This is a genomic window from Pseudomonas antarctica, assembly GCF_900624995.1.
In the GTDB taxonomy this organism is placed as follows: Bacteria; Pseudomonadota; Gammaproteobacteria; order Pseudomonadales; family Pseudomonadaceae; genus Aquipseudomonas; species Aquipseudomonas antarctica.
On sequence record NZ_UYXQ01000009.1, the window covers coordinates 54,789 to 111,235 of the forward strand.

The window sequence follows — 56,447 nt, forward strand, 5'->3', positions numbered from 1 at the left end:
TGTCGCCCAGCGTGTAATGCAGCGCATCGGCCACTTCGGCACCGAGCACCACTTCAAATGGGTCGGTGGCGAAGGCGCGGCCGCTGGCCAGTTCGAGGTGTTGCTTGCGGCCGTACTGGTAGTGCTCGAAGTAGGATTCGTTGGTGCCCATCACCCGATAGCCACGGTGCGAGTCGCCGAGGGAAATCGGGATCGCCCATTTCACCTGCGGGCTGGCGGCGAAGTGTTCAAAGCTGTCCCAACGGATGTTGTTGGTGGCGTTGCCGATGCGGAACACCGAGTACAGCAGCAAGTTGACCGAGCCCGAGCGCGCGCCGACGATCAGGTCGGTGCCGCTGATGGTGCTGGCGAAACTGTTGCGCGCTTCAACCCGCACGCGCTCCACCGCGAGCAACAAGCAGACTGAAAGCGCGATGGCGAAGGCGGTGAGGATCGCGGTAAAGCGGCGGTTAGCCAGGCTGGCCATGGCTAGACGAAACAAATACATCTCAAACCTCTGCGGGCGTGGCGGCGCGATTGAGTTCGGCCAGCGACAGGTGGCGGTCGAACAGCGGCGCGAGGCTCTGGTCATGGCTGACAAACAACAGGCTGGCACCGGCGTCACGGCATTCGGCAAACAACAGCTGAATGAAGGCTTCGCGAGCGTCGTAGTCCAGGGCCGAGGTGGGTTCGTCGGCAATCACCAGTTCCGGTTGGCCGATCAACGCACGGGCAGCAGCCACCCGTTGTTGCTGGCCGATGGACAGTGAGTCGGCACGGCGCTCCAGCAGGTCTTTATCCTTTAAGCCCAGGTGCGCGAGCAAGGTCGCGGCAGCCTGGTCAACGCTGCCGTGGCGCTGAATCGCCCGTTGTGCGCGCAGCTTGGAGAAGTGGCAAGGCAGCTCGACGTTCTCGCGCACCGACAAAAATGGCAGCAGGTTGAACTGCTGGAAAATATAGCCGGTGTGGTCGACGCGGAAGCGGTCGCGGGCGCCGGCCGAGAGTGCGGTCAGCTCCTGGCCGAGCAGGCGAATGCTGCCCTGGCTGGGTTTCTGTACACCGCCCAACAGCCCGAGCAGCGTGGTTTTGCCACTGCCGCTGGGGCCTTTGAGAAACAGGGTTTCGCCAGCTTCCAGGCGGAAGGCGGGGATGTCCAGCAACTGTGGGTGGCCGGGCCAGTTGAAGCCCAGGTCGGACAGTTCGATTAACGCTTGGGTCATGGGAAATCAGTGTCGCCTGGTTGTAGGAAATGGCGCCGATCACCTGTGGGAGTAGGCAAGCCAGCTCCCGCAGTGACTGGTTTTTTTAGATCAGAATTTCAGGGTAGCTGCCTGGGCCGTTGCTTCCACACCTTGCTGGCCGCTTGGGCTGATCAGTTGTACCTGAATTTTCTGGGTGGCGGGGAAGGTCTTGAACACCTGGCTCAGGTCCAGATTGCTCAGGGCTGTTGGCGTGGCGCAGGTGAACTGGTAGTGGGCGTGGATTTCGCTGTGGTCGTGATGATGTTCGTGGGCGGCCGTGCCTTTGCCGTCGGTGGCGTGGTCGTCATCGTCGTCATGATCGGCTTCAGGCTTGTCGCCGAACAACGGGCTGTTGAGTTCCTGGGTGCTGATCACGCAACCGGCGGACTTGGGCAGGTTGAACAGCGCCAGCGGGTTTTCCAGCTGTTTGCGTGCGGCGGCAACCTTGGCTTTGTCGGCGGCGCTGGTGGCCAGGTGTTCGAAACCCACCAGGTTCATTGCCGGGCTGTCCAGCTCAAGCGCCAGGGCCTGGCCGTCGAGCACTGCGTTGAGGCGGCCGACGCCGTGTTCATGAGCGCCTAGGCTGCCGTGCTCATGGTCATGATCGTCGTGAGCATGGGCGATAGCCAATGGCAACAGGGCAAACGGCAAAGCAAGCAGCAGACGGCGCATGAGAAGGCTCCAGAACATGAAAGTTTTGTTATGTGATCTTATAACAATAGTGCCAGAGTTTGACCGCCCGCTTGGCGTTGCGCAAGCCGCGTGGGAGCATGCCTGTCAGAAAAGTGCAGGAGTAAGGGCGATGTTGCGAATTCGTGGAACCGTCGGCGACCTGCCGGTGGACTTGACCCTGGAGCTGGACGACGGCGATTGGGCGCGCTTGGGCGCCCACTTGCACGCGGCCCCCGCGCCGAGCGAGCCAACGGCTGCGCCGGTCAAACAGAGCGACGATCTGTGGCAGAGCGCCCAGGACCTGTTGCGCATGGCCGGGCAACTCAACGGGCTGGAATTGCTCGACCAGTTGGAAGGCTTGGCCGGCGATGCGGCTTCAGGCAAGCGCCTGCTGGTGCGTCTGCGCCATAGCGCCAAGGTGAAGGTAGCCAGCGGCGGCGATACGCCGCTGTACAGTTGGGTCGGCGATTAATACAGCGCAGCGAACAACTTGCGCCGGTACACGGTGACCAACGGGTGGTCATTGCCGAGCAGTTCGAACACCTGCAGCAAGGTCTTGTGTGGCAAGCCTTCGCTGTAGCTGCGGTTGCGGATAAACAGCTTGAGCAAACCTTCCAGCGCCGCATCGTATTGCTGGCGTGCCAGTTGCTGAATCGCCAACTGGTAGGCCGCTTCATCGTCCTGCGGGTTTTGCGCCAGGCGGCTTTTCAAGTCGGCGGCGTCGGGCAGGTCGGCAGCCTGGCGCAGGAAGGTGATCTGCGCCTTGGCCCCGGCGAGGGCGGCTTTGTGATCATCGCTTTTCACCGCGTCGAGCACGGCCTGGGCTTCGCCCAACTCACCGCGTTCGGCCAGGCAGCGCGCGTACAGGATCAGGGCGGCGGCATTGGTGTTGTCTTCGCCCAATAGTGCCACCAGCACCGCTTCGGCGTCGCTGATACGGCCTTCGGCAAACAGCGCCTGGGCCTGTTCCAACGGGTCAGCCGCGGCGGGCGGCGGCATCTGCACATGCGGCTCCAGCATCCCCCGCACCGCCGACTCCGGCTGCGCCCCGGCAAACCCATCCACCGGCTGGCCGTCCTTGAACAGCACCACGGTGGGCAGGCTTTGAATGCCAAAGCGCGCGACGATATCCTGCTCGGCCTCGCAATCGACCTTGGCCAGCAGCAACTCGCCCTGATAACGCTCGGCAATTTTCGCCAACATGGGCATCAACGCCTTGCACGGCGCGCACCACTCGGCCCAGAAATCCACGAGTACGGGTTTTTCGAAGGAGTTCTGAATAACTGCCTGGTCGAAGTTGGCGGTGGTGACGTCGAAGATGTACGGCGTGGGCTCACTCATGGGGCATCTCGAATAAAGCGGGAATGGGGCAACTATAAGGGCTGCCACGGTTGGCTGAAAGCGTGGTTGATTCACGATCGCTCTCGCAGGCACGCCAGCGCCCACAGAGGGGCGCGGTCAACTGTGGGAGCGGGCTTGCCCGCGATGGCCTCAAGGGCGCCGCGAATGGTACAGGCTCACCTTGCGGAACTCCCAAGGCTCGGCCAAGTCGGGCAACGTCAGCGCATCAAGGATTCCCAGACGCTGATAAGCCGGGTGCTGGAAGTCCCGCACCCGCGAATCAGCCACCAGGGCTTCGCGGCCGCGCGTCAGGAACTGGTCGAGCAGCGCCAGGTTGGCACGGTCGTAGAGCACATCGGCGACCAGGATCAGGTCGAAGCGGTCGGCTTCGGCGAAAAAGTCCGCTGAATAACCCAGCTGCACGCCGTTGAGCTCAGCATTCGCCCGGCAGGACGCCAAGGCCAATGGGTCAAGGTCGCAGGCCACCACTTCCTGTGCGCCCGCCTTGACGGCGGCGATTGCGGCCACGCCGGAACCGGCGCCGAAATCCAGCACACGTTTGCCGGCGACCCACTGCGGGTTCGCCGCCAGGTAGCGCGCCAGCGCCAAACCGCTGGCCCAGCAAAAACTCCAGTACGGCGGCTCATGCAGGATGCGCCGGGTTTCTTCGGGGCTGAAGGCGCGGTCCATGTTGTCCGCGTCCAACAGCCACAACGATAACTCGGTGCCCGGCAGCGGGCAGGGCACCAGGTGTGCGTCGCCGATTAGTTCGCTGAGGGCACGTTGCAAGTCCAGCGGTGGCGTCATGGTGCCTTGACGAGTTGCAGGGGGCCGGTGGTCTGAGTAATCGCCTGGGTGATGTGCACGGCGGGCAGGTGCAAGATCAACTGGCCGGACTGGCTGGCGCGCCCACGCAGTTCAACGCGTGCACCGGCCGGGAAGGCTTCGGGGTTGAAGCGCAGGCGGAAGGCCAGGGGCTTGCCGTTGCCGGTCAATACGCTGCTGGCGAGCAGTTGCTGCGGGCGGTTGCGCTCGTCGATCACCAGCAGTGCCAGTTCGACTTCGGCACCGGCGGGGATGTTGGTGAGGTTGCCATTGATTTCCCGTTGATAGGCCGGTAGGGGGCCGAGGTCTTCAATGCCTGGGACTTTTTTCTCTTGGGCGGGCGTTGGTTGAGGCGTCGAAGGCTTGGGGGCTTCGCTGCTGCAGGCGACCAGAAAACTGAACAGGGCGAGTAAAACAAGTGGTCGTAACTGCATGTACGGCTCCAGAAAGGACAAAATCCGTGGCTTAAAAAATATGAAACATAATAGTCAGCCTATATACCGTAAAGGCTATGGCTTGTCTTGCCACAGGGATGCGCTACCATGGCCCTCCCTTTTTTTGTTGCCTGCCACCATGCACTGTCCCTTCTGCGGTGCCAACGACACCAAGGTCATTGACTCGCGTCTGGTCGCCGAGGGCGATCAAGTACGTCGCCGGCGCGAATGCCTGGCCTCTGGCTGCGGTGAACGTTTCACCACCTTCGAAACCGCCGAACTGGTACTGCCACGTCTGATCAAGTCCGACGGCAGTCGCCAGCCTTTCGACGAAGAAAAACTGCGCGCCGGTATGCAGCGCGCCCTGGAAAAACGCCCGGTGAGTGTCGAGCGGCTGGAGGCGGCGCTGGCGCATATCAAGCACAAGCTGCGCGCGACCGGCGAGCGCGAGGTCAAGAGCCTGGTGGTTGGAGAGCTGGTGATGGGCGAGCTGCAAAAGCTCGACGAAGTCGCCTATATCCGTTTCGCCTCGGTGTATCGACGCTTCCAGGACCTCAATGAGTTCCGCGAAGAAATCGACCGCCTGGCCCGTGAGCCGGTCAAGAAATGAACCCACCCTCTGCTGAACAGGCTGTGCTCGACGCCCATTACATGGCACGCGCCCTCGAATTGGCGCGCAAGGGCGTGTACACCACTCACCCCAACCCGCGTGTGGGTTGCGTGATTGTGCGTGACGGGCAGATTGTCGGCGAAGGCTGGCATGAGCGCACCGGCGAACCCCACGCCGAACCGAATGCCCTGCGCGCCGCTGGCGACAAGGCGCGCGGCGCCACGGTCTACGTGACGTTGGAACCTTGCAGCCATCATGGGCACACACCGCCGTGTGCCGACGCACTGGTGACCGCCGGTGTGGCGCGGGTGGTGGCCGGGATGCAGGACCCGAACCCCGAAGTGGCCGGCCGCGGTTTGCGGCGATTGGCGCAAGCCGGTATCGAAACCTGCAGTGGCGTGCTGGAAAGTGAAGCGCGCGCGCTGAACCCGGGTTTCCTCAAACGCATGGAACACGGCCTGCCGTTTGTGCGGGTCAAGCTGGCGATGAGCCTGGACGGCCGCACCGCGATGGCCAGCGGCGAAAGCCAATGGATCACCGGCCCAGCTGCCCGCGCCGCCGTGCAGCGCCTGCGTGCCGAGGCCAGTGTGGTGTTGACCGGTGCCGATACCGTCTTGGCCGACGGCGCCCGGCTGACCGTGCGCGCCGCTGAATTGGGCCTGGATGAAGCCAACACGGCGCTGGCCATGTCCCGCCCGCCGTTGCGCGTGTTGATCGACGGGCGCCTGCGGGTACCGCTCAACGCGCCGTTCTTCAAGGCTGGCCCGGCGTTGGTGATCACCTGTGTGACGCCGGAGAACCAATTCCCCCGTGGCCCCGAGTGCCTGGTTGTGCCGGGCGTTGACGGTCAGGTTGACCTGCGTTCGGCGCTGGTCGCCCTGGCCGCCCGTGGCGTCAACGAAGTGTTGGTCGAAGCCGGGCCGAGCCTGGCGGGCGCGTTTGCCCAGCAAGGGCTGGTGGACGAGTACGTGATATTCGTCGCCGGCAAGTTCCTCGGCTCCGCCGCCCGGCCTTTGCTGGACTGGCCGCTTGAGAAACTGGCCGACGCCCCCCAACTCAAGATCACTGAAATGCGCGCTGTTGGCGACGACTGGCGAGTCACTGCCATACCTATGCCACCAGCGAGCGTATAATTCTGACCGGGCGCTCAAACGCCCGTCCCGTTTTCCAGGAGAAGGCCATGTTCACCGGCATTATCGAATCCATCGGCAGCATCCGTGCCATGACCCCCAAAGGCGGCGACATCCGCCTGCTGGTTGAAACCGGCAAGCTGGATCTCGGCGACGTCAAGTTGGGCGACAGCATCGCCGTCAGCGGTGTATGCCTGACCGTCATCGAGCTGCCGGGCAACGGCTTTGCCGCCGATGTCAGCCGGGAAACCCTGGACTGCACCGCGATGAACGACCTCAAGGCCGGCAGCCCGGTCAACCTGGAAAAAGCCCTGACCCCGACCACGCGTCTGGGCGGCCACTTGGTCAGCGGCCACGTCGACGGCGTCGGCGAAGTGGTTTCGCGCAGCGAAAACGCGCGTGCCGTGGAATTTCGCATCCGTGCGCCAAAAGAACTGGCCAAGTACATCGCCCACAAAGGCTCGATCACCGTCGACGGCACCAGCCTGACCGTGAACGCCGTGAATGGCGCCGACTTTGAACTGACCATCATTCCCCACACCCTGAGCGAAACCATCATGGCGTCGTACCAGCCAGGTCGCCGGGTGAATCTGGAAGTTGACTTGCTTGCCCGTTACCTGGAGCGCCTGTTGTTGGGCGATAAGGCCGCAGAGCCAGCTTCTGGGAACATCACTGAAAGTTTTTTAGCCGCTAACGGCTACCTGAAATCCTGACCAAGGGGGTGCCGCGTGGCGCTCAATAGCATCGAAGAACTGGTTGAAGACATCCGCCAAGGCAAGATGGTCATCCTGATGGATGACGAAGACCGTGAGAACGAAGGCGACATCATCATGGCCGCCGAAGCGTGCAAGGCTGAGCACATCAACTTCATGGCCAAGCACGCCCGTGGGCTGATCTGTATGCCCATGAGCCGTGAGCGTTGCGAATTGCTCAAGCTGCCGCTGATGGCGCCGCGCAATGGCTCGGGTTTTGGCACCAAGTTCACCGTATCGATTGAAGCCACCTCCGGCGTGACCACCGGTATTTCTGCCGCAGACCGCGCACGTACGGTGCAAGCTGCCGCCGCCAAAGACGCCAAGGCTGAAGACATCGTCAGCCCGGGTCACATCTTCCCACTGATGGCCCAACCGGGCGGCACCCTCGCTCGCGCCGGCCACACCGAAGCCGCCTGCGACCTGGCGCGCATGGCTGGTTTCGAGCCAAGCGGGGTGATCTGCGAAGTGATGAACGACGACGGCACCATGGCCCGTCGTACTGAACTTGAAGCCTTTGCCGCCGAACACAACCTCAAAATCGGCACCATTGCCGACCTGATTCACTACCGCATGATCCACGAACGTACCGTTCAGCGGATTGCCGAGCAGCCGCTGGACAGCGAACTGGGCCAATTCAATTTGGTGACCTACCGTGATTCAGTGGAAGGCGACGTGCACATGGCGCTGACCCTGGGCAAGATTTGCGCTGAAGAGCCGACCCTGGTGCGCGTGCACAACATGGACCCGCTGCGCGACCTGCTGATGGTCAAGCAACCGGGCCGTTGGAGCCTGCGCGCCGCCATGGCTGCGGTCTCCGAGGCAGGCAGCGGTGTGGTGTTGCTGTTGGGCAACCCGGTGGATGGTGACGTGTTGCTGGCGCATATCCGCGAAACCGCCGATCAGGTGCCGGTGAAAAAACCGACCACCTACAGCATCGTCGGTGCCGGTTCGCAGATCCTTCGCGACCTGGGCGTACGCAAAATGCGCCTGATGAGCGCACCGATGAAATTTAATGCGATATCCGGTTTCGACCTGGAAGTTGTAGAATACGTGCCCTCCGAATAAAGGCTGGCGATTTTTGCGCTTTGTTCGCGGTTAAAACATCACTGAGGGGCGCACTTTTCGCGTCCCGGCTCTTTAAGAGATTTGTCGAATGACCCTGAAGACCATCGAAGGTACCTTCATCGCCCCCAAAGGCCGCTATGCCCTAGTGGTTGGCCGTTTCAACAGCTTCGTGGTTGAAAGCCTGGTAAGCGGTGCCGTTGACGCCTTGGTTCGCCACGGTGTGAGCGAGAGCGATATCACTATCATCCGTGCCCCTGGCGCCTTCGAAATTCCACTGGTTGCGCAAAAAGTTGCACAGCAGGGTGAATACGCGGCGATCATCGCCCTGGGCGCGGTCATTCGTGGTGGCACTCCGCACTTCGAATACGTGGCCGGCGAATGCACCAAGGGCTTGGCCCAGGTGTCCATGGAGTTCGGCGTACCCGTCGCGTTTGGCGTACTGACCGTAGATTCCATCGAACAAGCCATCGAGCGTTCCGGCACCAAGGCCGGTAACAAAGGCGCTGAAGCTGCTCTGTCCGCGCTGGAAATGGTTAGCCTGCTGTCGCAGTTGGAGGCCAAGTGATTTCCGACGAAAGCGATCAGTTCAACCCTCAGGACCCACGCCCTGCGGATGCCGGTAAGCCATCCAAAAGCGAGAAGCGCCGTAAAGCGCGTCAACTTGCGACCCAGGCGCTGTACCAGCGTCTGATGGCCGGCGCTTCGCTGAGCGAAATCGAAGCGCAGTTCCGCGTCGATAACGACTTCACCTTCGCCGACCAGAGCTACTTCCACGACATCCTTCACGGTGTGCATGCCAACCTGACCGAGATCGACACGGCCCTGGCACCTTGCCTTGACCTGACCATCGAAGAACTGGACCCGGTTGAACTGTGCGTGATGCGCCTCTCTACCTGGGAGCTGCTCAAGCGCGTCGACGTGCCGTATCGCGTGGTGATCAACGAAGGTATCGAGCTGGCGAAAGTCTACGGTTCGACCGACGGCCACAAGTTCGTCAACGGCGTGCTCGACAAACTGGCCCCGCGCCTGCGTGAAGCCGAAGTGAAGGAACACAAGCGCTAAGTTGCGCTTGAGTCCCGAATGGGCGAGTTTGAGCTGATCCGCCAATTCTTCGCTGCCGCGCCCTGCGCGCAAGGCGGCGAAGGCATTGCCTTGGGGATCGGCGACGACTGCGCCTTGCTGGCACTCCCCGCTGGGGAGCAGTTGGCAGTCTCCACCGATACCTTAGTGGCCGGCGTGCATTTTGCCGACCCGTGTGACCCGTTCCTGCTCGGCCAGCGCTCGTTGGCCGTAGCAGTGAGCGACTTGGCCGCCATGGGCGCCCATCCCCTTGCTTTTACCCTTGCCCTTACCACGCCGACGGTCGATGCCGATTGGCTGCAACGCTATGCCCAGGGTTTGAACGCCATGGCGCAAAGCTGCGGCGTGGGTTTGGTCGGTGGCGACACCACGCGCGGGCCGCTGAGCCTGACGCTGACGGTATTGGGCCGTGTGCCCGCCGGGCAGGCGTTGACGCGTAGCGGCGCGCAGCCGGGCGATTGGCTGTGTGTGGGTGGCGAACTGGGCAATGCGGCGGGTGCTTTGCCGCTGGTGTTGAAACAACGCACGGCTGAGGCCTCCATCGCCGAACCCCTGCTGGCCCATTACTGGTCGCCAAAACCACAGCTGGCGCTGGGCCTGGCTTTGCGAGGCAAGGCGACATCCGCCATGGATATCTCCGACGGGCTGTTGGCCGATTGCGGGCATATCGCCAAGGCATCGGCTGTTAGCCTGCTGATCGAGCGCCAGCGGTTGCCGTTGTCCAAGGCCTTGTTGGCGTTTGTCGGCGATGCCGAGGCGCGCGTGGCTGCCTTGAGCGGAGGCGACGACTACGTGTTGGCGTTTACCCTGCCACCTGCCGAGCTGGCGCCCTTGTTGGCCGATGGTTGGCCGATCCACGTGATTGGCCGGGTCGAGGCCGGGCAGGGCGTAACGCTGCTCGATGCCACTGGGCAAGACATCACCCCGGCCGTGCGCGGCTATCAGCATTTTCGCGAGACGCCCTAAACCGTCCACCTGCGCTACCCTTTATACGGTTGTCACGGTGCAGGAGGTTGTCACCATGGATGTACGCCGCTGCTTGCTGGTTATGCTGTGTGCCCTCGTGCCGCTGGTGCAGGCGCAAGAAGCACCGGTGCCTGGCAAGATCGTGCTGGCCAGTGAGGAATGGAACGACTACACCAACAAAGATGGCAGCGGCCTGGCGTGGGATTTAGTGCGCCAGATCTTCGAGCCGGTTGGCATCACCGTGCAAACCCGCAGTGAACCCTATACCCGCTCTATCGGCCTGGCTCGGCGTGGCGAAGTGGATGGCTGGGTCGGCTCTTACCGCGATGAGGCCAGCGGCGTGTCGTACCCGCACTGGAACTTCGACGCCGACCACATCTACGCGCTGGGCTTGGCGACTACGCCGACGCCTAGCCTTGCCACGCTGGGCAACTATCGTCTGGCCTGGGTGCGCGGCTATAAGTACGAGGAGTACTTGCCGAATCTGCACCGCTTTCATCAGATCGAACGCCGAGACGGCATCTTGCCAATGCTGCAGCATGCTCGCGCCGACTTCTATATCGATGCGCTCACCGAAGCCAAGTACGTTCTGAGTCAGTCTGATGATCCGTCACAATTCAAGCTTACGCATATCGCCGAACTGCCGCTTTACATAGGCTTTGCCGACACTGAGCGCGGTCGGGCATTGATGGCGGTTTACGATCGGCGCCTGGCCGTTTTGGTCAAACGTGGTGAGCTGAAGCCGATTTTCGCACGCTGGAAACAGCCGTACCCGTTTTGACTCGCATAGAACCGAGACGAAGGCCAATCGAACCGATTGATCTTTATCAGCGATAATTCAGCTTAAGCGTCTGTAGGAACCTGCTGTTACAATGACGCCCTCTGTGAAATCTGAAATCAGGAGCACACGGTGCCCGTCGTTTTCGTCGCCGCTTCCAAGCTGCCTACCCCTTTTGCCACGTTCACCATGAACGGCTTTCTCGAAGAGGCCACTGGGCGCGAGCACGTCGTGCTCAGCCTCGGTGACTTCACCGACGGCGCGCCGGTGCTGGGTCGCGTGCACTCCGAGTGCCTGACTGGCGACGCGCTGTTCAGCCAGCGCTGCGACTGCGGTTCGCAACTGGAAGCCGCCATGCGCGCCATCGCCCGAGAAGGCCGTGGCGTGTTGTTGTACTTGCGCCAGGAAGGCCGTGGCATTGGCCTGATGAACAAAATCCGTGCCTACGAGCTGCAAGATGGCGGCGCTGATACCGTTGAAGCCAACGAGCGCCTGGGCTTTGCCGCCGACCAGCGTGACTACGCGATCTGCCTGCCGATGCTTGAGTACCTGGGCGTGAAGTCCCTGCGCCTGATGACCAACAACCCGCGCAAGGTCAAAGCCTTGACCGAAATGGGCATCACCGTCGCCGAGCGCGTGCCGCTGCACACCGGGCAAAACCCGCACAACAAACTCTACCTGGCCACCAAAGCCAGCAAGCTCGACCACATGATGGGCAACGAGCATCAAGGCGAGGTTGACCGCGCGTGACCCGTGGCCAGGTGAAACGCCGGCTGTCCTTCAACTGGTGGCAGTACCTGGCCCTGGCATTGTTGCCGCTGTTCGTGATCAACCTGGTCTTTGGTCACGCCGAATCCCTGCTTCCCGTACTGGCCATGCCGTTCTTTATTGCCGGCGTGGCCTCAATGTTTCTGAGCCTGCGTTATTTTCATGGCTATAAACACGCGCTGATCGCCACGTCCAAAGCCCTCGATACACCCGAAGAACCAGCGGCCTGGATCACCCTCGCGGCTCGTCGGCGCACGGCTTTACTGGTGGCGGCCATACCCGCCTGGGTCGGCGCGCTGGCGGTGTTTGTTGGCTTGGAAGCGGTGCCTCTGTTTCTGCTGGCGTTATCGACGCTGGTACTGTTTTATCTCTACCGCATCCCGCGTCAATTGGGATGAAGCGTCGCTGGCTGGCGGTGCTGCTGTTGGTATTCAGTGCCCAGGCCTTGGCGGTCGAACGCGTCGTCAGCTTGGCGCCTTCACTCTCTGAAATTGTGCTTGAACTGGGCGCCGCTGACCTGCTGGTGGGCGTGCTCGACGGCGGTGATCGGCCGACGGCGCTGGCGAAGGTGCCGTCGGTTGGGCATTACGGGCAGTTGAACATGGAGCGTCTGCTCAGTCTTAAGCCCGACCTCATTCTGCTCTGGCCCGGCAGCGTTGGCCCTGCGCAACGCGAGCAATTGCAGCGGCTGGGAATCCCGGTGTATGTGGCCGAACCTCATAGCCTTGAACAACTGACGACCCAGGTCCAAGCCATCGCCCGGCAGTTGGGTCGCGCTGACGCTGGCCGGCAGTTGTCTGCGCAGCTGCGCCAGCGCCTGGCCGAACTGCGCCAACGCTATCAGCGTGCCGAGCCACTGCGGGTGTTTTACCAAGTATGGAACCAGCCGTTGTACACCGTCGGCGGTGGGCAAATCATCAGTGATGCCCTGGAGGTATGCGGTGCACGCAATGTGTTTGCTGACCTCAAGCTGCCCGCACCGCAGGTCAGCATTGAGTCGGTGTTACAGCGCAATCCCGAGGTGATTCTGGCGGGGGATCAGCCGCAGCTGGATGCCTGGAAGGCTTGGCCACAGGTTGGCGCAGTCGCCCAGGGCCGTTTGTTATTGGTGCCGGACAAAGGTCTGGAGCGGCCCAGTGGGCAGATGATCGAAGCCGTCGCCAAGTTGTGTGAGCGCATCGCTACAGGCCGTTAGTGCGTTTTACCGGTGTTAGGCGATCTATCAGGCTGTTCGCCTTGAAAAATGAGAAAAGTCCGACAGATTGTGGCTGAGTGGGTGTTCAGCCTGTGCAGGCTTGTGTTCGATGTGCGGGGCGCAAGAAATTCCTGTCAGACCACTTCGGATTCTCCATGCGTCTTCTCATTGCTTGCGCCAGCACCCTATTTCTCGTGTTGGTCGGGTGCAACACCCTTGTTGGGGTTGCCACGTTGATGGCCTTCAGTGCCAACCCCATTTATATCAAAGCCTACGAGGCGGGGGCGACCAAAGATGACCTTTTGGCCATTCAGCAGCCGCACCGTGTCACACCCATTCACGGGGCGGCATCCACGTGTTTTGATTACACGTTGAGGAGTAAAGGCAAGAAGAGGACGCTCTATGTTGCGTTCACTGTCACCGAAAAGGTCAGTGCCTATGGCTTTTCGACCTGTGCCAGTGCATTCAGTGAACGCTACCTTAGCGCCAGTGAGTTGCTGCCTTAGATCTACCGAGAGGCTCAGGCGATTGGTCTGTCGAGAAAGTCAGACTTTGCCTCCAGATTCCCACCTGCATGGTTGTTAGTGTCGCTGCTCCCCATCCGGGTTGATTAGGCAGCATAAGGACACATCATGCGTTATCTCTTGGCGGTCTCGGGTACCGTCATCGCATTGGCGCTAATAAGCGGGTGCGATATCTCTCAAAGAATCACGGCTCTCAGGACATTCGGTGCTCATCCTGTGGTGGACCGATCTACATCGATGGACAGCACCAAGCAGGACATGCTGAGCATTCAGGCACCGACAAAAATCACCTCAATCCGCGGCGGCACCTCACAGTGCTTTGACTACGCGTTGGAGCGTGATGGAAAAAAAGCGGATTATTTTGTTTCGTTCACGTCTGATGGATGGGCTAACGCTTGGGGCTACTCGACCTGCAGCAAAGTGTTGGCAGACGGTAGCCTGGCATCCAATGCGCGAGTTAAAAGAAATGCTGATCGTTGATGATGGGTTGCCTGGTGCATGGCGATCGTTAAACAAACAGGAGGTGGCCATGCGCCGTTTGATATTCGGTATTTCTACCGCTCTTTTGCTGACCGGTTGCAACACACTGGAAGGTGTCTCGACGTTGATGAATTTCAGTGACCACCCCGTTGCCGCCAAGGCGGCCGAGGGGAGCAGGGCTACCAAACAGGATATTCTTGCGATTCAGCAGCCCAAGCGCATCACCCCGGTGCGCAATGGCAGCTCACAGTGCTTTGACTATGAACTGGAAAACAAAGGCAAGAAAAAGGACTTATATGTCAGCTTTACCGATACGGGGACGGTTAACGCGTACGGGTACATCACCTGCGCCGAAGCAATCAAGGGCGGGTATCTGAATTCCAACGAACCTTCCCGGCAGATCTATTAAGCCAAGGCGCTACAGCTGTGGCGTCCACGTCAGGCCCAGCATCCAGGTCCGGCCCTCTTCGCGGTAGTCGTAGTTGTTGGAGAAGTCGGCGGCGTTATAGCTGTAGCGAGCGCGGGCATATTGGCGGTCCAGCAGGTTGTCGACTTTCAGCGAAACACTGACTTCATGATTGATCGCCCAGCGGCTACGCAGCCCCAGCAAGGCATAACCGCCCAGGCGATTGCGGTTGTTTTCATCGTCATAGCTGCTGCTGATGGCTTGCCAACTGGCACCCACACCCAACTTATCGAATTGCCGGTCCAGATCCAGGCTCAAGGTGCGCCGTGCGCGACGCGCCAGGGTGTGGCCGGTATCGCGGTCGCGCGGGTCGATAAATGCCACGCCCAGGTTGCCCTGCCAACCAAACAGTTCCTGCTTGAGCGCCGCTTCAAAGCCATTGATACGCGCTGACGCCACGTTTTGCGGCATGCTGGTGCTGTCGAGGACGATCGCGTCGCTTAAATCGGTGCGATACAGCGAAGCTTCCAGGCGTGTGCTGTCGCTCAGCTGACTACGCCATTGCAGCTCGTAGCTTTTGGAGGTCTCCGGCTGCAGGTTGGGGTTGCTGTACCGCGTGTCAGGGTAGTAAAGGTCGTTGAAGGTCGGCGCGCGCAAGCCTTCGCTGTAGCTCAGCAGTACGTCATTGTCGGCGTTGATCGGCACGGTAAGGGTGCCGCTCCAGCTGTTCTGGCCGCCGAATTGCTGGTTCTGGTCGCGGCGCAGGCCCAGCTCGGTGGAGAACCACTCGCCGTGGAAACGATGCTGCACAAAGGCGGCCCGGTTCCAGCGGCTGTTCTCGGTAAAGGCGCTGGAGCCGTGAAAGCGGTCTTCGTACCAGTCGCCGCCGAGGATCAGGCTGTTTTGCTCATTCAGCGTCAGGTCGTTTTGCCAGTTGACCGAGTCACGATAGGTGTTGAACACGCTGAAATCATCACTGAGCTTATCGCGCTTGGTATCACGGTTTTCGCTGTGGCCCAGCTCCAGGCGCGACTGCCAGCGTTCATTCAGCTTGGCGTCGACATAGCCGCTGGCGCTGCTCACGGTGTAATCGGTGTAGGGTTTTTGCCCAACCGTCTGTTCGGTAGTGGCGTCGTAGCGACCGAAGCTGTTGTCGTATTGCGACTTGCCGCGGTTATCCAGCAGGTTGAAACCCACTTGCAGCTCATCGTTGAAGGCATGGCTGAGGTTCAGGCTGATGGACTGATTGCGATAGGCATCATGGTCGCCATCGCTGGGAAACGATTCGTGTGTAGCGTTGATACCCGCCGTGTCATCCAGGCTCGCCCCCACGTTGAAGCGCGTGTGCTCATCACCGCCGGAGAGGCCAAGGCTGCGCTCCCAAGTCTGGTGGCTGCCCAACCCCAATTTCAAACGTGGCTGCAAGCCTTGTTCGGCATTGCGCCGGGTGAATATCTGGATGACGCCACCAATCGCGTCGCTGCCGTAGATCACCGAGCGTGAGCCGCGCAGCACCTCCACGCGTTCAATCTGGTCGACGTTCAGGTACTGAAGTTCGCTGTCACCGGAGGTGGTATTGGCGATGCGCTGGCCATCGACCAACACCAGGCTTTGCGCGGATTTGGTGCCGCGAATGAAGATCCCCGGCAGGCTGCCGCGGCCACCGGTGGGCGCGACTTGCACGCCGGGCACGCGGCCGAGCAAATCGCTCACGCTGGTGGGTTGCAGGCGGTCGATGTCATCGCGGGTGAATACGGTGTTGGCGGCGCTGCTGTCGTTGCGCGCTTGGACCTGGCGGTTGGCGCTGATCACTACGTTGGGGAGTTTCAGCGCGTCATCACGCTCGAAGGAGGCGGCGAGCAGGTCAGTGGCCGGGAGCAGCAGCAAGGGCAGGGCGAGGTGAAGGCGGTTCATGGGCTGTCCATAGCATTTGAAAATGGCACAAAAACCAATGTGGGAGCGGGCTTGCTCGCGAATGCGGTGGCACATTCAACATCCCAGTTGACTGACACTGCGCATTCGCGAGCAAGCCCGCTCCCACATTTAGTCCCGGTTGCTACCGGGAGGTCGGGTTACAGGCCCAGCAGCGCCATGCGCTCGCGCACCGAGGCCTCAACCCCGGCTTCATCCAGCCCACACTCAGCCAGCATCTGCGCCGGCTTGGCATGTTCGACATACACATCCGGCAAGCCCAGGTGCAGCACCGACTTGAGAATGTTCTCCCGCGCCAGGAACTCGCTGACCGCCGCACCGGCGCCGCCCATGATGGCGTTTTCTTCGACCGTCACCAGCAGCTCATGGCTGGCGGCGATTTCGCGTACGAGGGCTTCGTCCAGCGGCTTGACGAAGCGCATGTCGACCACAGTGGCGTCGATCTTCTCGGCCACTTTCAGCGCTTCGGCCAATTGCACGCCAAACACCAGGAAAGCGGTTTTGCTGCCTTGGCGACGCACGATGCCCTTACCGATTTCAATCGGTTCCAAGTCTTTTTCGATCACCGCATTCGGGCCATTGCCGCGCGGGTAGCGCACAGCCGCAGGGCCGTTGTACAGGTGGCCGGTGCTGAGCATCTTGCGCAGTTCGTTCTCATCACTCGGCGTCATCACCAGCATGCCGGGGATGCAGCGCAAGTAGGACAAATCGAAACTGCCGGCGTGGGTCGGGCCGTCTTCGCCGACCAAACCGGCGCGGTCGATGGCGAACAGCACGTCGAGGTTCTGCACCGCCACGTCATGCACCAACTGGTCATAACCGCGTTGCAAGAAGGTGGAATAGATTGCCACCACCGGCTTGGCGCCTTCACAGGCCATGCCGGCAGCGAAGGTCACCGCGTGTTGTTCGGCAATCGCCACGTCGAAGTAGCGCAGCGGGAAACGCTCGCTGAACGCCACCAGGTCGGAGCCTTCCTTCATCGCTGGGGTAATGCCCACCAGGCGCGGGTCGGCGGCGGCCATGTCGCACAGCCATTCGCCAAACACGCCGGAATACTTCGGCCCGCTGGCCTTTTTCGGTGCGGCGGCGGGGGCGTCCAGCGGGTCGAGCTTGGTGATCGCGTGGTAGCCAATCGGGTCGACTTCCGCCGGGGCGAAGCCTTTGCCTTTTTTGGTGACGATATGCAGGAACTGCGGGCCCTTGAGGTCACGCATGTTGCGCAGCGTGGCGATCAGGGTGGGCAGGTCATGGCCATCGATCGGGCCGATATAATTCCAGCCAAGCTCTTCGAACAGGGTGCCGGGCACGAGCATGCCCTTGGCATATTCTTCGGTGCGCCGGGCAATTTCCCACGCGCCGGGCAGGCGCGAGAGCACCTTTTTGCTGCCTTCGCGCATGCTCGCGTAAGTACGGCTGGAGAGGATTTTTGCCAGGTAATTCGACAGGCCGCCGACGTTGCGCGAAATCGACATGTCGTTGTCGTTAAGGATCACCAACATGTTGGCGTTCACTTCCGGCGCATGGTTCAGCGCTTCGAAGGCCATGCCGGCAGTCAGCGCGCCATCACCAATCACCGCAATTGCCTTGCGCTCACTGCCTTGCAGACGGGCGGCAATCGCCATGCCCAGTGCGGCACTGATGGAGGTGCTGGAGTGGCCGACGCCAAAGGTGTCGTACTCGCTCTCGGCGCGACGTGGGAAGGCGGCCAGGCCGTCTTTCTGGCGCAGAGTGCCCATGCGCTCGCGACGGCCGGTGAGGATTTTATGCGGGTACGCCTGATGGCCCACGTCCCACACCAGCCGGTCGTCCGGGGTGTCGAACACGTAATGCAGGGCGATAGTCAGCTCGATGACGCCCAAGCCGGCACCGAAATGCCCACCGGTCTGACCGACCGTGTAGAGCAATTCCAGGCGCAACTCATCGGCCAGGGTTTCCAGCTCGGCTTCACCCAGTCGACGCAGGCCGTCCGGCGTGGCAGCACGGTCGAGCAGGGGCGTGGACGGGCGTTTGCGGGGAATCTCTTGAAACGTCGTGGGCATCAGGCGAATCGTTATAGGTATAGAAGAGGCGGCAGTTTACCTCAAGCAGTGCAAACTGCCCACGCAGAGCGCCGAACTTGGCCGATATGCGGCTGCAATGGCCGCCGTTATCAGTGGCGGCGTTCGACGATATACCGCGCCAAGTCACGCAATGGCTCGGCCGCCGCGTCGAAAGGTCGCAGGGCGTCCAGGGCTTGGTCGCGCAGTTGCAGGGCATACGCCTTGGCCGCGTCGAGGCCAAGCAAGGCCGGATAGGTCGGTTTATCGCGTGCGGCATCCGCGCCTTGGCGTTTGCCCAGGGTCGCGGTGTCACTTTCCACGTCGAGAATGTCGTCCTGCACCTGGAATGCCAGGCCGACGGCGCGGGAATAGGTCTGCAGGGCCGCCAATTGCGCCGCGTCGGCACGGCCACTGGCCAGGGCGCCCAAGTGCACCGCGGCTTCGATCAGCGCGCCGGTCTTGTGGCGATGCATGTGTTCGAGGGCTTGCTGGTCCAGCTTGAGGCTGACCGAACCCATGTCGATCGCTTGCCCGCCGACCATACCGGCCGGGCCTGCAGCCAGGGCGAGGGCGGTCACCATGCGTAGGCTGATCTCAGCGGTCACGCTGTTCAGGCGCGGGTCCAGCAAGGCGCTGAACGCCAGGCTCTGCAGGCCGTCACCGGCTAGGATCGCATAGGCCTCATCAAAGGCTTTGTGGGTGGTTGGCTGGCCGCGACGTAAATCGTCGTCGTCCATCGCCGGCAAATCGTCATGCACCAGGGAGTAGGCGTGAATCAGCTCAACCGCGCACGCCGCGCCATTGGCCTCCTCGGCCCGCCCGCCCAAGGCTTCACAGGCCGCATACGCCAGCAACGGGCGCACGCGTTTGCCGCCATTCATCACGCTGTAGCGCATGGCGGCATAAAGGCTGCTCATTTCCGGGCTTGGCGCAACAAACAAGGGCTCGAGCGCCGCATTCACCCGGGCTTGGCTACTGGCCTGATACGCGTCGATCATTCGGGCTGTTCCGCATCGAAAGGTTCTTCGGCCAACTCCCCGTCGCGTTCCAGCAATACCTGGACCTTCTGCTCTGCCTGCGTCAATGCGCTCTGGCAGTCGCGCGTCAGGCCGATGCCTTGCTCAAACGCTGTCAACGAGTCCTCCAGCGACAACTCGCCGTTCTCCAGACGCTCGACCAGGGTTTGCAGGTCGGCGAGGGATTGTTCGAAATCGAGTGCAACTTTTTTGCGGGCCATGGCGGCTATTCCGGTAGACGGTAAACCGGCGCGACACTAGCAGACATGGGGATTCTGGGCAAATGAGCGGGCGGGCAGTCGCCCTCTGTTGAGCCGAATAAAACACCTATTCGGCTCATTTTGTGAGCCGATTAGGCATTTTATTCGGCTCAGCGGACACCCGAGCACTGCCCCTGCGCATCCTTGAGCTGCGCTTCAAACGCCATCAACCCCGCCTGCATCTGCTGCAACCCAGCAATCTGCCCGGCCAGTTCGCGCTTCTTGCTGGCGATGGCCTGATCTGCCCGCTCCCAAGGCAGTGCATCGCCTTCGTGCCCGTGCAAAATCCCCTGCAACTCCTTGAGCTTGAACCCCAACTGCTGGGCGCACTTGATCAACGCCAGCAGCTCCACGCTTTGCGCCGAATAGACCCGATAACGCCCCTCCCGTTGCGGCGCTGGCAGCAGGCCGATCGCCTCATAGTGGCGTATCGCTTTGATGGTCGTGCCCGACAGCTGCGCGGCTTTGCCGATGTACATGAAAACTCCCTTTTCCGAATAGGCCGCCGGCCAGTGTCAGCCATTTTTCACGCTGTGCCGGTGTAGAGCCCAGCACCGGCCCGAACATCAACGTTTGGGTCGGCTTGATGCCGCAAAACGCCAGGGTGGTGCTGCGCATCTGATGAATGCCCGGCATGCTGTAGAACCAGCGGTAATACCACGGCGGCGTGTCCAGGGCCACCAACAAGTGTGCGGTTCGGCCGAGCAGCAGCTTGTCAGGAAACGGCTTGCCTTCGCGGTATTTAAAGGCAAAGCCGGGTAGGAAAACGCGGTCGATAAACCCTTTCAACAATGCCGGAATACCGCCCCACCAGATCGGGAACACCCACGCCAGATGGGTGGCCCAGAGGATGTCGGATTGGGCGCTGAGCAAGTCAGGTTCCAACGGCTGGATCTGCGTGTAGCCGTGGTGAAGGACGGGGTCGAAAGTGAGATCGCCCAAGCGCAGGACGCGGACCTCGTGGCCGGCGAGTTTTGCGCTGTGGCGGTAGGCGTCGGCCAAGGCTGAGCACAAGCTGGTGGGAGAAGGGTGGCCGAGGATGACCAGGATGCGCTGGGGCATGGGGTGAGGTCCTGAAAATGGGGGCTTTCAGGGTAGGGTGTGCCGTATAGGGGAGAGTCAAGGGGCGCTCTAGTACCGCGGAGCATTTGTGCAGCAACCTGCTAAGCGACGAAGAGCAAAGGAGGGAGCGGGCTTGCTCGCGAAAGCGGTGGGTCAGCCACTTAATCAGTTTGCTGATACACCGTATTCGCGAGCAAGCCCGCTCCCACAGGGGATTTGTGCTTAACAACTGAACAGTGTCAGGGCTTGCCTGATAAATGTTCTAAGCAACATCAAGCCGTTTTCTTGCTCCCCGTGTCCATGTCCGTTCTGCCCCAAGGCCGCCAGTCGTCAGAGGGTGCCACCGGCCAGGAACTTCTCCCACAGGTTCTTGCTGTCGGGGCCGCTGTCTTTGTGCTGGTCCGGCGACTCTCGAACAAGGAGTGCTTTTCAGTGGGCTGGGAACGCCGGTAAAAAATCTCACGCGTGAGCTATTGAGCCTTCCGAGAATTACCTGTAGATTTTCTCACGCGTGAGTTTTTCACAACGAGGTCAGCACCATGAAAAGCAGCTCTCCATCGAGCCCGCAAGCCGGGCCCGATACCGATTCCGCAAGCCGCAAGGGAGAGCGCTTGAAACCGCCTGCGAAAAAGCCGTCGAGCTTTTACATGAAGCAGATGCGCGCGGGCCTGGCGGCCGCCGGGTATGTGAAACACGAGACTTGGGTGCTTCCCGAAAATCGAAGCCTGCTCAAGCAAATGGAGAAACAGCTTCGCCAACCGATTCTGGCTGGCTCATTCATGTCGGAGAATTTCATGAGCGCAGGTACTAACTGGAATATCGATCGCCTCTTCACGGCGCTGCAAGCCTTGGACGAAGTGGTTTCCAACGACATTACGCTTTCTCTCGTTCAAGGCTCCGAGTCCAGCATCAAGCTGGAAATGAACGACTTCGGGGGCCTGCCGATTTACATCGCAGTGGTGGGCGAGCAGATCATCGTGGACACCGTGCTGGTCGACGTCGAGTCCATCAGCGACGTAACGGCATTTAATGACGCGGTGCTGCGCAGCCGGGAAATGTTCCCGTTGTCTTCGATCGGTATCGAGTCCATGCCCAACGGCCAAGTTGTTTACAACATGTTCGGCGCGCTGAGTTCCGACTCCAGCCTGACCAACATCGTGACCGAGGTGAAAACCCTCGTCGACAACGTGCAGCGCGCCAGCGAAGCCTTTGAACGTTTCTTCAACTAATTATTCGGGAGTATCCAATGACTCAGTCCATCTGGAGCAAATTGTTCACTGCGGTGCGTGGCGGTGCCAGCGAAGTCGGTGAATCGATCGTCGACCAACAAGCCCTGCGCATCCTCGACCAGGAAATTCGCGACGCTGACAGCGCGCTGGCCAACGCCAAGCGTGAGCTGGTCAGCATCATGGCCAAGCACAAACTGGCGGCTGACCGCGTCAGCGAGTACGACGCCAAGATCAAGGACCTGGAGTCCAAGGCGATGGCCGCTATCCAGGCCAATCGTGAAGACCTGGCGATGGAAGTGGCCGAAGCTATTTCGACCCTGACCAACGAACGTGACGTCGAGCAAAAGCAGACCACCGAATTCGGCGGGTACGCTGAGAGCATGCGTAAAGACATCACCAAAGCCGAAAGCCGAATCAAAAGCCTGCGCCAGCAAGTGGACATGGCCAAGGCGCGCGAAAGCGTACAGAAGGCCCAGGTCAGCGCGTCCATCGCCAATGGCGGTGCCAACGGCAAGCTGGAAACCGCCGTCGGTACGCTGAACCGCTTGCAAGCCAAGCAGCAGCAACGCGCCGCTGAACTGCAAGCCCAGGATGAGCTGGCTGAAGCCTCGACGGGCACCGACCTTGAGCGCAAGCTGCGCGACGCCGGCATCACGCCGGACACAGGCAGCGCCAATGCGATTCTGCAACGCTTGAAGCAAAAGTCGGCCGAGTAAACAGCGCCGCAGCAAGAAGGGCAGGTCTGCCCTTCTTTTTTTACGTCGAGGTCAGGATGGACGCCCTCAAGGGTTTCAAGACAATCGCAGGCTTGGCGCTCTTTATGGTCGCGCTGCAACTGCTCAATGTAGCCACCGGTTACAGCCTCATGGCCTTCGGCCTGATCCCGAGAACCGTGCAGGGGCTGCTCGGCATCCTCACCTCACCGTTTTTGCACGCCTCCTTTGCCCACCTGAGCGCCAACCTGATTGCCTTTTTGGTGCTGGGCACCCTGGTCATTCTCGAAGGGCTCAACCGGTTCATTACCGTCAGCGCGATTATTATCCTGCTGGGCGGCTCGCTGGTCTGGCTGTTCGGGTTTGCCGGCGTACACGTCGGTGCCAGCGGCTGGGTATTCGGGCTCTGGGCCTACCTGCTGTCTCGCGCCTGGTTCCATCGCAGCTGGAGCAACCTGATCACGGCCGGTGTGGTGGCGGTGCTGTATGGCGGCCTGATCCTTGGTTTCCTGCCGCGCCAGGGTATTTCCTTCGAAGGTCATCTGTTTGGTGCGCTCGCCGGGTTTATTGCGGCCAAAGTACTTCTCTCTACGCCGCGCAGCAGGTTTAATGCCGGGTGAATGCTGAGGCGATGACGTCATCAGGAATCAAGTACCCAGGGAATCAGGGACGATATGTCGATTTTTCTTTTGCTGCGTCTCTACGCCTCCTCCCTCTTTCACCGCTTCGGCTGGGCAGGGCTGGTCATTGCTTTGGGTGTACACCTGGGCGCCGCGTATCTGGGCTTGGTGTTTTTGGGCGAACAACACCTCACCGCCCCTGCCACGTTTATTTACTTCTATCTCACCACCACACTGACTGTCGGCTATGGCGACCTCGCGCCGCAGACCTCGGCGGGGCGACTGTTTGTTGCTACCTGGGTCATGCTCGGGGGCATTGCGCTGCTGACGGCGGCCATCGGCAAAACCACCAGCAGTGTTATCGATGCATGGAGAAAAGGCATGAAGGGCAAAGGCGATTTCACCGGCAAAGTCGGCCACACCGTGCTCATCGGCTGGGAAGGCGCGTCCAGCGAGCGGGTCATTGAATTGTTGCTTCAAGATGAAACCTCGAACGACAACCTGATCGTCATCTGCGACTGCACGCTGGAAGAAAACCCGATGCCGGGCAAAGCGGCGTTCATCAGAGGCGAAAGCCTATCCTCTACCGCATTATTACTGCGTGCAGGTGTTCCCGGTGCCGAGCGGGTGCTGGTGCGAACCCCCTCTGATGACCTGACGCTGGCCACCGTGTTGGCGGTGAATCAGTTGAGCCCTGTGGGGCACGTGGTCGCCCACTTCAATGAAAGTGAAATTGCCGCACTCGCCAGCTCCTATGCGCCCAGCCTGGAATGCACCTCAAGCATGGCCATCGAAATGTTGGTGCGCGCCTCTCAGGACCCGGGCTCGTCCGTGGTCATCAATGAGCTGCTGTGCGTGGGGCAGGGCGCGACCCAATACCTGATGAAATTGCCCGAGGCCTTTGAGGCGACGTTCGGCGACCTGTACACGCACATGAAAGAACAGCACAACGCCACGCTCATCGGCTATCGCGCCAAAGGCGCTCAACAACCGTCAATCAACCCGCCTGGCGCCACCCGCGTCGAAGGCGGCGAACTCTTCTACATCGCCTCCACCCGCCTCAAGGAAATCTCCAATGGGATGGTTTAAACAGTTGATGGGGCTTGAGGCCCCGCACGCGAAACCGGCGTCGCAATGGACTGCCGGCGAAACCCTGCCAATCACGGGCCCGCTGGGCCTGGCGCCGGGCAAAGGCGTGATATTCGACACGAGCCTGAAATTGCTGCTCGATGAGAACACCACGGTAGTGATCCCCGGCTCCCAGGAAATCTGGGCCAACGGCACCGTTGATCTCGGGCAATCGACGTGGCTGTCGCGCTACTACATGAACGACGAAGATTACTGGCTGCAGGTGCACACCACCGGCGAGATCGCCGGGCAGGTCGAGTCGGTGATCCTGTTCAACTACCTGAGCGTCGTCACCCTCAGCAGTGAAGCGGAGCTGCGTCGGCTGGCCGGGCCACAGAGCTTGATCGGGCTGCCGACCTACACCCACAACGGCGTCGAATACGCCCGTGTGTGGGGCAGCGAGCCTGGCCAGACAGAACTGGTGGCCATGAGCGAGCAGGTGATAAACCCCGAGAACACCTACACCGTCGAGCACCGTTCGATGCTGTACGCCCGCAAAACAGGCCTGACCGACCGTCGAGAGTTTTTGCTGTTTTCCGTCGAAGAAGACGCTGAGGGCACCATCAGTTTGAGCACCTCGCTGGGCATTTCGCTGTACACAACCGACTTGAATGCGCTCTAAAAAAGGAAGAAGTCCATGCTAGAAGCTCTCTCTATTTCCCTGAACAAAGCTGCGGTGTTCGGGTTTGTCACTTACATCCTCGGCGCAGCGGTCATCTTCGCGCTGTTCCAGTTCATCTACACCCGCGTCACTCCGCACAAGGAGTTCGAACTGATCCGTGCGGGCAACGTGTCGGCTGCGATCGCCCTGGGCGGTGCCATCATCGGCTTCGCCATTCCGGCCAGCAACGTCATTGCCTACTCGATCAGCATCCTCGACTTCGTCGTCTGGGCTGTGATCGCAGCCCTCGTCCAACTGTTGGCCTTTTTGGTGACCAGCCTGGTGCTCAAAGGTGCGTCCGAGCGCATCAAGAACGGCGAACTCGCGGCCGGTATCTACGTGGCCGCCGTGGCCATCAGCGTCGGCATGTTGAATGCCGCGTGCATGACGCCTACCCAGAACTGATTGCACACGGAGCTCCCGATGAAACGAAGCAAGTACGTCCAGCTTTCGCTGGCAGCGTCGGTCGCCATGGCGATATCTGGCTGTGGGCCGACGGAAAAAACCTACGATTTGCAAAAGAAGTACAACTTCCAGTCTGTGCAGCAATGTGCCGATGAAAAGCTTCCGGTGGACGTGTGCTCGGATGCCTACATGACGGCCATGGCCGAGCATCGGCGTATTGCCCCGGTGTACGACAGCCAAGCCGATTGCGATGCCGACTTTGTCGCTGACTGGTGCCAGCAAGACTCCACCGGCAAGTTCATCCCAAGGCTGGGCGGTTTCGAACTGACCGCCGCCGGCCAGGTGACGCAATCCCAGGTCGATGCGGCCAATGCTCAAGCCGGCGGCTCCCAAGCGAACAGTGGCGGCTCGGGTTTCTCCACCAGTAGCCTGCTGACAGGCCTGCTGATCGGCAACATGCTCAGCAATAACCGCAACAGCTACCGCTCCGAACCGGTGTACCGCTATCGCGATGATCGCGGCAACTACGGCAACTCGACGCTCAATCAGCGCGTCTCCAATGGGGCAACCTTCGGCCGTTCCAACCAGGCCCGGTACGGCAGCAGCAACTACACGAACACGCTTCGCTCCTCCAGCAAGCCGGTGTCCGTGGCGTCCTCTACCTCCCGAGGCGGCTTCGGCAGCAAGGCCAGCGCACGCAGCGGCTGGGGCGGCGGCGGGTCGAGCAGTTAAGGAAACCGGGCGATGAAAAAGATCCACTGCGCAGAACGTCATGACTGGAAACAGACCGCCGACAGCCTCGGCTTTCTGTTCCACACCATCGACAACGAACCTTACTGGGACGAGCGCGCGTACTACCAATTCACCCTCAAGCAAATCGAGCACGACCTCGAAGACCCGACCACCGAGATTCATGACATGTGCATGGACCTCGTGGCCCGCGTGGTTCAGAGCGAAGAGCTGCTGGAACGCCTGAGCATTCCTGCGCCGTTCTTCGACATGATTCGAACCTCATGGCTCGAAGGCCACCCACACCTGTACGGGCGCATGGACTTCTCCTACAACGGCACCGGGCCCGCCAAGCTGCTCGAACTCAACTACGACACGCCGACCAGCCTCTACGAGGCCGCGGCGTTTCAATGGGGCTGGCTGGAACAATGCATCGAACGCGGCCTGCTGCCCCAGCATGCCGACCAGTTCAACAGCATCGACACCAAACTGCATCAGGCCTTCGCTCAATTACAGGTCAACCAGCCGTTCTACTTCGCCTCGATGAAAGACTCGATCGAAGACAAAGGCACCACCGACTACCTGCGCCTCGTCGCGGAAAAGGTCGGCATCGAATCACGCCACATCGACATCGAAGACATCGGCCTCACCAGTGATGGCCGTTTCGTCGACCTCGAAGATCGCTGGATTCCCCACCTGTTCAAACTGCACGCCTGGGAATTCATCTTTCACGAGCCCTTCGGCGCCGCGATTGCCCAGTGCGATACGCAGTTTTTCGAGCCCGCCTGGAAAGCCATCCTCTCCAACAAAGGCATCCTGCCGCTGTTGTGGGAATTCAACCAAGGCCACCCCAACCTGCTCGCCTCCCACCTGGATACCGACCCAGGTAAAGCCGTGCCAAAGGGCTGGGTGCGCAAACCGTTCTTCTCCCGCGAAGGCGCCAACATCGAACTGCAAACCGCCGACGGCCTGACCGTAAAAGAAGACGGCCCCTACACCGACGCGCCGTTTATCCTCCAGGAGTTTGCGCCGCTGCCGCGCTTTGGTGATAGCTACACGCTGATCGGGTCGTGGGTGATTGGCGATCAGGCCGCCGGCATTGGCGTGCGCGAAGACAATAGCTTGATCACCAAGAACTCAAGCCGGTTTTTGCCGCACCTGATCCTCGACTGAGTAAGGGCAAACAGCGCCTCTGTGGTGAGCGGGTCTGCCCCAATACTCAAAGCAACGAAGATCAAATGTGGGAGCGGGCTTGCTCGCGAAGACGGTGTGTCAGTCACCTAATATATGACTGATTCACCGCCATCGCGGGCAAGCCCACTCCGACAGTTTTTTGCCGGCCACACAGCCCCTCAACCTCAGCCCTGACGCGCCGTCACCGCCGCATACCCATTCATCAAATTGCGATAGTTAGGAATCCGCTGAGACAACAAATTCCCCAACCCTTCCATGTCATTGCGCCAGTCACCCTGCAACTCACACGCCACCGAAAACCAATTCATCAACTGCGCCCCCGCCTGCGTCATCCGGCTCCACGCCGCCTGCTGCACCGTGGTATTAAACGTGCCCGACGCATCCGTCACCACAAACACCTCAAACCCCTCCGCCAGCGCCGACAACGTCGGGAACGCCACACACACATCCGTCACCACACCCGCAATGATGATCTGCTTACGCCCAGTCGCCTTGACCGCCTTAACGAAATCCTCGTTATCCCACGCATTAATCTGACCAGGGCGCGCGATATACGGCGCCTGCGGGAACATCTCCTTCAACTCCGGCACCAACGGGCCATTAGGGCCTTGCTCGAAACTGGTGGTGAGGATGGTTGGCAGGTTGAAGAACTTGGCCAGGTCCGCCAGGGCCAGCACGTTGTTCTTGAACTCGTTAGGGGAGAAGTCCTGCACCAGCGAGATCAGACCGGTTTGGTGGTCGACCAGCAGGACTACAGCGTCGTCTTTGTTCAAGCGGTTGAGGGTTGGCGTGCTCATGGTTGAAATCCTTTTTTGGTTGGGTGGGTTGGGTGTTGCGTTCAACATGGGCACAGATTAATGGGTGGGGTGTGGGGGATAAATCGGGTGGGAGGGGTAAGACTGTCAACTCAGAGATGACAATGGTTAGAGGGCCAGCAGTACCGGTCCCTTTCATTTGCAGGACGTTTCCTAGAGAATCCCAGCGGCTTGCGCCAGCAAAATCCCGCGACTAGGCTGCGGACCGTCACTGCACATTCAGTGATCGGGTTTAGTCGCCCGGACTTCGATTGGCGCATAAGCAATTCATGAGTCAGGCACCCCTTCGCCTGCATCTTATGGTGGCTGTGCGCAGGGCACCTCCGGGTGCGCCGGGTTCCCAATCGACCGGTCGACTAACCTGCGTACAGCTGCCGCCTTTCGTTTAGTCGCGGGTAGTGGCAGCTCCAAATTATCGATTGGAGTTTTGCTATGGATAACATTGTTTCGAATTCGCTGACGTCGGCTGCGACTGAGCCATTTACAGTTAATGAAGAACTGAGCTTTGAAGATGCTTGGGTGAGGGTGGCCGAGTTGCTGCAGTGTGCGGTGGCTACATCGCAAGCGCTTGGTGAACCGCTGGGGGCGCCGCATAGGGCAGTGATGCATTTGGTGGAGATGGCGAAGATGGTGGCGGATCGGGCTGTGGAGTGTTTGCAGCCGAGGTGATGTGACCTCTGCATTTGGTCGGCAAGGTGCTGACCAAATGCCATACGAGCTTGCTTGCTAACTTACTGTCCTCATGTCGCAATTTATCGTTTTTGCGACACGTATTGCCTTTATGTCGTTATTGGCGACATTTCAATTCATCCGTTTCCATTTTGGGCAGTAGCCTGCTGCCCAATTGGGGTCATGTCATCCGTGCTCGGTGAGCCGCGCTAGGTCGTGCGCGTTCTCTCGGTCGTCACAACTCAGACGAAACAGGTGGCGACCCGTTATCATACGGGCGACCCTCGCCCGAACCCCTATGGTCGGGTTTTCAATTTTTATCACGCGATTCATCTGCGTCGAATGTAGGAAGTAGTCCATGACGGATCAAAAGGGTGCCGAACAGACCGCCGGCAGTCTTGCTGAAGAAGCGCTCAATCAGGCACGTGCTCGTTTTTCGTCGATCGAAAGTCCTGTCGCCCCTGAGCTTCAGCCGGTAAAGAAGAAGCCTGGACGCAAGGCTGCAGCCCCCCAAACCAGTAATACTCTGCAGGACCTGCAAAAAACGTTGTGGGCTACCGCAGATAAAATGCGCGCCAATATGGACGCTGCTGAGTACAAGCACATCGTCCTCGGCCTCATTTTCCTCAAGTACATATCTGATAGCTTTGCTGGTCGCCGCGCCGAGCTGGCGCGACGTTTTGCCGATGCCAGCGACGACTATTATCTGGACAGTGACGATGCTGAACTACTGGCTCAAGAGCTTGAGGAGCGCGACTACTACAAAGAAGTGAACGTCTTCTGGGTACCAGAAGTGGCTCGTTGGGAGTCAATACGTGCTGCTGCAAAGCAGGTAGATATCGGCAAGCGCATTGATGAGGCTTTGTCTGCCATCGAGGTAGAAAACACCAGCCTGAAAAACATCCTCGACAAGCGCTACGCTCGTGCCCAGCTACCTGACGGTAAACTCGGTGAGCTGGTCGATCTGATCTCTACTATTGGTTTTGGTGGTGATGCTAACCAGGCTCGCGATCTGCTCGGCCAGGTCTATGAATACTTCCTTGGTCAATTCGCCAGTGCCGAAGGCAAGAAAGGCGGGCAGTTCTATACCCCTGCCAGTATCGTTAAAACCTTGGTTGCAGTACTCAATCCGCACCACGGGAAGGTCTATGACCCTTGCTGCGGCTCTGGGGGCATGTTCGTGCAATCGGAGAAATTTATCGAGGCCCATGGCGGTAAGCTCGGCGACGTCTCCATCTACGGTCAGGAGTCCAACCCGACAACATGGCGTCTAGCCGCTATGAATCTAGCCATCCGTGGTATCGACTTCAACCTCGGACATGAGCCCGCCGACACTTTTATCCGTAACCAACACTCAGATTTACGCGCGGACTTCGTCCTCGCTAATCCGCCCTTTAATGTTAGCGACTGGTGGCACGGCAGCCTTGAAGGCGATCCGCGGTGGGTATATGGCACGCCGCCGCAAGGCAATGCCAACTATGCTTGGCTGCAGCATATGTTATTCCACCTCAAGTCCAGCGGCCGCGCCGGCATCGTCTTGGCCAATGGTTCTATGAACTCTAGCCAAAGCGGCGAAGGTAACATTCGCGCATCCATGGTCGAGGCGGATGTGGTAGAGGTTATGATTGCGCTCCCCGGCCAACTGTTCTTCAACACCCAGATTCCTGCTTGTCTATGGTTTCTCGCTAAACAGAAGACTGCTCGACCTGGCGAAGTGCTGTTTATCGACGCGCGCAGACTGGGTAGCAACATAAGCCGGGTACAGATTGAGTTATTGGATAGCGATATTGAGCGCATTGCCCAGACTGTCGCAAATTGGCGAGGTGTCCCGCTGAATGTGGGTGGTGATGTTGCCGATTACGTCGATATCCCCGGCTTCTGCCGCAGCGCATCACTTGCCGAAATTGCTGAGCATGGTTATGTATTGACACCTAGCCGCTATGTCGGAGCTGAGGCGGTGGAGGATGACGATGAGATCTTTAGCGACAAGATGCAGAACCTCACTGCTTTGCTAGGTGAGCAAATAGCCAAAGGCGCCGAACTCGATCGGTTGATCCTTCATAAACTGCTGGGGCTTGGCTATGAGTGCTGAGCTTCGCAAACGTTGGGTACAGGCTGGAGGGAGTTTTCCTGATAGTTGGAATGTTATGCCTTTGGAAGCATTACTACTTGATAACAAGGGTATCGCTGTAGGCGTGATGTATCCCGGCCCCGACACACTTGGAGGAGTACCCTTAATAAAAGTAGGCGATGTTAAGGGAGGGCTTGTTCCTTTGAGGCCTAGCTACTGCATATCCACTGCGGTAAATGCGGAGTACAAACGCACGCTGTTGGCTGGCGACGAATTGTTGATCACGCTGGTTGGTAATCCAGGCGAATGTGTTGTGGTAAAGCAACACATGGTTGGTTGGAACACCGCACGAGCAATTGCGGTAGTCCGTCTAGCGGATCCTAGTCTTCGGGTGTATTTGAAGGCGGTGCTGGAAAGTACTGCTTGCAGGCATCTGATCGATGCCGTTCTCAACACCACGGTTCAGAAAACTTTAAATCTCAAAGATATTCGTCTTCTTCCTATTCCGATGCCGCCTAAGCCGGTCATTCAAGCAGTTTCTCATTTTTCTAATGTCTTGAATGACCGAGTCGCTCTGCTACGAGAAAGCAACGCCACCTTGGAAGCGGTCGCCCAGGCGCTGTTCAAGTCTTGGCTCATAGATTTCGATCCCGTACGGGCCAAAGTCGAAGGGATTGATCCAGAAGGCATGGATGCTGATACCGCATCGCTGTTTCCCGACAGCTTTGTAGAATCGGCGCTGGGGTTGGTGCCTTTTGGGTGGCGAATACTGCCGCTAGAAAGTGCCTATGAAGTCAATCCTCCACGTAAGCTCAAGAAGGGTGAAGTAGCGCCCTATCTCGATATGGCAAGTGTCGCTACACAAGGCCATGTTGTCAGCGGAGCGGTTGAGCGAGAGATGGGTTCAGGTACCAAATTTGTCAACGGTGACACTCTGCTCGCCCGTATTACACCTTGCCTAGAAAATGGCAAATCTGCTTTTGTCGATTTCCTCTCTGAGGATCAGACAGGTTGGGGCTCGACTGAGTTTGTAGTCCTGCGCCCAAGAGCTCCGTTACCGCCTTATCATGGCTATTTGTTGGCTCGTTATTCTGTGTTTCGCAGTCATGCGATCCGTAGCATGTCCGGTACCAGTGGTAGGCAGCGTGTGCAAAATGATGTACTTGCATTGTTTCCGGTAGTCGTTCCCTCGAAAGGAGTGGCGGAAGCATTTGGAGATATCGTTGGTAGCATTCAGCAGAAAATTACGGCCAACCAAGATCAAGTCAAAATCCTAACTCAGCTACGCGATACCCTATTACCGCGTTTGATCTCCGGCAAAACTCGCCTGTTGGAAGCGGAAACTACAATCGAGAATATGTTGTTGAGGTCCATCTGATATGGCTTTGAATTTGCGTCATCGCGTCATCGACCGGCTTCAAACCCTATCGGATACTCAGCAAACCGCCCGCGAATTGGCGCAATGGATATTCGACCGGTTTCCCGAGGAATGCGCGGCCAAGAAAGCGAGCAGCGGAAGCCACATACAAACCGATAGTGATCTGGTACAGCAACTGGTAGCGGAAATTTCTGGTTCACGCCCACGCTGGCAGCAGATGCATGCTCAGTTGAAAACAACCGAAGGCCGGCCTCGTCACTACTACTGGTCTGAAATGGACGCTGACGCTGAGGTGGCGGCGGCTGAAGGGGTCGCCCTCTTTCCTTCAGACTTACTCGATTCCTCGCCGTTGCGTGAGCACGCTCTCTATCCACTGCTGGCCGAATATCTACTGACAGACGATCAGCGGGTATACACCATGAGGATCAACGAAAAACGTTCTTCTAATCGTGCCGGCAACGGTGCCAACGAATGGTTGCATCCTGATTTGGTAGGTTTAGAAGACCTGACGTCCGACTGGACGCAAGACCTGCGTGACTGCGTCCGTGTACTAGGCGAACGTCGTGCCCGGCTATGGTCCTTCGAAGTCAAGCTGCTGCTCAATCGTTCGAATGCCCGCAAGAGCTTTTTCCAGGCAGTATCCAACTCATCCTGGGCACATTTCGGCTACTTGGTCGCGGGTACCGTAGAGGGTGACGGCACCCTCAAAGAGTTACGCATGCTCGCCGCTGCCCACGGCATTGGCGTTATCCAGCTCGACATAGAGAATCCGACAGAAAGCCAAATTCTAATCCCCGCTCGCGAACGTAGCGAAATCGACTGGGATATGTGCAACCGACTGACTGAAGAGAATAGCGACTTCGCCGAGGTCATAGGCCGCATACGTCGATTTCACCAGACCGGTGAAGTGTCGACCAGGGAGTGGGAGGCCACTGAGTGACTAAAGAAACGATTTCCGCATTGCCCGAGGGCTACGCCGACTGGCTGGCTCAGCTCAAAGTCGATATTGCTCAAGCCCGACAACGTGCTGCGCTGGCCGTCAATGCCGAGCTGGTGCAGCTGTATCACCGGATCGGAGCGGAAATCAGACAACGTCAGCAGGTTAACGCTTGGGGCGCGAAAGTCATTGAACGACTGGCACGCGACCTTTCCGATGCCTTTCCCGATATCCGTGGTTTTTCCAGCCGTAACCTCAAGTACATGGCTTTTTTTGCTCAGCATTGCCCCAATGGTCTATTTGGGCAGCAGCCTGCTGCCCAATTGCCCTGGTTCCATGTGGTGACCCTGTTGACCAAGCTGACCAGCCCTGCCGAGCGTGAGTGGTATGCGCAGCAAACCGTCCTGCTTGGTTGGTCACGCAGCACGCTGGAGCAAAATATCAAGAACCGCTTGCAGCAGCGTCAGGGCGCCGCAGTCACTAACTTTGTTGCACGTTTACCGGCTGCGGAGTCGGCGTTGGCTCACGAAACCCTGAAAGACCCATACCTCTTCGACTTTCTTGGCTTAGGCGACGATGCTCACGAGCGTGATATTGAAGATGGACTGATCCGTCATATCACTCGTTTCTTGCTGGAGCTAGGCGCAGGCTTTGCTTTCGTCGGCCGCCAGTTTCGCCTGGATGTGGGCGGTGATGAGTTCTTCATTGATTTGCTGTTCTACCACACCCGCCTCAAGTGTTATGTGGTGGTAGAGCTCAAAGCAACGGCTTTCAAACCCGAACACGCTGGCCAGTTGAATTTCTATCTGGCGGCCGTGGATGCGCAGATTAAAGCTGAGGATGACAAACCCACCATCGGCCTGCTGCTGTGCAAACAGCAAAACCGCTTGGTGGCCGAGTACGCTTTGTCGGGCATCGAAAAACCCATCGGCGTTGCCGAATACCAATTGCTGCGCGACTTGCCCGAAACCCTGGGCCGAAATCTGCCGAGCATTGCCGAGATTGAGGCCGAATTGGCCGGTGATCTGAACACAGGAAGTGAGTTGGAATGACCGAAGACCAATTGGAGCAGGAGACCCTCGGCTGGCTGGCAGAGGTGGGGTATGCCCATTTGTATGGGCCGAATATCGCTCATGATGGTGAGCAACCCGAGCGTGAAAGCTATCGCCAGGTGGTGCTGGCTGAGCGCCTGCGCAATGTCATGGCGAGGCTTAATCCAAAGGTTCCAGTAGCTGCACGTGAAGATGCGTTAAAACAGGTGCTAGAGTTGGGACTGCCGGTGCAGTTGTCGGCTAACCGCTTGTTCCATCGCCTGCTGGTCGGCGGTGTACCCGTACAGTATCAAAAAGACGGTGAAACCCGAGGCGACTTCGTTCGCCTGATCGATTGGGCTGATGTGAAAGCCAATGACTGGGTGGCGGTCAATCAGTTCAGTATTCAGGGGCCGAAACACACTCGGCGTCCGGACATCATCTTGTTTGTTAATGGGCTGCCGTTGGTATTGCTCGAACTGAAGAATCCGGCAGATGTGAAGGCTGATCTGGGTAAAGCCTTTGATCAAATCCAGACCTATAAAGAGCAGATTCCGGACCTGTTCCAATACAACGAAGTCCTGGTGATTTCCGACGGTAGTGAGGCCCGTATGGGGTCGTTGTCGGCTGATCTTGAGCGCTTCATGAACTGGCGGACCATCGACGGCCAGGACCTCGACCCATTGGGGCAATTCAATGAGCTGGAGACATTGGTACGCGGTGCTCTGGTGCCAGAGATGTTGCTCGACTACCTGCGTTACTTCGTGTTGTTCGAAGACGACGGCCGTCTGGTAAAGAAAATTGCTGGTTATCATCAATTCCACGCCGTTCGCGCTGCCATTCAGCAGGTAGTGACGGCATCGCGTCCCGGCGGTAGCCATAAGGGCGGGGTGGTCTGGCATACGCAAGGTTCGGGTAAAAGCATCACCATGACGTGTTTTGCTGCTCGGGTGATGCAGGAAGCGGCGATGGAAAACCCGACCATTGTGGTGATCACTGACCGCAACGATTTGGATGGTCAGTTATTCGGGGTGTTCTCGTTGTCCCAGGATTTGCTGCGTGAGCAACCCGTCCAAGTTGAGTCACGGGGGGACTTGCGTGCGAAACTGGCCAACCGTCCTAGTGGCGGTATTGTGTTCGCTACTATCCAGAAGTTTATGCCTGGAGTTGATGAAGACAGCTTCCCGGTATTGTCCTTGCGGCCAAACATTGTTGTTATCGCCGATGAAGCTCATCGTACTCAATATGGTTTTAACGCTGAGCTGAAAGTGCCTACTGGGCTTCAAGTTGCCGAGAGCAAAGCCCGTTATCAGGTTGGTTTTGCTCATCATTTGCGTAACGCGCTGCCGAACGCCACTTTTGTCGCTTTTACTGGTACTCCAGTATCCGGTGAGGACCGCGACACGCGCTCGGTTTTTGGTGAGTACATTCACGTCTATGACATGCAGCAGGCCACTGAAGATGGGGCGACCGTCGCCATCTATTATGAATCGCGCTTGGCCAAACTGTCGCTGAAAGAGAGCGAGTTACCTACGATCGACGATCAGGTCGACGAGTTGGCAGAAGATGAAGAAGACGACCAGCAGTCGCGATTGAAAAGCCGTTGGGCCGCGCTGGAAAAGGTCGTCGGGGCAGAACCACGGATTCAGAGCATTGCATCGGATCTGATCACGCACTTTGAGGCGCGTAATCTGGGTTTGGTCAGTATGGAGCAGATGCCCGGCAAAGCCATGGTGGTCGCTATGAGTCGCGAAATCTGTGTGCACCTGTACAACGAGATCATCGCTCGGCGTCCGGAGTGGCACGACGAGAATCCCGAGAAAGGTGCAATCAAGATTGTGATGACAGGCAGCGCATCGGATAAGGCTTTGCTGCGACCGCATATCTATTCTGGCCAGGTCAAAAAGCGCTTGGAGAAACGTTTCAAAGATCCACTGGATCCCCTCAAACTCGTGATTGTCCGCGATATGTGGCTGACCGGGTTTGACGCACCATGCGTCCATACCTTGTACGTGGACAAACCCATGAAGGGCCACAACCTGATGCAGGCCATTGCCCGGGTTAACCGTGTCTTCAAGGACAAGCAGGGTGGTCTGGTGGTGGACTACATCGGCATTGCCAACGAGCTGAAGGCAGCGCTGAAGGAGTACACGGGCAGTAAAGGTAAAGGCCGACCGACGGTGGATGCCTACGAGGCTTATTCGGTATTAGAGGAGAAACTCGACGTTCTACGCAGTCTGCTACATGGCTTCGATTACGGTGACTTCCTCACGGGGGGACACAAACTACTGGCCGGCGCAGCTAACCATATCCTGGGAATGGAAGATGGCAAAAAGCGGTTTGCTGATAACGCGTTGGCCATGGGTAAGGCATTTACTTTGTGCTGCACGCTGGATGAGGCCAAAGCCGTTCGCGAGGAGGTGGCATTCTTTCAGGCTATTAAAGTCATTCTGATCAAGCGCGAAGTCAGTCAGCAGAAAAAAACCGACGAAGAGCGCGAGTTAGCTATTCGACAGATCATCGGCAATGCAGTGGTCTCTGGTGATGTTGTAGATATTTTCGAGGCAGTGGGCTTGGAAAAACCTAACATCGGCTTGCTCGATGACGCGTTTCTCGCAGAGGTGCGCAACCTTCCAGAAAGAAACCTGGCAGTGGAGCTTCTGGAGCGATTGCTCGAAGGCGAAATCAAAAGCCGTTACAGCTCTAACCTGACCCAAGAGAAGAAGTTTTCTGAGTTGCTGGGCAACGTCATCAAGCGCTACCAGAACCGCTCCATCGAAACGGCGCAGGTCATTGAAGAGCTGATTGAAATGGCCAAGAAATTCGCCCAGGCCAGTAAGCGCGGTGACGTGCTTGGGCTGAACGATGACGAATTAGCGTTTTACGATGCTTTGGCGACTAACGAAGCTTCTGTGCGGGAGTTGGGTGATGAAATCCTGGCGAAAATTGCCCATGAGCTGACTGCCAGTCTGCGGGCCAATGTGAGTGTCGACTGGAGTAGTCGTGAAAGTGTTAGGGCTAAGCTGCGGATCTTGGTGCGGCGGATTTTGCGTAAATACAAGTATCCGCCGGATAAGGCTGAGGATGCAGCGCAGATGATTCTCGACCAAGCGTCGAAACTTTGTGAGGGATGGCTCTAACTGAAGCGGAGTTCACCACAGGGAATGGCGTGTCCGCGCCCGTTCGCGTGTAAAAACCATAGCTAGGTGAAAAGCGTCCGAATGTGTTTAGGGAAAAATAACATGCAGTACGATCTATACTGTTGACATGAGTGTGGAGTATGCCTACAGTGACATCACTAAGGCAGTACGACTCGTACTGCTTGTGGCGTTCGGAGGCTACTATGAAAAAAATGAAGCTTTATGCAGTGATTTTACCTTGGTTGTATTTTCAGAATTTTAGCTTCTATTATGAGCAGACGATGCCAGGTAGCGGTGCGGACTCCTCAACGTACATTCGGGTAAACTCTAATTTTGAACAGCCCCTGAAAGTAGGTAGGCGCCATTGAAAATTGAAAAACTATCCGACGTGATGGCAGTCCGTGCAGGTCATACCTTTAGAGGGAAGGCTGAAGATGAAAATCGGAGCGATGGATATAGAGTCGTTCAAATTAAGGATATCCGCGAAGAAGGCGTTGACTTTGCTGCTCTTCCGTTTGCAGCGGTAGAATCGGGTAAAGCAAAAAATATACTAAAATCTGGTGATATTCTGATCCCCCTCCGAGGGAACAGGATAGAAGCGAGCCTTCTTACATTGCCTGATGCGCTATCTATTATAACCACGAATCAAGTAGCGATTTTAAGCGCCCCAAGAGCAGACGTTAATCCAGCTTACATATGCTGGTATCTTAATTCTGTCGAAGGTCGATCACAAATATCGCGCCTCAAGGCTGGTAGTGTTGTGGCTAACATAGGTCTAAAGGAGCTATCAAGTCTTCCTGTACCTATGCCAGTTCCAAATATCCAAGTAAAAATAGCGGAAGCTTATAAGAACTGGGTGTCCCAACAACAGATTCTTAATTTATTAATTGAGAATGGCGAGGAACTTCTTGATGTCTTTTGTACTGAGCTTTTGAGAGAAAATTTGTGAATAATAATGTTCAATTACCTATCGCTGCGATAATAGCGGAGCTTCGCTCAAGTACAAACCTAGATAGTCAAGAGTATAAGGATTTTTTTGTTAGTGTTTTTTTTGTTTTCTTTGTTCTAGTTCATCGGCGCGAATTGCTAAAGCAAGACAGTTTGTTTGTTTTGGAATTAGTCCAAACGCTAGATGACGAGGTTTTTTTTTCTGCGCTTCTGAATGCTGCAACACACGTTGATGAACTTTATGATGATGCTCTGGGCTTAAGCGAAACTATCGAGCATTTAATAAAGCGCGGAAGGGAAATAAATTCTGCAGCCTTTAGGCGCACGTGTATATCATTATATGGTGTGGTTTCAGATAGTGAGCTCTACTCTGGCGACACTTTTGAAACGATAATTCAATCTTTTTCAGAGATGCAAGGAAGGAGGGCCAGTGAGGCTTATACTCCACGTGATCTTGTTGAAATGATGGTGGAAATCGTTGAGCCTAGAGGCGGAGAAAGTATATACGATCCGGTTTGCGGCTCTGGTGGGTTTTTAGTTTCAGCCAATATTAAAGCATCGAATTTTGATACTGACTCAAAACTTAAAATTCATGGGAGAGAAATAAATTTATCAGCGGCGAGAATCGCAAAAATAAATTGTATTGTTCATGATATTTTCGGTAGTGATATTCGTATATCAGATTCTCTTCAAGATTTAGAGGTTTCTGCCTACGATGTAATACTCGCTAATCCTCCTTTTTCACTTGCTACTGAGAGCTATGGAAGACGTGTAAGTGACTCATATTTTGATTTTGGAATTCCCCCTCAAAATAACGCCGACTTCGCCTTTCTGCAAATGATCATAAAGTCACTTAAGCCAGAAGGCCGCGCTGCCGTGCTTGTTTCCAATGGCGTGCTTTTTCGGGGGGGGGGGGGGGGGATAATCAGAGAGAAAATTATACAGTCCGGAATAGTTGAGGCGGTGATTGCTTTGCCTGGCGGGGCGCTAAAAAATACGATGATTCCAACAGCTATCTTGGTTTTGAGAAAGTCGCGATTACCTAAAAGTGCAATTTTATTAATCGACTCGGCCGAAGCAGAACGACATGTTAATACTGGTCTAACTTCTTCTCTAGGTCTTCCGTTTAGCTCGACTCTTGAAAAGTACAAAAAACGCATAGAAGTAGACGGCGTTTCCAGATTCGTAACGGCTGATGAGCTGGAGAGCAATAGTTATAGCTTGAATGTCTCAAGGTACATCATAGCTCGGCAGGCGCATAAAAAATCGCTTTCAGATTTGACGAGAACTCAGAGAGAGCTTGAGGTCCGCTTGGCAAAGCTGCAAAGAGACTTCAGCCATTTATTGAGTGAACATGAAGTTGGCACTCAGTAGCTGTTGGACATCACCGGAACGGTGGGCAATAAAAAGCCGGCTTGTGGCCGGCTTCTCGGGGACTGCTTCAGCTTGTTTTTGACAAACCTCACCAGCCTTCAAATCGCTCAGCCAACTTACTGTCTGGCTGAATAGTAGGGGCATCCGCGGGAACTCCTCCGCATCGCCGAGCAGGTGGATAGCGCAAAGCCACCCCTGCCAAATGTGCGGCGCATGATACCCACATTCACCTCACATGCCTACCTCCGGGTCCGATTTAGAGCCTTCCCAGCCCAGCAGGTGTTCGTCCAGCGGCACCGCTCGGCGGTTGTTCAGGGTCGACCACCAGAACACCCAGCCCACGATCTCGAAGTTCTGCTCGAAGCGTTGCTCGTGGGTGAGGTATTCGTCGGGGTGTTCGCTGGCGTTGTGGCTGCGCATGCGCAAACCACCGCCGGGGCGGTTGTAGAGGTATTTGATGCGCAGCATGCCGTCGTGTTCGACGGCGTAGATTTCGCCGTCGGTGATTTGGCTGCGGCCGCGGTCGATGGCGAGGGTGGCGCCTTGTTGGATGATGTCGATCATGCTGTTGTCGACCATGTAAGCGCCGATGGCGCGGTCGGGGTTTACGTTGAGGGTTTTGAGGGTGTGCAGGGAGACGCGGATGCGTTCGTTGGAGGTGAAGGTAGGGTGGAGGGTGATCTCCACGTCGATTTTTTCCGGGAGACAGGCGGGGCCTGTGAGGTATTTGCCGCTTTCTTCGCGGGCGAGCAGTCCTTTGGTGGTGCCGGGGCCTTCGAGCAGGAAGTTGGCCGGCGGGTGTTTGAGGCCTTCGCCGGTGCGTAGCCAACGGCTGGAGACGCAGAGCAGTTCTGCGATCTCGTTGAGTCGGCCCATGGGCACGCCGCGTTTGAACCAGTTGTTCACGTGTTGAGGCGTGACGCCGCGGTTCTTGGCGAAGTCGGAAGCGGAAAGATGAACTTCTCGCAGTAGTGCTTTTAGTCGATCACCTGATGTATTCATAAACAACGAGTTTACTGGCGGGGAAAACACATCAAATAAACCATGCGTTGAATTGCGCATGTAGGGATTTGCTTAGTTGTAGGGCGGTATTTCAATATTTTGACTTTATTAAACATGGTGCATTAAACATTGAACTTTGGGTTTAATTTTTCCCACAAAAAAAGCCCCGAATAATCGGGGCTTTTTTGATTGCCGGGGCAATGAGGAGCGGGTATCAGCCTTTGTAGGCAGCGACCGACTTCATGATCTCGGCGCGGGCGGCGTCTGCGTTGCCCCAACCGTCGATCTTCACCCATTTGCCTTTTTCGAGGTCTTTGTAGTTCTCGAAGAAGTGCTTGATCTGTTCCAGCAGCAGTGGCGGCAGGTCGGTGTATTCCTTTACGTCCACGTACAGCTGGGACAGCTTGTCGTGTGGCACGGCGATAACTTTGGCATCGCCGCCGCCGTCGTCGGTCATGTTCAGGATGCCGACTGGGCGCGCGCGGATGACCGAGCCTGGGGTAACCGGGTAAGGGGTTACGACCAGCACGTCGAGGGGGTCACCGTCGTCAGCCAGGGTGTTGGGGATGAAACCGTAGTTGGCCGGGTAGAACATCGGGGTGGCCATGAAACGGTCAACGAACAGGCAGTCGCTGTCTTTGTCGATTTCGTATTTGATCGGCGCGTGGTTGGCCGGAATTTCGATGGCGACGTAGATGTCGTTCGGCAGGTCTTTGCCAGCCGGAATCTTGCTGTAGCTCATTGGGCGATGCCCCCGTAGTTGGCCATGGAACATGGCCGGATTGGCCTAAAAGTGGCGGCGATTATAGGCATATTCTGACGCCGATGCCATGCGTCAGACGTCGTACGGCGCGTGGCGTTCCGTCTGATAGCGCGCATCGCTGGCCTGCAGTTGGTGCAGACGGGCCAGGGGATCCTGGCGATAAAAGCGGCTCAGCTGCGCATACACCTGTGGATAACGGTTGACCAGTAAATCCGGGGCGCTGAAAAAATATTCGCTGGTGACGGCAAAAAACTCCGCCGGGTTTTCGGCGGCGTAGGGGTCGATCTCGGTGTCTGCGTCAGGGTGGGCGTCCAGCTGGCGGTTGAGGTCGTCAAACGCGCTTTGCATCACGCTGGCCCATTCCTGCACGCGCATGTCGTGGTGCAGCGGCGGCAGGCCGTTGGCGTCGCCGTTGAGCATGTCCAGCTTGTGGGCCAGCTCGTGGATCACCAAGTTGTAGCCTTCCCATTGGCCGCTGGCCAAGACGCCGGGCCAGGCGAGGATCACCGGGCCTTGTTGCCAGGCTTCGCCGCTGTGTTCGCCGTCCCACTCGTGCTCGACGCCGCTGGCATCGCGGTGGCGCTGGGGGCTGATGAAATCGTCGGGGTACAGCACGATTTCGTGAAAGCCTTGGTACCAGTCGAGGTCGCCAAGGTTCATCAGTGGCAGTTGCGCCTGGGCGGCGAGCAGCAGGCGTTGTTCCTGGTGCAGGTCGACGCCGGGCAGGGCGGTAAGGTGTTTTTCGGCGAGGAACACCACGCAGGCTTCGCGCAGCCACTGGTCTTGCTCGGCGCTGATGCCGTCGAGGAAGGTCAGGTGGTGGCGCACCCGTTGCCAGGTGTTATCGGCAATCGGGTGCTTGGCCAGCAGGCGCCGGCGACGCCAGGCGCTGAGGGACCACATCGCAGGTTACTGCGGTTTGGCTTCGGAGGAGTTGCTGCCAAAACGGCTGCGGACCACACCGATGATCATCGGCACCAGCGACAACAGGATGATAAACACCACCAGCAGCGACAGGTTCTTCTTGATAAACGGCACGTTGCCGAAGAAGTAGCCCAAGGTCACCAGGCCGCCGACCCAGATCACGGTGCCGAACACGCTGAACCCAAAGAAACGCGGGTAAGGCATTTTGGCGATGCCGGCGACGAACGGTGCGAAGGTCCGCAGGATCGGCAGGAAGCGCGCCAGGGTCACGGTTTTGCCGCCGTGCTTGTCGTAGAAGTCGTGGGTTTTTTGCAGGTAGTCGCGGCGGAAGATTTTCGAGTTCGGGTTGCTGAACAAGCGTTCTCCGGCCGTTCGCCCGATCACGTAGTTGGTGCTGTCGCCGAGGATCGCCGCCAGCATCAGCAGGCCGGCCAGTAATACTGGGTCCATGCCGCCGCCTGCGGCCACGGCGCCGGCGATAAACAGCAACGAATCACCCGGCAGGAACGGCATGACCACCAGGCCGGTTTCGCAAAAAATCACTAGAAACAGAATGGCGTAGATCCACACTCCGTAGTTTCTTACCAGCATGTCGAGGTAGACGTCGAGATGCAGAATAAGGTCGATCGGGTTGAAATCCATGGATGGCACCTGTGTGGAATGGCCCGGCTCAGCAGGCCAGTGCGGGGGCTACGGGTAAGTAAGGCTACGAATGTATGCCGTATTTCTTACAATCCTGAAAGGTCGGCATTATACGTATTGGAAGGTGAAAAGCGTGTGGGTTTTGTAGCGGGGCGTTTCGTGATATTCGTTTATCAATTCACTGCAGATCTAAAGGTGGGAGCCCGCGTCCTATGGTGAGCGGACTTGCCCCGCTCACCATAGGACGCGGGCTGGCCCAGAGACGCTCATTTGCCACAATAGAGAGCAAAAGCGATTCGGCGTTATCAGTCCTCACTGATCGGCAACACGTAGTTCTTGAACTCCGTGTCTTCACGAAACCCAATCGACTCATAGGTCTTCTGCGCCACGTCGTTGTCACTGCTGGTCGACACCCGCAGCCGCACGGCGTGCGTCTCTTTGGCCATTTTCTTCGCCGTGCGCATCAGATTGTCCGCTACCAGTTGTCGGCGGGCGTCTTCGGCCACGTAGATGTCATTGAGGATCCACACGCGTTTAAGCGACAGCGACGAAAAGCTCGGGTACAGCTGGCAAAACCCTAACAGCCGTTTGTCGTCATCATCGGCCAGGGCCAGGTAGATCACTGACTCCTTGCGGCGCAGGCGCTTTTCCAGAAAGGCCCGCGAGGAGTCCGGGAATGGTAGCGCCCCGTAGAACTCGCGGTATTTGACGAACAATGGCGTCAACAGGTCCAGGTGTTCCAGTGTCGCTTGAGTAATCCGCATGCCAGGCCTCAACTTCCAAAGGGGGGATGACCACACACGCGGCCGTGACTGGATGCTGCCTAATGGCGCGAAAAAGCGCAATCGTGCAGCTGATAGGTCATTCCGGCGGGCTGAGCAGGAAGTTGCCTTTCATCAGGTCAGGATCATCCGACTCGATGGTCTGTACCTGCGCCTCGTCCTTGAGATTGACCCCCGACAGCTGCCGACGACACGCCTCTTTCATCAAGTAAAGCAGGCGGTGCGCGGCCATGCCGTAGCTCAGGCCTTCCACGCGCACATTGGAGATGCAGTTGCGATACGCATCGGTGAGGCCGACTTTGGGGTTGTAAGTGAAATACAGCCCCAGGCTGTCCGGCGAGCTGAGCCCCGGCCGTTCGCCAATCAAAATCACCACCATCTTGGCCCCCAGCAACTGGCCGATTTCATCCGCCACCGCCACACGGCCCTGTTCCACCAGAATCACCGGCGACAAGGACCACCCTTCGGCGTGAGTCTGTTCCTCCATGCGTGTAAGAAACGGCAACGTGTGTTTATGCACGGCCAGCGCCGACAGCCCATCTGCCACCACCACGGCCAGGTCCACACCCCCTGGGTTGGCGCCAGCATAGTCGCGCAGGGTTTGCGCCGACTCGTCACTCAAGCGCCGCCCCAGGTCCGGGCGTTGCAAATACATATGCCGGTCCGTGGCGGCGCTGTGCAGCAACAAGCTGTCACGGCCGCGCTCGGCCATTTGGCTGCTGAGGGCTGCGTGGTCGAAAGGCAGGTGCACGGCATCACGTGCCTGGGCGTGGGCGAATTGAAAGTCCAGCTGCGCGCTGGTGGGAATGCTGGTGCCGGTGCGGCCCAGCGCGATGCGCGCCGGGGTCAGGCGGCGCAGTTCCAGCCACGGGTTGTCAGGCAGTTCTACTTGCACAGGCGGCTCCTTCATCCCAATTGCTTCAAGGCGTGGCGAAACGCCGGTGGCAGGCTGTTGCCGAAGTGCACCTTGCCGTCGGCTTGCGTGAAGATGCCCATTTTTGCCAGCCACTGCTCAAACTCCGGCGCCGGTTTTAAACCCAATGTTTGCCGGGCGTATAACGCGTCGTGGAACGAGGTGGTCTGGTAGTTGAGCATGATGTCGTCGGAGCCGGGGATGCCCATGATGAAGTTGATCCCGGCCACGCCCAGCAGGGTCAGCAGGGTGTCCATGTCGTCCTGGTCGGCCTCGGCGTGGTTGGTGTAGCAGATGTCGCAGCCCATCGGCACGCCGAGCAGCTTGCCGCAGAAGTGGTCTTCAAGGCCCGCGCGGATGATCTGCTTGCCGTTGTACAGGTACTCGGGGCCAATAAAACCTACGACGGTGTTGACCAAAAACGGCTTGAAATGCCGCGCTACGGCGTAGGCGCGGGTCTCGCAGGTTTGCTGGTCGACGCCAAAGTGCGCGTTGGCCGACAAGGCGCTGCCCTGGCCGGTTTCGAAGTACATCAGGTTCTGGCCCAAGGTGCCGCGGTTCAGGCTCAAGCCCGCGTCATAACCTTCCTGTAGCACGCTCAGGCTGATGCCGAAGCTGGCGTTGGCCGCCTCGGTACCGGCAATCGACTGAAACACCAGGTCCAGCGGCACGCCACGGTTGATGGCCTCGATGGAGGTGGTGACGTGGGTCAGCACACAGGCTTGGGTGGGGATTTCGTAGCGCTGGATGATCGCATCGAGCATCTCCAGCATGGCGCAGATCGAGGCGATGCTGTCGGTGGCCGGGTTGATGCCGATCATGGCGTCGCCGTTGCCGTAGAGCAGGCCGTCGAGAATGCTCGCGGCGATGCCTGCCGGTTCGTCTGTGGGGTGGTTGGGTTGCAGGCGCGTCGACAAGCGCCCGCGCAGGCCCAGGGTGCCGCGAAACTGGGTGACCACACGGATCTTCTGCGCGACCAGGACCAAGTCCTGCACGCGCATGATCTTGGAGACGGCGGCGGCCATTTCCGGTGTCAGCCCGGGCGCCAGGGCGCGCAGGGAGTGTTCGTCGGCCGCGTCGCTGAGCAGCCAGTCGCGCAGGCCGCCGACGGTGAGGTGGCTGACTACGCTGAACGCCTGTTTATCGTGGGTGTCGATGATCAGCCGGGTGACTTCGTCGCTTTCGTAAGGGATCAGCACTTCTTCGAGGAAGTGTTTCAACGGGATATTCGCCAGCGCCATCTGCGCCGCCACCCGTTCGCCGTCGTTTTGTGCCGCGACGCCGGCGAGGAAGTCGCCAGAACGGGCCGGGCTGGCCTTGGCCATCACGTCCTTGAGGCTGTCAAAGCGGTAGGTTTGTGCGCCCACCGCGTGTGAAAAGCTTGCCATACAGTGTCTCCTTGGCGACGCGGGCAAGCTGTGAGTAAAGCGCCCGCGTCGAGGTTTACGGCAGTTAGTGCAAGGCGGCCTCTGCTGCTTGGATCGCCGCGAATTCTTCTTCCGGCGTGCCTGCTACCAAGTGATGCCGGCTGTAGAAAGCAAAGTAAGCAATTAATACTCCATAGATGATCGCAGCGCCAATCACCACCCGTGGATCCACCAGAAAGCCCGCCACGACGGCCACGCAGGCCAGTACCAGCGCAACGCCGGACGTGAAGATACCGCCCGGTGTGCGGTAAGGGCGGTCCATTTTGGGGCGGCGGATGCGTAAGGTGATGTGCGCGGCCATCATTAGCACGTAAGAAATGGTCGCGCCAAACACCGCCACCAGAATCAGCAAGTCGCCCTGGCCGGTCAGCGACAGGCCAAACCCGATAATGCCGGGGATCACTAACGCCAGCACTGGCGCCTTGCTTTTGTTGGTCTGCGACAGTTTGCGTGGCAGGTAGCCGGCGCGAGACAAGGCGAAGATCTGCCGCGAATAGGCGTAGATGATCGAGAAAAAGCTCGCGATCAGCCCAGCCAGGCCCACGAGGTTGACGAAGCTGCCCATCCAGGTCGAACCGCCGTAGGACAATGCCAGTGCTTCAACCAGCGGGTTGCCCGACTTGATCAGCGCATAAGTGCCAGCGCCGCCCGGTGCGATCACCAGGATCAGCAGGGCAAAACTGGTCAGCACCACAATGGCGCCGATCAGGCCTCGAGGCAGGTCACGTTTGGGGTTCTTGGTTTCTTCGGCGGCCAACGGCACGCCTTCGACGGCGAGGAAAAACCAGATGGCATAAGGAATCGCCGCCCACACGCCGACATAGCCGAACGGCAGGAAGGTGCTGGCGCCTTTGGCCTCGGTCACCGGGACATCCAGCAAATTGGCGACGTTGAAGTGCGGGACCATCGACACCAGGAACACACCCAAGGCAATCGCCGCGACAGCGGTGATCACAAACATCAGTTTCAAGGCTTCGCCCACACCAAAGATGTGGATGCCGATAAAGATGATGTAGAACGCCAGGTAAATCATCCAGCCGCCAATGCCGAACAGCGACTCGCAGTAGGCGCCGATAAACACCGCGATGGCGGCGGGGGCGATGGCGTATTCGATCAGGATGGCGGTGCCGGTGAGGAACCCGCCCCAAGGGCCAAAGGCGCTGCGGGCAAAGCCGTAGCCGCCACCGGCAGTGGGGATCATAGACGACAGTTCGGCCAGGGAAAAACACATGCACAAGTACATGGTGGCCATGAGTAAGGTGGCGAGGAACATGCCGCCCCAGCCACCTTGGGCCAGGCCGAAGTTCCAGCCGGCGTAGTCGCCGGAGATCACGTAGGCAACGCCAAGGCCAACTAACAGCACCCAACCGGCGGCGCCTTTTTTCAGTTCGCGTTGTTGGAAGTAGTCGGTGCCGACTTTTTCGAAGTCGACGGAAGAGCCAGTGGGTTCGCTAGGCATGGGGAAGTACCTTCATTGTTATTGTTTTAATTCGGCATCTTTGTGCCGAATGCGAATTGCAAGTACGTGCGAAGAGCCAATGTGGGAGCGGGCTTGCTCGCGAAAGCGGTATCTCAGTAAACGATGTTAGCACTCATACAAGGTTTTCGCGAGCAAGTCGTCTCCCACATTTTTAAGTGCATTTCAAATGTGGAAGCGGGGCGTCTGGTAACAGAAGAACAACGCATGAATGGGGTACCTCTGGAGCCAGTTCTTGGTCTGCTGGTAGTGGTCCAACATCATCTTGTGCGTCTCACGGCCCACGCCCGACTTCTTGTAACCGCCGAACGCGGCATGCGCCGGGTACAGGTGGTAGCAGTTGGTCCACACGCGGCCCGCCTTGATCGCGCGGCCCATGCGGTAGGCGCGGTTGATGTCGCGGGTCCACACGCCGGCGCCGAGGCCGAACTCGGTGTCGTTGGCGATTGCCAGGGCTTCGGCTTCGTCCTTGAAGGTGGTGATGCTCACCACCGGGCCGAAGATTTCTTCCTGGAACACGCGCATTTCGTTGGTGCCCTTGAGCAGGGTCGGCTGGATGTAATAACCGCCGGCCATGTCGCCGGTGAGCTGCTCGACCTTGCCGCCGGTCAGCAGTTGCGCGCCTTCGCCCTTGGCGATTTCCAGGTAGGACAGGATCTTGTCGAACTGTTGCTCGGAGGCTTGGGCGCCGACCATGGTGTCGGTGTCCAGCGGGTCGCCGCGTTTGATCTGCTCGACCTTTTTCATTACCACTTTCATGAAGTCGTCGTAGATCGACTCTTCCACCAGCGCACGCGATGGGCAGGTGCACACCTCGCCTTGGTTGAAGAACGCCAGCACCAGGCCTTCGGCGGCTTTCTCGATAAACGACGGTTCGGCTTTCATGATGTCGGCGAAGAAGATGTTCGGCGACTTGCCGCCCAGCTCAACGGTGGACGGAATAATGTTCTCGGCCGCCGCGTGCATGATGTGCGAGCCCACCGGGGTGGAACCGGTAAAGGCGATCTTGGCGATGCGCTTGCTGGTGGCCAGGGCTTCGCCGGCTTCTTTGCCGAAACCGTGCACCACGTTCAGCACGCCCGGTGGCAGCAGGTCGCCGATCAGTTCCATCAGCACGCTGATGCCCAGCGGGGTTTGCTCGGCGGGCTTGAGCACCACGCAGTTACCGGCGGCCAGGGCCGGGGCGAGTTTCCAGGCGGCCATCAGCAGCGGGAAGTTCCACGGGATGATCTGGCCAACCACACCCAGCGGCTCATGGAAGTGGTACGAGGCGGTGAGTTCGTTGATCTCGGCGCTGGTGCCTTCCTGGGCGCGGATGCAACCGGCGAAGTAGCGGAAGTGGTCGGCGGCCAGCGGGATGTCGGCATTGAGGGTTTCACGCACGGCTTTGCCGTTGTCCCAGGTTTCGGTGATGGCCAGCAGTTCGAGGTTCTGCTCGATGCGGTCGGCGATCTTCAGCAACACCAGTGAGCGGTCCTGGGCCGAGGTCTTGCCCCAGGCATCTGCGGCGGCATGGGCGGCGTCGAGGGCTTTGTCGATGTCTTTGGCCGTGGAGCGCGGGAATTCGGCGATGGGCTTGCCGTTGACCGGCGAGGTGTTGGTGAAATAGTTGCCATCCACCGGCGCGACGAATTCGCCGCCGATGAAGTTGCCGTATTTGGCCTTGAACGAAACTATCGCGCCTTCAGTACCGGGATGGGCGTAACGCATGGTGGTTATCTCCTGCTTTTATGTTTATTGGAGTACAGCGGTCTTGCGCTTGATAAAGCGTAGAGCAAAGGTCGGGCCACTGCTTTGCAGGCCATGAAAATCAAGGGGTTGGGCTTTGTTGCAAGGCGTTGCTGTGACAGGTGCGGTACAGGCTGTGTGACAGTTTGTGCCAAAAACGTTACAGCCTTTGACCGGAGGGTCTGCCCGGGATTGCATTGGCCGGATGGCTGGGGGATGCTGGCCGTTCTCAAGCAGTACGCAGGGAGAATAATAAGAACATGCACAACGATCAGTTCAGCCGCCATGCCCAGCAAGTCCTCACCGTCACACGCGGGCAAGACCTTGCCCAAGGCCCGGGCAGCGACCCGTCTATCGCTCGCTCCTGGCTGCGGTGCCTGGAGGACTATCACCTCGACCCCGCGTTGAGCATCGCCCCTACCGTGCTCGAACACGGCCGCCTGCTGGAAAGCCGCGAACGCCTGCAGCAGGTGCTGCACATCGCCGGCAGCGAGATGAACAGCCTGCATCAGCAGCTTTCCGGCGCCGGCCATGCGGTATTGCTCACCGATGCGCGTGGGGTGATTCTCAACTGTGTCACAGCGCCGTCCGAGCGTAAGGTTTTTGAGCGCGCCGGGTTGTGGTTGGGGGCTGATTGGAGCGAGGCGTGCGAAGGCACCAACGGCATCGGCACTTGCCTGGTGGAGCGCCAGTCCCTGACCATCCATCGTGATGAGCATTTTCGTGGCCGGCATACCGGGCTGACCTGTTCGGCCAGCCCAGTGTTTGATCCACACGGTGAACTGCTGGCCGTGCTGGATGTGTCATCGGCGCGCGAAGCGGTCTCGCGTCAGAGCCAGTTCCACACCATGGCGTTGGTAAACCTGTCGGCGAAGATGATCGAGAGTTGTTACTTCCTGCGGCATTTTGAAAACCATTGGCTGCTGCGGTTTCACCTGCAGGCGGAATCCGTGGGGCTGTTCAGCGAAGGGTTGTTGGCGTTCGATGGCGAAGGGCGTCTCTGTGCGCTCAACCAGAGTGCGCTGAACCTGCTGGGGCAGATACGCAGCGGTTTGCTGGGGCAACCGGTGGAGGCGTTTTTCGACTGTTCCCTCGACCAGTTACTCGGCCGTGCCAGCGCCAATGCCACTGCGAGCTGGCCGTTGCGTACCCGTGATGGTCGGCACTTATTCGCCGCACTGCGTGGCAAGGCGCACGGCGTACCAGCGCCGCTGCCCAAGCCCGAGGCGCCACACCTAGCGGGTATCTGCCTGGGCGATCCCGCGCTGCAGAATGACTTTCGCAAGGCCGTGAAGGTCTTCGAGCGCGACGTGCCACTGTTAATCAACGGCGAAACCGGCAGCGGCAAAGAAGCGTTTGCCAAGGCTGTGCACCAGGCCAGTCAGCGTGCCGACAAGGCGTTTATTGCCCTCAACTGCGGCGCCATACCGGAAAGCCTGATCGAAAGTGAATTGTTCGGCTATCGCGGCGGCAGCTTCACGGGAGCCCGTAAGGAAGGCATGCAAGGCAAGCTGCAACAGGCAGATGGCGGCACGCTGTTCCTCGATGAAATCGGCGATATGCCCCTTGCCCTGCAGACCCGTCTATTAAGAGTGCTGGAAGATCGCATGGTGGTGCCCATCGGCGGTGAGCCCCAGGCGGTGAACGTCAGAATTATCAGCGCCACCCATCGTAATCTGCAGGCGCGCGTGCAGGACGGCGATTTTCGCGAAGACTTGTATTACCGGCTCAATGGCCTGGAAGTTGCTCTGCCGCCATTGCGCGAGCGCAGTGACAAGGAGCAATTGCTGGATTTGCTGCTGCTACAAGAAGCTGGGGGGCAAACGGTGGTACTCGATGGTGCTGCTCGTCAGGCACTGTTGGCGTTCGCCTGGCCGGGCAACGTGCGTCAGTTACGCACAGTGCTGCGCACACTGGCTGCCCTTTGTGAGGATGGAAAGGTCCGTGTCGCGGACCTACCGATGATCATCCGGCAGGCACAACCTGAGCGGGTGATCGAAGCAGGTACGACATTCGCCTTAGGTGATGCAGAGCGTCTTACGCTGCTTAATGCATTGGAGCGTCAATATTGGCACATGACTCACACGGCAACCTATTTGGGTATCAGCCGAAATACGCTGTACAGAAAGTTGCGCAAGTATGGAATCGCTCGAAGCTCGGTAACTTAACTCACAGACTTTTAGGAGGGTTCCAATGGTTGGTCAGGTATTAATGCTGAGGGCGGTACTTTCAGTAACTCGGTAGCATTATGTCGCATTGTAGAGGAACCTTGAATTCAGCCATCTACAGATAAGGTAATGCTACTAAGTGAGATCTTTTGGTACATGTTGGTACGAGCCTGTCGTGTAATTTGTAGGCAACGCTACCACTCAATGTACGAACGGTAAGTCACCGTTTTTACACTGAGGTGGCCATATGAATAATATCAATAACTTTGGTGGGCTGAGGGGGCCTTTTCATGGCGCTGCACACGCTGAAAACGCAGCTGTAAACGCGGAGCAGAACCCCCCATCGTTGAGCCAAAACCCTTCCGCCCAAGCGGGTGTACATCCTACTTTGGTTGGGCAAGGAGTGGATGACAGTGTGGCGTCAGTACTTTCAGGTATTCGTAACACGGATGACGATGGCAGTCGCAAGAAGCGCAGTGCCGATCAGCCTGACACTATTGGCGCCCGTGCAGTGGCTGATGCTCGCTTGGCGAAAGATTATGCACGTGTATCGGCCCTTTATGTCTTGCAAACGTTAAGGTACCCACTTGACGTTCCAGTCGCTGCGCAGTCCACACTGGGGCGTTGGCGCACGCAACTGGATAATGCATTCAAAAGCGCTGGTTTCTTAGAGTGGGCAAAGGACCAGGGGCTTGATACGGCTGAGCTGAAGTTAAAGCCTTCTACCGGGGAACTGACAGGCACTGTCGGCGATAAGAGACACACGTTTTCTTTACTGGACACCTCGGGATGGTCGGATGTCTCCCGCACATTGTTATCTATCGCCAAGACCATCGCACCTGAGCCCGACCAGACGCTTGATTACCCCTGGCCTGTGGGCAAGGTGCCGATTTTCGAAGTGAGCCGGTTTTACAACCAACCAGCCTTTGTCACGCCAAGGCAGGCCATTGTGCAACTCAAAAAGTTGAAAGAACGCGCGCGCTTCACGTTCGAACAAATGCCTTATGCGTCGCGACGCTCCCCAGAAGCGTTGCAACAGCAGCAAGTAGCATTAGGGGATGACGCTAACACCCATGCACTTATTAAGGCGTTGGCGTTACAGGTTGACGACACCACGGGCAGAATTGATTTAAGCAAGGTCATCGTCCCCATTGATCCTCACTCCACGTATTGTCGCGATAGTGATGAGCCCCTCGGCGAGGTAAGTGTGGTCGACCTTTTGGAGGCTTATGAGCTGCATGTGCCAAAGAACGTTAAGGCGGCACGTAATTTGGCGAACGCGCTGTCATTTGATCTTGCCCACAGAGCGCCTGAGGAGGACAGAGGTTGTGCGCCGTTTTTGATCAGGTCGACGGACGCAGCAGTATTGGGTGCTGAAACCCAGGCGCAGGTTCGCGAAATTGCGGCGCAGTGGAAGTCTCTGTCGAAACCCGCTACCCCAACCGCCCAAGCCAAGCAAGGCGCGGACAGTTTGATGGGGCGGTTGGCTTGCAAACTTCCCAACAGCCTAAGACAGGCGATAAAAGATGATCCGGCTGCGGCACTGGATAAGCTCATTCGCTTACCAGACGCGAAGGCGTTGGGCAGGAAAATACAGGAAGCACTTAAAGGCGTTGAAACGCCAACCAGTGCCATCGAGTATCTCTGTGTAGCGCTTGCACTTGATCTGGATTCGGCTGTCGGTGCATCACGCCAGAATCTGATGGGTTACAACGTGTATGGTCAAGAAAATATCGGTGCGTCACCTGTCGAGATTATGAAACGCTTCATTCGTTATCTTGAGGGGACAGTCGGCGTTGAGATCGCGCCAATGGCAGCGCATCTATTGTTATCGGTGTCGGCCCCCGAACTATTGGCAAAAGACCTGCCGCCTAATCTCGTTTATGGCTCCCATCCATGGGCAAGTTATTCTATTGAGGCCTTGCGCATTGAAAAGCAAGTGCCCGGTGCCGTGGCCAATATGACGTATAGCCAGGTCATGCTGTATGGGCAGACGCAACCGATTTCAACGCAGGAATTCGATCAGTTGAAAGAAGTACGACGTGGCCCGGTGACGGATTGGGCTGTTGCGAATGAGGTGATCAGCGCGAGGGCTGATAATGTTTATTCAGCGGCAGATTATAATCTGTCGGTGAAGGCGCTGCTCAAGCAACAAAAAGAGTTGGGGTGGGCGTCTAAAGTATTGACGGAATCGCCGCCTACCCGAAAAGAAATGGCGCTGTCGGCGTTGAGGAGGGTTTTTCCGGGTGAGGGTATAGATTTTGAGCAGAAGGTCATAGAGGACACGGGTGAACGCTGGCCGTTTAACGTCGGTTACTCGCTGGCGGATATCTACATGTCCGGTGAGCTTTATACAAAGGTTTGGCAGTCGAATGACGAACAGGCCGTCCCGTACAATAAGAGGCGGGCGAGGTTTCATGAGCTGACGCCGGATATTAACAGTGCATTTGACGCAGCGTTTTCCAAATATCAAGCGCGCAAAGAAGCGGCTTTTAATACGCTGTTCAGGTACCACACCTCCTTGATGCCTGTCACCGATCGGGAGAGGTTGAAAAACTCAACGATCAGCTTCTATGCGGTGCGTAAAACGTACGATGGCGAAAATTATATCAAACAGCAAAATCATGAGCGCGCCGTGCCTTATGGCGAGCCCAGCCCACAAGAGGTTGAGTCACTGACGGGGCGTCAGGGTGTACTTATTCAGGCAGATCGCGGTAATGGGTTGTTTGACTATTACAGCTATTTCCCAGCCCAGGCCAAGATAGTCAAAGAGCCCGGGTTGTCACACGCACTTGTCAGCAGGCCGCAAAAACCATGGGCGGGGCCATTGCGTAATGACCGAGGCGATGTGCTTCGCATTGACGATAATCCTTATCACGGTGCCCCGCCAAAAGAGCATGTCAGGTCGAGGGTCTTGGTCGAGCGGCTGGCGCTGCCCAATACAAATCGTTCTGGCGCGCACGAGCCATCTGACAGCGCAGAGGGGTTAAAGGGCGGTTATTTTTCCAAAAGAAGTCGAGAGTTAGGTGCAATCGTCACAGGTCACTTTTTACCCGGTTTTGCGCAAGAGAGGACGGCGGCAAAGGGTGTAACAGACAGAGAGCAGGAAAGAATAACCAATAAAAAGCTGAATGATTTTTTTCTGAGTTTGGCCCCGTTCCATGATGGGATTAAGGCAGCCCTGAATGGCGATGTGTCAGGTGCAGCCTTGGAACTCGGCTTCGATATCTTCGGTTTTCTTATTCCCGGTGCTGGCCATGCGCGAAAAGCCCTTAACGCTGGCCGCGGCGTACTCAAGTCCCTTGCCTGCGGGGTGGTAAAAGGGGTTGCCGCCTCTTTCGCATTTGATGATTTTTTAAAGGCACCTAACAATATACGAACGGGGATAAAGGCCGTGGGGCGAGAGGTAGGTCATGTGGCCTCCGCGTTCCCGAAGGTACTCGCTCTAACGGTCAAACACTTTGATCCGCAAAAAGTTTACAAACATAATGATGTGGTCAGAAACTTTCACCAGAAAGTAACGGGCGGCGGGGGTGAGATGAAACGGGTCACTGCGATTTTTCTCCATGGCGGTTGGTATGCTTATAATCTTATAACCAAAGCGCCGTATGGCGTTCAATTGGTGCAGTATGGCCTTGTCGAGGCAGCGACAGCCTAGGTCTGTAAGGTGTGTTGTTATTTTTCAAGATTGAGTCTGCTGTTGAGTTGTTTGTATGTGCGCTGGTTGGGGGCGCGCGCAGCCATATGAATGATGAACTAAGTAGGGTTAGTTGTTGGCGGTTGTTGGAACGTTTTGAGTGGGTTTGCCACTCATGTTGTGGAGGAAATGGATGGCTTCCTAATGTAATTTAATCATTAGGTGAATCATATGAACAGTGTAAACTCCGTTGTATCGCCGTTGTCTTTCGTGCAGCAGCAGTTGGCCCTTGAAACGGCGAGCACGCCAGCAGTACAGAACCTACCATCCTCAACATTGACGGTTACCCATGCCCGCACTGGGCACAGCGTTGGCCGCGATAGCGCGTCTATAGAGTATGAGATGTTTGCTGATGAAGGTGATCGTTTCAATCGCGATAGGCGTGGGCGGTTAAGCAGCAAGCTTTTTAAAAAGAAAAAGCCCCCCGTCGCAGATAATACCAAGGCCGGGGACGCTGGCAAACTAATAGGCGTTGACGCAAATAAACCTGGAAGTTCGGGGGCGACGGCAGCCGATAAAGACATTGCCAAGGAACAGGCTGAGTTTAAACCTGAGGTCGATCAAACGGGCAAACTCGGGCAGGAAGACATCGTCATCGTCGAGCCTACCACGGTCAGTTTGGCGGTCCCTAAGGTAAGCGTTAATAGTAAGGCGGTCTCGCCGTTCTCTTCGGACACGTTGAAGAAAGCAAAGAAAGAGTTTGAAGAAGCCACCGCTGCCCCTGAGGCGAGTAAGGCAGAAAAGACGACTTCGGAAGAGGTAAAATCTGACGCCGATACAAGTCTTAAACCCGAGAAAAATACAATCTCGGATACTAAAAAAGCGTTGATAGTGGTAGGGATAGGCGCGGTAGTGACCCCCGCGGTTACCGCCATCGCTAAAATTATCGAAAAGCACTTGGGTGAAAATGTCGTGACTAAATTCCAGACGTCCCTCGCCGAAACGAAAATCATCGATCAACTTCAGAAAGATGTTTTTGACACCGTGAATATACTGACTCGTCTCACGAAGGGTAAGGCGCCAGAACCAGACTATCAATGGGCCCTTAAATCCGATGCGGAGCGTATGACTTCGCTTGAGTCGATCACTCTGCAACTTGAGTCTGGTTTTGGAATGCTCGCGGCAAAGTTTGAGATACCCTTCTCGTTCGGCGTGTCGCGTATCGAAGAGCCCGACGTCGAGGGGCGCGCAAAAATCATTGAAGCCCGACTGGCTGCGATGATCGCTATTACTCAGGCCGTCACGCTAAAACTTAATGCTCTAGCGGCGTAAGGCATCGGCCTCGGCTTTTCTAAAACCTGACCTGCCGCGTTGCGGTCAGTGG

Annotated in this window: 56 protein-coding genes (1 of these 56 only partly in view); 34 read left to right on the forward strand and 22 right to left on the reverse strand. The window is 57.9% G+C overall.

Translation table 11 applies throughout. The features are described 5' to 3' along the window. The 3 genes from E0F99_RS09090 to E0F99_RS09100 form a co-directional block, all read right to left on the reverse strand. Nucleotides 1-487, reverse strand: partial view of an ABC transporter permease gene (locus E0F99_RS09090; protein WP_083356541.1) — the 5' portion only. Its footprint begins 779 nt before the window's first position; 487 of the gene's 1,266 nt are visible here — the first part of the coding sequence; its start codon is at nt 485-487; the stop codon falls past the left edge of the window. Between the two features lies 1 nt (nt 488). Further along, entirely contained in the window at nt 489-1,199 is a 711-nt protein-coding gene (locus E0F99_RS09095) for an ABC transporter ATP-binding protein (protein WP_083356542.1), read from the reverse strand. A gap of 90 nt (nt 1,200-1,289) precedes the next feature. Next, on the reverse strand, nt 1,290-1,892 hold the full coding sequence (locus tag E0F99_RS09100) for a DUF2796 domain-containing protein (RefSeq protein WP_083356543.1): 603 nt from the start codon (nt 1,890-1,892) through the stop codon (nt 1,290-1,292). A 130-nt stretch (nt 1,893-2,022) separates the two neighbouring features. On the opposite strand from E0F99_RS09100, the gene E0F99_RS09105 reads away from it, so the two are divergent. Continuing rightward, complete coding sequence (locus E0F99_RS09105) at nt 2,023-2,364, forward strand: hypothetical protein (RefSeq protein ID WP_083356544.1); 342 nt, start codon at nt 2,023-2,025, stop codon at nt 2,362-2,364. Here the strand turns inward: E0F99_RS09105 and trxA are convergent. The 3 genes from trxA to E0F99_RS09120 form a co-directional block, all read right to left on the reverse strand. Further along, nucleotides 2,361-3,233 carry a thioredoxin gene (gene trxA, locus E0F99_RS09110; protein WP_083356545.1) on the reverse strand — a complete coding sequence of 291 codons (873 nt, stop codon included), beginning with the start codon at nt 3,231-3,233 and terminating at the stop codon, nt 2,361-2,363. The genes E0F99_RS09105 and trxA overlap by 4 nt on opposite strands. Nucleotides 3,234-3,383: 150 nt before the next feature. Then, the gene (locus E0F99_RS09115; RefSeq protein ID WP_083356546.1) at nt 3,384-4,040 is read right to left on the reverse strand and encodes a class I SAM-dependent methyltransferase; all 657 of its coding nucleotides are present in this window, start codon (nt 4,038-4,040) and stop codon (nt 3,384-3,386) included. After that, entirely contained in the window at nt 4,037-4,492 is a 456-nt protein-coding gene (locus tag E0F99_RS09120) for a YbaY family lipoprotein (protein ID WP_083356547.1), read from the reverse strand. The genes E0F99_RS09115 and E0F99_RS09120 overlap by 4 nt, the downstream gene beginning before the upstream one ends. Before the next feature lie 139 nt (nt 4,493-4,631). On the opposite strand from E0F99_RS09120, the gene nrdR reads away from it, so the two are divergent. The 14 genes from nrdR (at nt 4,632) to E0F99_RS09190 (ending at nt 14,252) form a co-directional block, all read left to right on the forward strand. Further along, nucleotides 4,632-5,102 carry a transcriptional regulator NrdR gene (nrdR, locus tag E0F99_RS09125; protein WP_053258286.1) on the forward strand — a complete coding sequence of 157 codons (471 nt, stop codon included), beginning with the start codon at nt 4,632-4,634 and terminating at the stop codon, nt 5,100-5,102. Then, nucleotides 5,099-6,235, forward strand: coding sequence for a bifunctional diaminohydroxyphosphoribosylaminopyrimidine deaminase/5-amino-6-(5-phosphoribosylamino)uracil reductase RibD (gene ribD, locus E0F99_RS09130; RefSeq protein ID WP_083356548.1), 1,137 nt, complete (start codon nt 5,099-5,101; stop codon nt 6,233-6,235). Before nrdR ends, ribD begins: the two co-directional genes overlap by 4 nt. A gap of 47 nt (nt 6,236-6,282) precedes the next feature. Next, nucleotides 6,283-6,945 (forward strand): riboflavin synthase, encoded by a 663-nt coding sequence (locus E0F99_RS09135; RefSeq protein WP_083356549.1) that lies wholly within the window; start codon nt 6,283-6,285, stop codon nt 6,943-6,945. A gap of 15 nt (nt 6,946-6,960) precedes the next feature. Then, the gene (gene ribBA, locus E0F99_RS09140) at nt 6,961-8,052 is read left to right on the forward strand and encodes a bifunctional 3,4-dihydroxy-2-butanone-4-phosphate synthase/GTP cyclohydrolase II (protein ID WP_083356550.1); all 1,092 of its coding nucleotides are present in this window, start codon (nt 6,961-6,963) and stop codon (nt 8,050-8,052) included. Between the two features lie 88 nt (nt 8,053-8,140). Continuing rightward, on the forward strand, nt 8,141-8,617 hold the full coding sequence (gene ribH, locus E0F99_RS09145; RefSeq protein ID WP_003176356.1) for a 6,7-dimethyl-8-ribityllumazine synthase: 477 nt from the start codon (nt 8,141-8,143) through the stop codon (nt 8,615-8,617). Further along, nucleotides 8,614-9,114, forward strand: a complete 501-nt coding sequence (gene nusB, locus E0F99_RS09150; RefSeq protein WP_083356551.1) for a transcription antitermination factor NusB — start codon at nt 8,614-8,616, stop codon at nt 9,112-9,114. The genes ribH and nusB overlap by 4 nt, the downstream gene beginning before the upstream one ends. Nucleotides 9,115-9,132: 18 nt before the next feature. Then, nucleotides 9,133-10,098, forward strand: a complete 966-nt coding sequence (thiL, locus tag E0F99_RS09155) for a thiamine-phosphate kinase (RefSeq protein ID WP_083356552.1) — start codon at nt 9,133-9,135, stop codon at nt 10,096-10,098. Between the two features lie 55 nt (nt 10,099-10,153). Beyond that, nucleotides 10,154-10,879, forward strand: a complete 726-nt coding sequence (locus tag E0F99_RS09160) for a substrate-binding periplasmic protein (RefSeq protein WP_083356553.1) — start codon at nt 10,154-10,156, stop codon at nt 10,877-10,879. Between the two features lie 129 nt (nt 10,880-11,008). Further along, nucleotides 11,009-11,626 (forward strand): GTP cyclohydrolase II, encoded by a 618-nt coding sequence (gene ribA, locus E0F99_RS09165; RefSeq protein WP_083356554.1) that lies wholly within the window; start codon nt 11,009-11,011, stop codon nt 11,624-11,626. Continuing rightward, nucleotides 11,623-12,042 (forward strand): nuclear FMR1 interacting 1 family protein, encoded by a 420-nt coding sequence (locus E0F99_RS09170; RefSeq protein ID WP_083356555.1) that lies wholly within the window; start codon nt 11,623-11,625, stop codon nt 12,040-12,042. The genes ribA and E0F99_RS09170 overlap by 4 nt, the downstream gene beginning before the upstream one ends. Beyond that, a complete protein-coding gene (locus E0F99_RS09175; protein ID WP_083356556.1) occupies nt 12,039-12,839 on the forward strand; it encodes a cobalamin-binding protein in 801 nt (266 codons plus the stop codon). Before E0F99_RS09170 ends, E0F99_RS09175 begins: the two co-directional genes overlap by 4 nt. A 155-nt stretch (nt 12,840-12,994) precedes the next feature. Further along, complete coding sequence (locus E0F99_RS09180) at nt 12,995-13,345, forward strand: hypothetical protein (protein WP_083356557.1); 351 nt, start codon at nt 12,995-12,997, stop codon at nt 13,343-13,345. A gap of 126 nt (nt 13,346-13,471) precedes the next feature. Then, nucleotides 13,472-13,843: a hypothetical protein gene (locus E0F99_RS09185; protein ID WP_083356558.1), complete on the forward strand. Its 372-nt coding sequence runs from the start codon at nt 13,472-13,474 to the stop codon at nt 13,841-13,843. Beyond that, complete coding sequence (locus E0F99_RS09190) at nt 13,830-14,252, forward strand: lipoprotein (protein ID WP_173667106.1); 423 nt, start codon at nt 13,830-13,832, stop codon at nt 14,250-14,252. Before E0F99_RS09185 ends, E0F99_RS09190 begins: the two co-directional genes overlap by 14 nt. Before the next feature lie 9 nt (nt 14,253-14,261). On the opposite strand, the gene E0F99_RS09195 is transcribed toward E0F99_RS09190, so the two are convergent. The 6 genes from E0F99_RS09195 to E0F99_RS09225 all read right to left on the reverse strand — a co-directional run bounded on the left by E0F99_RS09195 (nt 14,262) and on the right by E0F99_RS09225 (nt 20,558). Then, the gene (locus E0F99_RS09195; protein WP_083356560.1) at nt 14,262-16,163 is read right to left on the reverse strand and encodes a TonB-dependent receptor domain-containing protein; all 1,902 of its coding nucleotides are present in this window, start codon (nt 16,161-16,163) and stop codon (nt 14,262-14,264) included. A gap of 158 nt (nt 16,164-16,321) precedes the next feature. Continuing rightward, on the reverse strand, nt 16,322-18,220 hold the full coding sequence (dxs, locus tag E0F99_RS09205; RefSeq protein ID WP_083356561.1) for a 1-deoxy-D-xylulose-5-phosphate synthase: 1,899 nt from the start codon (nt 18,218-18,220) through the stop codon (nt 16,322-16,324). Between the two features lie 110 nt (nt 18,221-18,330). Continuing rightward, nucleotides 18,331-19,218, reverse strand: coding sequence for a polyprenyl synthetase family protein (locus tag E0F99_RS09210; protein ID WP_083356562.1), 888 nt, complete (start codon nt 19,216-19,218; stop codon nt 18,331-18,333). Continuing rightward, nucleotides 19,215-19,457 (reverse strand): exodeoxyribonuclease VII small subunit, encoded by a 243-nt coding sequence (locus E0F99_RS09215; protein ID WP_083356563.1) that lies wholly within the window; start codon nt 19,455-19,457, stop codon nt 19,215-19,217. Before E0F99_RS09215 ends, E0F99_RS09210 begins: the two co-directional genes overlap by 4 nt. Nucleotides 19,458-19,606: 149 nt before the next feature. Then, nucleotides 19,607-19,975, reverse strand: a complete 369-nt coding sequence (locus E0F99_RS09220; protein ID WP_083356564.1) for a MerR family transcriptional regulator — start codon at nt 19,973-19,975, stop codon at nt 19,607-19,609. Continuing rightward, entirely contained in the window at nt 19,914-20,558 is a 645-nt protein-coding gene (locus E0F99_RS09225; protein WP_083356565.1) for an NAD(P)H-dependent oxidoreductase, read from the reverse strand. Before E0F99_RS09225 ends, E0F99_RS09220 begins: the two co-directional genes overlap by 62 nt. A gap of 539 nt (nt 20,559-21,097) precedes the next feature. Between E0F99_RS09225 and E0F99_RS09230 the strand changes: the two genes are divergently transcribed. The 8 genes from E0F99_RS09230 to E0F99_RS09265 are packed head-to-tail and all read left to right on the forward strand — an operon-like array spanning nt 21,098 to nt 27,216. Further along, nucleotides 21,098-21,787 (forward strand): YjfI family protein, encoded by a 690-nt coding sequence (locus tag E0F99_RS09230; protein WP_083356566.1) that lies wholly within the window; start codon nt 21,098-21,100, stop codon nt 21,785-21,787. A gap of 17 nt (nt 21,788-21,804) precedes the next feature. After that, nucleotides 21,805-22,503, forward strand: a complete 699-nt coding sequence (locus E0F99_RS09235; protein ID WP_083356567.1) for a PspA/IM30 family protein — start codon at nt 21,805-21,807, stop codon at nt 22,501-22,503. Between the two features lie 56 nt (nt 22,504-22,559). Further along, nucleotides 22,560-23,120: a rhomboid family intramembrane serine protease gene (locus E0F99_RS09240; RefSeq protein WP_083356568.1), complete on the forward strand. Its 561-nt coding sequence runs from the start codon at nt 22,560-22,562 to the stop codon at nt 23,118-23,120. Nucleotides 23,121-23,174: 54 nt separating this feature from the next. Beyond that, a complete protein-coding gene (locus E0F99_RS09245) occupies nt 23,175-24,209 on the forward strand; it encodes an ion channel (RefSeq protein WP_083356569.1) in 1,035 nt (344 codons plus the stop codon). Then, nucleotides 24,196-24,870 carry a DUF2491 family protein gene (locus tag E0F99_RS09250; RefSeq protein WP_083356570.1) on the forward strand — a complete coding sequence of 225 codons (675 nt, stop codon included), beginning with the start codon at nt 24,196-24,198 and terminating at the stop codon, nt 24,868-24,870. The genes E0F99_RS09245 and E0F99_RS09250 overlap by 14 nt, the downstream gene beginning before the upstream one ends. 15 nt (nt 24,871-24,885) lie before the next feature. Next, nucleotides 24,886-25,314: a DUF350 domain-containing protein gene (locus tag E0F99_RS09255; protein WP_083356571.1), complete on the forward strand. Its 429-nt coding sequence runs from the start codon at nt 24,886-24,888 to the stop codon at nt 25,312-25,314. A gap of 18 nt (nt 25,315-25,332) precedes the next feature. Then, nucleotides 25,333-26,046 carry a DUF1190 domain-containing protein gene (locus tag E0F99_RS09260; protein ID WP_083356572.1) on the forward strand — a complete coding sequence of 238 codons (714 nt, stop codon included), beginning with the start codon at nt 25,333-25,335 and terminating at the stop codon, nt 26,044-26,046. Between the two features lie 12 nt (nt 26,047-26,058). Continuing rightward, nucleotides 26,059-27,216 (forward strand): glutathionylspermidine synthase family protein, encoded by a 1,158-nt coding sequence (locus tag E0F99_RS09265; protein ID WP_083356573.1) that lies wholly within the window; start codon nt 26,059-26,061, stop codon nt 27,214-27,216. A gap of 185 nt (nt 27,217-27,401) precedes the next feature. Here the strand turns inward: E0F99_RS09265 and ycaC are convergent, their stop codons facing one another. Continuing rightward, nucleotides 27,402-28,034 carry an isochorismate family cysteine hydrolase YcaC gene (gene ycaC / locus E0F99_RS09270; RefSeq protein WP_083356574.1) on the reverse strand — a complete coding sequence of 211 codons (633 nt, stop codon included), beginning with the start codon at nt 28,032-28,034 and terminating at the stop codon, nt 27,402-27,404. A 450-nt stretch (nt 28,035-28,484) separates the two neighbouring features. Here ycaC and E0F99_RS09275 point away from each other — a divergent pair, with 450 nt between their 5' ends. The 8 genes from E0F99_RS09275 to E0F99_RS09310 all read left to right on the forward strand — a co-directional run bounded on the left by E0F99_RS09275 (nt 28,485) and on the right by E0F99_RS09310 (nt 39,600). After that, the gene (locus E0F99_RS09275) at nt 28,485-28,721 is read left to right on the forward strand and encodes a DUF6124 family protein (protein WP_083356575.1); all 237 of its coding nucleotides are present in this window, start codon (nt 28,485-28,487) and stop codon (nt 28,719-28,721) included. Nucleotides 28,722-29,079: 358 nt separating this feature from the next. Next, a complete protein-coding gene (locus E0F99_RS09280; protein WP_083356576.1) occupies nt 29,080-30,813 on the forward strand; it encodes a class I SAM-dependent DNA methyltransferase in 1,734 nt (577 codons plus the stop codon). Further along, entirely contained in the window at nt 30,803-32,170 is a 1,368-nt protein-coding gene (locus E0F99_RS30255; RefSeq protein WP_197679981.1) for a restriction endonuclease subunit S, read from the forward strand. Before E0F99_RS09280 ends, E0F99_RS30255 begins: the two co-directional genes overlap by 11 nt. 1 nt (nt 32,171) lies before the next feature. Further along, nucleotides 32,172-33,110, forward strand: a complete 939-nt coding sequence (locus E0F99_RS09290; RefSeq protein WP_083356577.1) for a COG2958 family protein — start codon at nt 32,172-32,174, stop codon at nt 33,108-33,110. Then, nucleotides 33,107-34,159, forward strand: a complete 1,053-nt coding sequence (locus tag E0F99_RS09295) for a PDDEXK nuclease domain-containing protein (RefSeq protein WP_083356578.1) — start codon at nt 33,107-33,109, stop codon at nt 34,157-34,159. Before E0F99_RS09290 ends, E0F99_RS09295 begins: the two co-directional genes overlap by 4 nt. After that, entirely contained in the window at nt 34,156-37,278 is a 3,123-nt protein-coding gene (locus E0F99_RS09300; protein WP_083356579.1) for a type I restriction endonuclease subunit R, read from the forward strand. The genes E0F99_RS09295 and E0F99_RS09300 overlap by 4 nt, the downstream gene beginning before the upstream one ends. A 364-nt stretch (nt 37,279-37,642) precedes the next feature. After that, nucleotides 37,643-38,227 carry a restriction endonuclease subunit S gene (locus E0F99_RS09305; RefSeq protein WP_130908745.1) on the forward strand — a complete coding sequence of 195 codons (585 nt, stop codon included), beginning with the start codon at nt 37,643-37,645 and terminating at the stop codon, nt 38,225-38,227. Continuing rightward, nucleotides 38,224-39,600, forward strand: coding sequence for an HsdM family class I SAM-dependent methyltransferase (locus E0F99_RS09310; protein ID WP_130908746.1), 1,377 nt, complete (start codon nt 38,224-38,226; stop codon nt 39,598-39,600). Before E0F99_RS09305 ends, E0F99_RS09310 begins: the two co-directional genes overlap by 4 nt. A 231-nt stretch (nt 39,601-39,831) precedes the next feature. Here the strand turns inward: E0F99_RS09310 and E0F99_RS09320 are convergent, their stop codons facing one another. The 9 genes from E0F99_RS09320 to exaC form a co-directional block, all read right to left on the reverse strand. Next, nucleotides 39,832-40,602: a LexA family transcriptional regulator gene (locus tag E0F99_RS09320; RefSeq protein WP_083360360.1), complete on the reverse strand. Its 771-nt coding sequence runs from the start codon at nt 40,600-40,602 to the stop codon at nt 39,832-39,834. Nucleotides 40,603-40,816: 214 nt separating this feature from the next. Continuing rightward, nucleotides 40,817-41,344: an inorganic diphosphatase gene (gene ppa, locus E0F99_RS09325; RefSeq protein ID WP_003176323.1), complete on the reverse strand. Its 528-nt coding sequence runs from the start codon at nt 41,342-41,344 to the stop codon at nt 40,817-40,819. A gap of 93 nt (nt 41,345-41,437) precedes the next feature. Further along, complete coding sequence (locus E0F99_RS09330; protein ID WP_083356583.1) at nt 41,438-42,268, reverse strand: M90 family metallopeptidase; 831 nt, start codon at nt 42,266-42,268, stop codon at nt 41,438-41,440. A 6-nt stretch (nt 42,269-42,274) separates the two neighbouring features. After that, complete coding sequence (locus tag E0F99_RS09335; RefSeq protein WP_083356584.1) at nt 42,275-42,931, reverse strand: DedA family protein; 657 nt, start codon at nt 42,929-42,931, stop codon at nt 42,275-42,277. A gap of 305 nt (nt 42,932-43,236) precedes the next feature. Next, nucleotides 43,237-43,695 (reverse strand): GNAT family N-acetyltransferase, encoded by a 459-nt coding sequence (locus E0F99_RS09340; RefSeq protein WP_056861944.1) that lies wholly within the window; start codon nt 43,693-43,695, stop codon nt 43,237-43,239. Between the two features lie 97 nt (nt 43,696-43,792). Then, nucleotides 43,793-44,623, reverse strand: a complete 831-nt coding sequence (eutC, locus tag E0F99_RS09345) for an ethanolamine ammonia-lyase subunit EutC (RefSeq protein WP_083356585.1) — start codon at nt 44,621-44,623, stop codon at nt 43,793-43,795. Beyond that, nucleotides 44,620-46,014 carry an ethanolamine ammonia-lyase subunit EutB gene (locus E0F99_RS09350; RefSeq protein ID WP_083356586.1) on the reverse strand — a complete coding sequence of 465 codons (1,395 nt, stop codon included), beginning with the start codon at nt 46,012-46,014 and terminating at the stop codon, nt 44,620-44,622. Before E0F99_RS09350 ends, eutC begins: the two co-directional genes overlap by 4 nt. A gap of 64 nt (nt 46,015-46,078) precedes the next feature. After that, entirely contained in the window at nt 46,079-47,512 is a 1,434-nt protein-coding gene (gene eat, locus E0F99_RS09355; protein ID WP_083356587.1) for an ethanolamine permease, read from the reverse strand. A 183-nt stretch (nt 47,513-47,695) separates the two neighbouring features. Beyond that, nucleotides 47,696-49,240 carry an acetaldehyde dehydrogenase ExaC gene (exaC, locus tag E0F99_RS09360; protein WP_242626907.1) on the reverse strand — a complete coding sequence of 515 codons (1,545 nt, stop codon included), beginning with the start codon at nt 49,238-49,240 and terminating at the stop codon, nt 47,696-47,698. Nucleotides 49,241-49,518: 278 nt separating this feature from the next. Between exaC and E0F99_RS09365 the strand changes: the two genes are divergently transcribed. The 3 genes from E0F99_RS09365 to E0F99_RS09375 all read left to right on the forward strand — a co-directional run bounded on the left by E0F99_RS09365 (nt 49,519) and on the right by E0F99_RS09375 (nt 56,395). Then, entirely contained in the window at nt 49,519-51,426 is a 1,908-nt protein-coding gene (locus E0F99_RS09365; RefSeq protein ID WP_083356589.1) for a sigma-54-dependent Fis family transcriptional regulator, read from the forward strand. A 247-nt stretch (nt 51,427-51,673) separates the two neighbouring features. Beyond that, nucleotides 51,674-55,084 carry a hypothetical protein gene (locus tag E0F99_RS09370; protein WP_130908747.1) on the forward strand — a complete coding sequence of 1,137 codons (3,411 nt, stop codon included), beginning with the start codon at nt 51,674-51,676 and terminating at the stop codon, nt 55,082-55,084. Nucleotides 55,085-55,294: 210 nt separating this feature from the next. Continuing rightward, nucleotides 55,295-56,395: a hypothetical protein gene (locus E0F99_RS09375; protein ID WP_130908748.1), complete on the forward strand. Its 1,101-nt coding sequence runs from the start codon at nt 55,295-55,297 to the stop codon at nt 56,393-56,395. Nucleotides 56,396-56,447: the final 52 nt, after the last annotated feature.

Bases quoted from the DNA above. Each gene is read 5' to 3' on its own strand.
- E0F99_RS09370 (WP_130908747.1), top strand. From the start codon at position 51,674: ATGAATAATATCAATAACTTTGGTGGGCTGAGGGGGCCTTTTCATGGC.
- E0F99_RS09115 (WP_083356546.1), bottom strand. From the start codon at position 4,040: ATGACGCCACCGCTGGACTTGCAACGTGCCCTCAGCGAACTAATCGGC.
- E0F99_RS09190 (WP_173667106.1), top strand. From the start codon at position 13,830: ATGCTGATCGTTGATGATGGGTTGCCTGGTGCATGGCGATCGTTAAAC.
- E0F99_RS09095 (WP_083356542.1), bottom strand. From the start codon at position 1,199: ATGACCCAAGCGTTAATCGAACTGTCCGACCTGGGCTTCAACTGGCCC.
- E0F99_RS09100 (WP_083356543.1), bottom strand. From the start codon at position 1,892: ATGCGCCGTCTGCTGCTTGCTTTGCCGTTTGCCCTGTTGCCATTGGCT.
- E0F99_RS09320 (WP_083360360.1), bottom strand. From the start codon at position 40,602: ATGAATACATCAGGTGATCGACTAAAAGCACTACTGCGAGAAGTTCAT.
- E0F99_RS09365 (WP_083356589.1), top strand. From the start codon at position 49,519: ATGCACAACGATCAGTTCAGCCGCCATGCCCAGCAAGTCCTCACCGTC.
- E0F99_RS09180 (WP_083356557.1), top strand. From the start codon at position 12,995: ATGCGTCTTCTCATTGCTTGCGCCAGCACCCTATTTCTCGTGTTGGTC.
- E0F99_RS09225 (WP_083356565.1), bottom strand. From the start codon at position 20,558: ATGCCCCAGCGCATCCTGGTCATCCTCGGCCACCCTTCTCCCACCAGC.
- E0F99_RS09260 (WP_083356572.1), top strand. From the start codon at position 25,333: ATGAAACGAAGCAAGTACGTCCAGCTTTCGCTGGCAGCGTCGGTCGCC.
- E0F99_RS09135 (WP_083356549.1), top strand. From the start codon at position 6,283: ATGTTCACCGGCATTATCGAATCCATCGGCAGCATCCGTGCCATGACC.
- E0F99_RS09265 (WP_083356573.1), top strand. From the start codon at position 26,059: ATGAAAAAGATCCACTGCGCAGAACGTCATGACTGGAAACAGACCGCC.
- E0F99_RS09175 (WP_083356556.1), top strand. From the start codon at position 12,039: ATGAAGCGTCGCTGGCTGGCGGTGCTGCTGTTGGTATTCAGTGCCCAG.
- nrdR (WP_053258286.1), top strand. From the start codon at position 4,632: ATGCACTGTCCCTTCTGCGGTGCCAACGACACCAAGGTCATTGACTCG.
- E0F99_RS09120 (WP_083356547.1), bottom strand. From the start codon at position 4,492: ATGCAGTTACGACCACTTGTTTTACTCGCCCTGTTCAGTTTTCTGGTC.
- E0F99_RS09245 (WP_083356569.1), top strand. From the start codon at position 23,175: ATGTCGATTTTTCTTTTGCTGCGTCTCTACGCCTCCTCCCTCTTTCAC.
- ycaC (WP_083356574.1), bottom strand. From the start codon at position 28,034: ATGAGCACGCCAACCCTCAACCGCTTGAACAAAGACGACGCTGTAGTC.
- E0F99_RS09335 (WP_083356584.1), bottom strand. From the start codon at position 42,931: ATGGATTTCAACCCGATCGACCTTATTCTGCATCTCGACGTCTACCTC.
- E0F99_RS09235 (WP_083356567.1), top strand. From the start codon at position 21,805: ATGACTCAGTCCATCTGGAGCAAATTGTTCACTGCGGTGCGTGGCGGT.
- E0F99_RS09220 (WP_083356564.1), bottom strand. From the start codon at position 19,975: ATGTACATCGGCAAAGCCGCGCAGCTGTCGGGCACGACCATCAAAGCG.
- ppa (WP_003176323.1), bottom strand. From the start codon at position 41,344: ATGAGCTACAGCAAGATTCCGGCTGGCAAAGACCTGCCGAACGACATC.
- E0F99_RS09240 (WP_083356568.1), top strand. From the start codon at position 22,560: ATGGACGCCCTCAAGGGTTTCAAGACAATCGCAGGCTTGGCGCTCTTT.
- E0F99_RS09350 (WP_083356586.1), bottom strand. From the start codon at position 46,014: ATGGCAAGCTTTTCACACGCGGTGGGCGCACAAACCTACCGCTTTGAC.
- E0F99_RS09185 (WP_083356558.1), top strand. From the start codon at position 13,472: ATGCGTTATCTCTTGGCGGTCTCGGGTACCGTCATCGCATTGGCGCTA.
- E0F99_RS09280 (WP_083356576.1), top strand. From the start codon at position 29,080: ATGACGGATCAAAAGGGTGCCGAACAGACCGCCGGCAGTCTTGCTGAA.
- E0F99_RS09255 (WP_083356571.1), top strand. From the start codon at position 24,886: ATGCTAGAAGCTCTCTCTATTTCCCTGAACAAAGCTGCGGTGTTCGGG.
- E0F99_RS09300 (WP_083356579.1), top strand. From the start codon at position 34,156: ATGACCGAAGACCAATTGGAGCAGGAGACCCTCGGCTGGCTGGCAGAG.
- E0F99_RS09375 (WP_130908748.1), top strand. From the start codon at position 55,295: ATGAACAGTGTAAACTCCGTTGTATCGCCGTTGTCTTTCGTGCAGCAG.
- trxA (WP_083356545.1), bottom strand. From the start codon at position 3,233: ATGAGTGAGCCCACGCCGTACATCTTCGACGTCACCACCGCCAACTTC.
- E0F99_RS09230 (WP_083356566.1), top strand. From the start codon at position 21,098: ATGAAAAGCAGCTCTCCATCGAGCCCGCAAGCCGGGCCCGATACCGAT.
- E0F99_RS30255 (WP_197679981.1), top strand. From the start codon at position 30,803: ATGAGTGCTGAGCTTCGCAAACGTTGGGTACAGGCTGGAGGGAGTTTT.
- E0F99_RS09215 (WP_083356563.1), bottom strand. From the start codon at position 19,457: ATGGCCCGCAAAAAAGTTGCACTCGATTTCGAACAATCCCTCGCCGAC.
- E0F99_RS09330 (WP_083356583.1), bottom strand. From the start codon at position 42,268: ATGTGGTCCCTCAGCGCCTGGCGTCGCCGGCGCCTGCTGGCCAAGCAC.
- E0F99_RS09340 (WP_056861944.1), bottom strand. From the start codon at position 43,695: ATGCGGATTACTCAAGCGACACTGGAACACCTGGACCTGTTGACGCCA.
- eutC (WP_083356585.1), bottom strand. From the start codon at position 44,623: ATGAAGGAGCCGCCTGTGCAAGTAGAACTGCCTGACAACCCGTGGCTG.
- E0F99_RS09250 (WP_083356570.1), top strand. From the start codon at position 24,196: ATGGGATGGTTTAAACAGTTGATGGGGCTTGAGGCCCCGCACGCGAAA.
- dxs (WP_083356561.1), bottom strand. From the start codon at position 18,220: ATGCCCACGACGTTTCAAGAGATTCCCCGCAAACGCCCGTCCACGCCC.
- ribD (WP_083356548.1), top strand. From the start codon at position 5,099: ATGAACCCACCCTCTGCTGAACAGGCTGTGCTCGACGCCCATTACATG.
- ribH (WP_003176356.1), top strand. From the start codon at position 8,141: ATGACCCTGAAGACCATCGAAGGTACCTTCATCGCCCCCAAAGGCCGC.
- E0F99_RS09160 (WP_083356553.1), top strand. From the start codon at position 10,154: ATGGATGTACGCCGCTGCTTGCTGGTTATGCTGTGTGCCCTCGTGCCG.
- thiL (WP_083356552.1), top strand. From the start codon at position 9,133: ATGGGCGAGTTTGAGCTGATCCGCCAATTCTTCGCTGCCGCGCCCTGC.
- exaC (WP_242626907.1), bottom strand. From the start codon at position 49,240: ATGCGTTACGCCCATCCCGGTACTGAAGGCGCGATAGTTTCGTTCAAG.
- eat (WP_083356587.1), bottom strand. From the start codon at position 47,512: ATGCCTAGCGAACCCACTGGCTCTTCCGTCGACTTCGAAAAAGTCGGC.
- E0F99_RS09105 (WP_083356544.1), top strand. From the start codon at position 2,023: ATGTTGCGAATTCGTGGAACCGTCGGCGACCTGCCGGTGGACTTGACC.
- E0F99_RS09275 (WP_083356575.1), top strand. From the start codon at position 28,485: ATGGATAACATTGTTTCGAATTCGCTGACGTCGGCTGCGACTGAGCCA.
- E0F99_RS09290 (WP_083356577.1), top strand. From the start codon at position 32,172: ATGGCTTTGAATTTGCGTCATCGCGTCATCGACCGGCTTCAAACCCTA.
- E0F99_RS09195 (WP_083356560.1), bottom strand. From the start codon at position 16,163: ATGAACCGCCTTCACCTCGCCCTGCCCTTGCTGCTGCTCCCGGCCACT.
- E0F99_RS09210 (WP_083356562.1), bottom strand. From the start codon at position 19,218: ATGATCGACGCGTATCAGGCCAGTAGCCAAGCCCGGGTGAATGCGGCG.